This is a genomic window from Pseudomonadota bacterium, assembly GCA_026388255.1.
Classification (GTDB): Bacteria; Desulfobacterota; Syntrophorhabdia; order Syntrophorhabdales; family Syntrophorhabdaceae; genus JAPLKB01.
This window is the reverse complement of record JAPLKC010000035.1, coordinates 1-57,671: the sequence shown is the minus strand read 5'-3', so window position 1 is coordinate 57,671 and position 57,671 is coordinate 1. Positions and strand designations below refer to the sequence as shown.

Genomic DNA, 57,671 nt, shown 5'->3' with positions numbered 1-57,671 from the left:
TCTTTATAAGGTAGTAATATGCACTGCATATAAGAAGTAGGGCCGTAAACAACGGGGTCATTGTAACAATAGGGACGCGTAATGCCTGCACAGTTATTCCGGAAGCAAAGATAAGCCAGAGGGGCCAGAGGATATTATAGCCTGTGCGATGAGACGCTATGAGCGATGTTTTACGCAAATTCCAGGCAAGGGATACTGCACCGCCTGCGAGCAGAATTTCCCCGAAGGCCTGGTATGCGCCGAACTGAAAATATTCGGAAGTAACGGCATTGATAATGGTTGAGAGGCCGAAAATTGCCCAGACGCTGAAGGGCAAACAATATCTGACCGTATGGCTGTTATGCAGTTTTTTGCCAAGCCATTTAAGGAAAAGATAGCAGATAAGGGAAGCTATGAGCCCTGATAAAATAATCTTGAGGATAAAATCATTAAAGGAGTGCTTTTGCTCGTCGGAAGGCGTTAATCCGTAAAGAGCTACAAATTTCAACCATTTTGTCGCTACCAAATAGGCCAGCTCCCATGAGCCTGATGTAAAATAATGCTTTGGCGTGGATGTGAAAAAATATGTTTTCCATGAGTCGCTAAATTCTTTCTCAACATCCGATCTTTTTTGTTCCAGTCTCAAGAGGAAATCTTCGATCTGATGAGGAAAAACGGTAAGGAGTTTTTTTGCTGTGTTTATAACGGTTAAAAGCTTTATCAAATCTTCTACATATTCTCTGCTTATCCGGGCCGATTCTACCAGCAATTTGTCCTCGGCTAATTTGCTGTATTCTTCCTTTCTTTCAAACATAGACTTTTCAAATTCGCCGACATTTTTTATTTGTTCATTTATGGGGTTAATAAGACTATTGGCGCTTTTTTTAAGGGCATCCATTACTTTTAAAGTGTTGCGGAATTCAATAGGGTTATTTTCAGCTATGCTGTGGATAAGGAGCAAATGTCTCAGCTCGCGGTTAAATTCCCGGGCCTTTTCCTGAAGCTTTTGAGCTTTTTCCGGCTGTTCGGCAATGAACTTTTCTATTTCAAGCTGCACCTCCCTGACCTCTGTTTTCTCCCGGTTTATCATATCCCGCCATACCGAAGGTTTTTCCTGAGCTAATAAAGGCTGGGAACAGAAAGCAAATAAAGCGGGCAACAAGAAGAGCAGTGCAGGAACTATTTGTATCAAACGGAAATGTTTTAAATATTCACGATGCATATATAATTGATAACGTGCCACAACAATTCACTTTTATCAAGGTAAAACGTAATTTCCTAAGAAGCTGTTAATAAATCGATCTCATGACTGGAAGAATCTTTTACAGTTTGTGCATTAGCTTTTCACATCATCCAAATTTAAGCGAAGAGGTTTTGCCATGCCCGTGAAATCCCGAAAAACCTGCAATGGCCATCCTCCGGTTGACAACAGACATAACTAAGTCGTATATTATAGTGATATTTTTCACTAATAAGAAGGAGGAGTTCATGGCAACAACCATACACGGATATCAGGGGAGCGATAACTACATAGCGTCAAAGCCCTTAATGGAGATTGTAAACGTTTCAGTCGCCCTGGGAAAACCACTTGTTATCAAAGGCGAACCCGGCACAGGCAAGACACTTCTCGCTCATAGCATAGCAGGGGCGCTCAACAAGAAGCTTCTTATCTGGAACATTAAATCAACTACAAAGGCAAAAGACGGCCTCTATGTGTACGATACCGTTCAGAGGCTGAATGATGCAAGGTTTAAGGACAAGGACATTTCCGATATAAGACAGTATATAAAGCTCGGCAAACTGGGACAGGCATTTACCAGCGACGAGCAGTTGGTCCTTTTGATAGATGAGGTTGATAAGGCTGATGTAGAGTTCCCGAATGATTTGCTTAACGAACTCGACGAAATGTCTTTTCATATACCGGAACTCGACGAAGAAGTCAGGGCGAAGCACAGGCCTGTTGTAATCATTACAAGCAATTCGGAGAAGGAATTGCCTGACGCCTTTCTTAGAAGATGTATATTTCACTACATTGAGTTTCCCGACCAGGAGATGATGGAAAGGATTGTAAAAGTGCACTATCCTGATATTGAAAACAAACTTATGAGAGAGGCAATAAAAAAATTCTACTGGATACGCGAAGTAGAGGGTTTGCGAAAGAAACCGTCGACAAGCGAGCTTATTGATTGGATAAAAGTTCTCGCGCTGGGCGGCATCAGCATAGATAAGATATCCTCTGAAATACCTTTCCTTGGAGCACTCCTTAAAACCGAGCAGGATACAGGAAGGTTTGTAAAACTAAGTAATGCCCAGGGCGGAGGAGGATTCAGGAAAAGATTCTAAAACAAAGGCGGCTGCAGTTCTGAGGCCGGTCGTGAAGAGATTGTAATCCTGGAGTCATATAATGTTTACTGATTTTTTTTATCTTTTAAGAAAAAAAGGCGTTCCTGTTGCCGTCACAGAATGGATATCCTTTATAGAAGCGCTGTATAACGGTTATTTTCAATCAAGCCTGGATCACCTTTATTATATCGGCAGGGCTTTTCTTGTAAAAAGTGAAGCATTTTACGATATGTTTGACGAGGCCTTTCAGGAGTATTTCGGCGGAATCAAAACAGAGCCGGCCGAGCTCGACAAGGTGCTTGAATGGCTTGAGAACCCCACCCACAGGCTTCCAAAGATGAGTCCCGAAGAAATGGCGGAGTTTCAACAAAAGCTGGAAGAATTTAAGAAAGAACATGACATGGAAGAATTGATGAGACAGTTCAGGGAAAGGCTGAAAGAGCAGAAAGAACGTCACGACGGCGGAGGCAAATGGATAGGCACCGGCGGGACATCGCCTTTTGGAGCGTACGGATACCATCCCGGTGGTATAAGGGTTGGCGGGGAATCCTGGATGCAGTCCGCATCAAAAGTAGCAGAAGAAAGAAGATTCAAGAACTATAGGAACGACATTATTCTTGACGTAAGACAAACAAAGATGGCCCTGAAAAAACTGAGAGAATTGAAAAGAGAAGGGGCGGAAGAAGAGTTGGATATAGATCAGACAATAGATAAAACCGCAAAAGAAGGCGGGGAGATTGAGCTTGTTTTCAATAAGTCGAGGGAAAACTCGGTAAGACTTATTCTCCTTATGGACACCGGCGGTTCAATGTGGCCATATTCAGAACTATGCGAAAGGCTTTTTTCTGCTGCAACCCAGATGGAACATTTCAAAGAGTTTAAATATTATTTTTTCCACAATTGTATATACCAGGACATTTACGAGGACATAGCGAACTATAAAAGGGTGCCGACGGAAAAACTTTTTTCAAACTTCCATAGCGGATACAAGGTTGTCTTTGTCGGCGATGCGAGGATGGCATACTCGGAACTCTTTGACGTAAATGGCAACATTGACTACTACTATACAAACGACAAACCGGGGTTGGAATGGCTTATGAAGATCAAAGAGCACTTTCCGCATTCGGTCTGGCTGAACCCCACACATAGGAATTATTGGGGTCATTATACCGTAGATACGATAAGCAAGGTATTTCCTATGTTTGAGCTCACCCTTGACGGCTTAAAGGATGCGGTAAAGTCCCTTGTCTCAAGACCGAAACAAATGGGGCAAATACGGGGCCGATAATAAAGCCTTTTCTGAACTCTGTGTTTTGCAGTATCCTTGTATTTCCTGTAAAAACAATGTTAATTTATAAAAAATTGCATTATAATCTAATATGTTTGTAAAAAGGGCTCTATACTATTCTTATGAAAAACTTCTTGAAAAGGAAGTGCAGCAGGGGACAACACCGACCCATATAGGCATCATCCTTGACGGCAACAGAAGGTTTGCAAAAGAGATGGGCTTTGATGACGTAACGATGGGGCACAAGGAAGGGGCGAAGAAGCTTGATGATGTCCTCCAGTGGTGTAGCAATCTGGGCATTAAAATTGTAACTATATGGGTACTTTCAACGGAAAATACCCGAAGAGATAATCTGGAATTAAACGGCCTCTTGAAAGTAATAGAAGAAAAGATCTTCGAACTCTCAAGGAGTCTGGTCATAAAGAGAAATGGCTTCAGGATTAATATCCTTGGAAAATTCGATGTACTGCCGGACACATTAAAAGAAGCAATAAGAAATGCCGAAGAATATACAAAGGATAATGAGAGGCACATCCTGAATATAGCGATCGGTTACGGCGGTAGGGAAGAAATTGTTGAAGCAGTGAGAAAGGCAATAAGAGAAAGAAGTGTGGAGAATGCCGAGGAGCTTGCAAACAGCATAACCATTGAAGATATCACAAATCATTTATATACAAACGGAATCCCTGATCCGGACCTTATAATCCGCACAAGCGGCGAAATTCGCTTAAGTGGTTTTCTTTTATGGCAAAGTGTATACAGTGAATTTTATTTTTGTGATGCACTGTGGCCTGCCTTCAGAAAGATCGATTTTCTGCGGGCAATCAGAAGCTACCAGCACAGAGTGAGGAGATTCGGAAGATGAATGTTTGCTCGGATAAATTATCTTGTCTCAAAAACACAGAGCTTTTTAAATCCCTGGGTGATGAAGAGCTTCAGGAGCTTTCTGCCAGGCTGAAAGAAAGGGTTTATCCTCCCAATACTGCAATAGTCAGGGAAGGTGCATCCGGGGACTCCATGTTCATCATAAAAAATGGGAAGGTGGATATAAAGAAACGGGAGCCCAACCTTGGGATAGATCTGTCGATCGCCTCTCTTGACAGCGGCGCATGTTTCGGCGAGATGGCCCTTTTGACAGGTAATCCGAGGACAGCCACGGTAATGGCAATCCAGGCAACATCGGTATTTGTGCTTGAAAAAACTGATTTTGAGAGCCTGCTCGGGGAGCACCCCACAATCTCCATGTCTTTGAACAAGATAGTGGCTGAAAGGATAGAGACAATGAATGCCCAGAAGGGCATGGGCATAAAATCCCTTGCAACTATCAAAATTGACTCGGAAGTGCTCTCTTTAATCCCGAAGCAACTCATCATGCGTTACAAAGTACTCCCCATTGCCTACTCGAACAGTACTCTAACGCTTGCCATGGTCAATCCAACAGACCTTCTGGCAATAGATGAAGTAAGAAAGTTTATAAAAGGACTTGCCATTGAACAGGTTCTCGTTGTCGATCAAGACCTGAAAACATTCATGGAAAAAGACTATCCCGAAATCATGAAGAAAGAGGAAGAGAAACCTGAGATCAGCATAGACTCTATCCTTGAAAACATGGATTCTCTCCAATCCGATATTATGAAGGATATGGAGGTCGAAGAAGGCAAAGACGATGAAATGGGGATAGCGGATCTGGAAAGTGAGGCAAAAGGTGCACCTATTATAAGACTCACGAACAATATTATAGGCATGGCCTTGAAAAAGGGGGCAAGCGATATCCATATAGAACCCATGGAAAAAGGGTGCAGGGTGCGCTACAGGATAGACGGTGTCTTAAGGGAACAGATGATGCTGCCCAGAAAGGTGATACTCCCCCTCATCAGCAGGGTAAAGATTATATCAAAACTGGATATTACGGAGAGAAGAATGCCCCAGGACGGCAGGATCACCATGAAAATAGGAGATAAAACGGTAGACTTCAGGGTGTCATCCATACCAACAAAATTCGGTGAGAAGATCTGTACAAGAATTCTGGACAAGAGCAATACCTCTATGGGTTTGGATAAACTTATTTCGCATCAACCCACATTAGACCTTGTTCGGGATATGATAAAGAAGCCCTATGGGATTATTTTTGTCACAGGACCTACAGGCTCCGGGAAGAGTACCACTTTATACAGTGCATTAGCTGAAAAAAATGATATCGACGTAAATATATCTACCGTGGAAGACCCCATTGAATACGACCTTGCAGGCATAAACCAGGTCCAGGTAAACTCTGATATAGGACTTGATTTTGCACGGGTGTTAAGGGCCTTTTTGAGACAGGACCCTGATATCATACTTGTCGGAGAAACAAGAGATAAAGAAACGGCGAAGATAGCAGTTGAGGCAGCCCTTACCGGACACCTTGTTTTTACGACACTTCACGCAAACGATGCGCCGAGTACATTCATGAGACTTAACGATATGGGCATAGAGTCCTTTCTCATTTCCACATCAATCATCGGTATTGTTGCACAGAGACTTGTTCGAAGGATTTGCCCGAATTGCAAGGAAAAGTATGTTCCCGAAAAAGTAATAACAAAATACCTCGGACTGCCGGAAGATGTAGAGCTATGTAAAGGCAAAGGTTGCGATGCATGCGGCATGTCCGGTTACAAAGGCAGGGTAGGTGTATACGAGGTGCTCATGGTAACCGAGTCGGTGAGACATCTGATCGCGGAAGGGGCGGAAACGAATATAATACGACAGGAAGCTATAAATAGCGGAATGAGAACCCTGAAAGACTACTGTCTGATATTGCTCGAAGGAGGTTTAACCACTGTTGACGAAGTATTAAGGACAGTGGCCATTCCAACTTGATAAAAGAATCCATCGTCAAGTCCAAAAATATATCCATATTCCTGCGCGTAATTCTCTGGCTATGTGTATCTTTTCTTATTCTCCTTATGTTTTATGTCTATCACGAAGGTCAGTGGCGGGAAATAATCCGCTTCTACAGGTTCTTTTTTGATCCGAGAAAGCTCCGTTTTTTTATTGCCTCTTTCGGCCCCTTTGCTGCCATTGCATTCGTCTTCGTTCAGGCATTACAGGTTATAGTTGCCCCGGTCCCGGGAGAGCTTACCGGTGTTGTCGGCGGTTTTCTCTTCGGGAATACATCAGGGGTGATACTCTCCACAATAGGTCTTACAGTGGGTTCCCTCTTTGCCTTTGGTATAACAAGACTATTCGGCTTGGGTTTTGTGGAAAAGATAGTAAAAAAAGAATATATAGATAAATTCAATTATTTTATTACACACAAAGGCCTGAACATCACCTTTATCCTCTTTCTCCTGCCCGGATTCCCCAAGGATTCTCTCTGCTACCTCCTTGGCCTTACCCGTATGCGGCTTGTTGATTTCCTGTTTATGAATATATTCGGCAGGCTGCCGGGAACACTTATGCTTACTTTACAGGGCAATGCGTTAAAAAACGGCAAATATCAGGCTTTTTTCTGGCTGCTGTTTGCAAGCATAGTATTTACTGTTGTCCTATACTTTACAAGAAACTATATAATACAGGCCGTTAACGATATGATTCACAAGTTATTTGGAAAAAAGAAGAATGATGAGGGCAAGCCCGATCCTGTAGACGGCAAAGACATCAAGTGAATGTTTCTTTAAAAACCTGATAAGAAATTTAAGGCTTAACAATCCGAAAATAAAAGAAGAAGCTACTCCAAGTACTAACAACTCTATTTCTGCCCCTACATCATGAAAGTGTATATGTCTTGATTCATACAGGGACGCACCGAGTATTATCGGTATTGACAGCAGGAAAGAGAAGTCCACGGCCTGAGTTCTCTTCAGGCCCAGAAGCATGCCTACCACAATTGTAATACCGCTTCTTGATGTACCCGGTACAAGGGCTAAGGCCTGTGCTATACCTATCCCTATCGCAATGGGATAGGATATGCTTTTTTCGCTTACATAAATCCTCTCACATACTATCATCATGATCGATACTGCGATAAGGCCGAATACCGCTACATAAGGCGTTCTTAAATGAGATTCAATAAAACCCTTGAAAAGCAAACCGCATACAACTGCCGGCAAAGTGCCTGCAATAATCTTAAAAAGCAGTGAGTTCCCAAGCCTCTTTTCTTTCAAGTCATGTAGTCCTTCTATCAAAACAGTTAAAAATTTTCTTCCATATAGAGTCAGAATAGCAAGCAGGGTTCCGAAGTGGAGCATTACATCAAAGGTTATGCCACCTTCTTTAACTTTGAAAAACCACGGCAAAACAATTAGATGGGCAGAACTGCTGATGGGCAGAAACTCCGTTATGCCCTGGACGGCGCCGAGTATAATGCTCTCAAACTCGCTCATGACAGATCACCCGGCAAAAACCTGAAGCCTATCTCCATGGTTTCCATGTTGAGAGTGGTAGGTATAGGCGGCAGGGGGTCAACAGAACGTAAAACCCGAAGGATTGATTCATCATATATCCTGTTCCCGGATCGCTTTTCAATGTTTACATCCACTATTCTTCCGTCCTTTCGTATTCTGATTGTCACTATTGTTTCCAGGTCTTTTTTGTAGGAGGCTATGCCGGGTAAACCCCATGAATTTTTTATTTTCTCCCATATTTCAAGCATATATCTCTGCGATACCGGATCAAGGGTTCTTCCCCCTCCCTCGGAGGAGCCGGGTAGTCCATAACCGCTATTGCCTGTCCTTCCCGGTCCCGCTGTTCCCGATAATCCTTTAGTCCTGGTAACGTCAAGATACTCTGTCCGTTTTTTCATCTCCCTTATCCGGTCATTGAGATGACTTAATTCTTCTTTGGTAGTTGTTTCTTTCGAAGGTATAGCCTTGGGGGGTTCCTTTTTTTTTGAAAGAGACACAGCCTCTTTTTCCTTTCGAATTGGTACCGGCTTGCTCTTTGGTGTGGAAACGGGCTTACTCACCCTGGCAGGAGACGTCTCCTTTTCGGGAGCATGTTTGCTTTCCAAGAATTTTCCTGCCTTCGGGCCACCGGGACCACCGCCAATATCTCCGACAAGATTAACAGAATATGACGATAATGCATCAAATCTCTTTGGTGTTCTTTTTATTGGGATACTGAATGCACCAACCACAATGAAGTGGAGAACAGTAGAGATTGTGAGCATTTTGAACCAGGTTTCTTCTTTCATGATAATTCGGCAGTCAGTATTTTTTAGCCTTCCACGAGCAGTAAAATATGCGCCGCCCTCATGATTCCCATAAAAGTGCTGATAGCCGGGCGCTTGTTCGCCATTATTCCTCTGCAGGCTTTGTCACTATATTTACCTTCTCTACCCCAGCTTCTTTTACAATACCCATACAAGTCACAACAAAACCATAAGGGACGTTTTTGTCTGCCCTTAAGTAAATCTCTTTGCTGTTTTTATTTGTAAAAAGTAGCTGTATTGCCGCTTTGAGGTCTTTTACATCTAATTTTTTTTCATTCAATATAAGCTGCTTATTACTTGAAATACTGAGTATTTGTGGCTCGTCTTTGGTTGGCAGGGGTTTTGTTGTTACCTTGGGGATATCGATATTCATTCCGTGCTGCATCATGGGCGCCGTTATCATGAATATGATAAGCAGGACAAGCATCACATCAACAAGAGGGACGATGTTTATTTCAGAAAGTGGGGCTTTTGAATCCTTTGATAATTTCATTTCTCCAGGAGGTTCAGTATATACATAGATGCATTTTCCATTTTTGATAGAATACGTTTTAGCCTGCCATTAAAATAATTATATGCGAGGACTGCCGGTATAGCTGTTGCGAGGCCGATAGCAGTGGCTATAAGCGCCTCGCTTATGCCCGGTGCAACAACGGACAGACTTGTTGTTCCCTTAAGCCCTATCTCACGGAACGAATCCATGATACCCCATACCGTACCGAATAGACCAATAAACGGCGCAGTGTTTGCAGTTGTGGCAAGAAAAGAAAGTCTCCTTTCAAACCTGTCTGTTTCTTCAGACATAATGATTTTTAGAGCATTTTCAACGGACGGCATTATTTCAGGTCTTATCCCGGGATTTTCTTTTTGCCTTGAGGCAATCTCCTTGTAAGATGCAAACATCAAACGGTAAAAAGCATTGTTGGGGGTTTCCCGGTATGTCGTTACTAATTTCTTAAAAGAATCGGCATCCCTTGCGGTTCTCATAAACCTTTCCGCATCGCTCTCTGCTCTGCCGTATTGCTTGAGTTTATAGAGTATGATCGTCCATGATACAATCGAAAATATAAAAAGAATGGACAAAACCACCTTTGCAACCGGTCCGGAAGCATAGATCAGGCTTAAAACACCACCGGAATAATTATTTATACTCGATATATCCACGGCAAAAACATACAACAATTTGCCTGTCTTGTAAATAAAAAACCCCCTGGGCGTTCCCAGGGGGAAGGGGGGTTATTATGAGAAGCTAGTGAGGGTGAATGTCTACGTTAAAGAACTACTTGTGAATTAATGAACAACTCTTGCAAATATAACTTAATCGTAAAGCAGTTTTATATAAATAACCGCAATAAACCTGATAAAACAGTGTATTTGCTTGTTTATTATGTGAATTATTTAACATGAATCAATATAATACATGAAAATCTTATTGTCAAGAAAATAATTGCAATTATCAAATATTATTTAACAAAGCGTATCAATGCCGACTTGCGTCAAAGAAGAGGGCTTTTTGATGAGCACATTTATATCTCTTTTATTTGCAAAAACACTTACGTGTTGTGGGGAAATAATATCTATATCAATATAATTTATCACATCCATCGCATGTTTCAACGCCTTTTCTGACGGAATAATCTTTTAAAACACACAATTTAGTTTTGCTTTATCGTTCATAAAACAGCCCTACCGCCTTCCTCACTTCGTCCATTGTCTCTTTTGCAATAACGCTGCATTTATTTGCCCCTGTGTTTATCACATCCTTAATATAACCGGGATTCTCGTTCAGAGAAGCAGCCCTCTCCTGTATCGGGGTCAGTTCATCCATTATATTTTTAAAAAGCATTGTTTTACAGTCAATACAACCTATTGCAGCACTCCTGCAGCCTTTATCTACCTCTAAAAGAGTATCATTCGGTGAAAAAGCCCTGTGTATCGTGAATATATTGCAAACCTCAGGGTTACCCGGGTCTTTTCTTCTTACCCTGTTTACATCGGTTACTGCTGTCCTCAATTTTTCCCATATGGAGTTTTTGTCTTCCAATAATCCTATATAATTATTCATTGATTTAGACATCTTACTTGCCCCGTCCACCCCAAGAATCTTAGGCGCCACAGAAAGGATTGCCTGTGGCTCGGGAAAGAAATTCCCGTATCTGCTGTTGTATTTTCTCGCCACCTCTCTCGATAGTTCTACATGCTGCACCTGATCCTCGCCAACAGGCACAAAACCGGCTTTGTATATAAGAATATCCGCAGCCTGAAGAACGGGATATCCCATGAGGCCCATATTGATATTTGCCCTATGCTGTTTTGATTTATCCTTAAATTGAGTCATCCGCTCAAGCTCGCCTATAGGGGTTACACAATTAAATATCCAGGCAAGCTCGGTATGCTCCGGCACATGGGACTGGACAAGTATTTTGCATTTTTCGGGTGACAGGCCACAAGCAAGAAGTATTAAAGCCGTATCCACCGTCCTGCTTCTAAGCTTCTCTATTTCGTACTCCACAGTTATTGCATGGTAATCAACTACACAGAAAATACAATCATATTCATCCATCAAACTAACCCAATTTCTTATTGCACCTACATAATTTCCCAGATGGATTTCGCCTGTCGGCTGAATCCCGCTGAATATTCTTTTCATCTAATCCTCCATGTACGGCCAAAACCTTGAACGGTATGGCTGCGGCAGTTCTCGCTATTGCAAATGCTTCGATTCGTGTCATCCCGCTTGGCAGGACTCATCAAAACAGCATTTCAATTTACCTTAAAAAGTCTTTAAAATCAATGGGGAATCACGGAAATCTTCTTGATGGCAAACTGCGGAGAATTTATTCGCATTAATTAAATCACAATGTCCAATAGTTGGCTCTTCATACTGTTTTTGGCGCTAATCTCAACCCTCGCATTATATGTTTCGGACTGAAGCGCCTCGAGCAGCGCATTTATCCTGTCCTGACTTACAATAGTTGAGGCGTATTTTACTTTTTCTTTCACCGGAATATTGGACTTCTTCCTTGTGGATAATTCAACTTTATCAATAAAATTATAGCCTTTAAGTTCTTTTAGCAATACAGGGGGTATCCCGGTCTTCTCTTGAGGCCTGTCAATCGTACTTTTTTGTGTGGATAATTCCAATTTATCGATAGTTTCTTCACTTCTTAAAATAAAATCATCTGTTCCGGTTGAATCTTTTGCACGCACTGCCTTGGGCTTTAAGAGGCTATTAAGGATGGCTGATTTTCTATTTTCATCTATCTTCATTCTGTACTACTTAAAAGCAAAAAGTGTGCCAGATTCCAACATCATAAAAAGGTAATATATAAAGGTTGTTACAAATCTTTATTATATAATTTGACCTGTAAGTGTCAAATGAATGTCACAAATCATGCCGGGAGATTATTCAATTTAGGGGTTAGATCGGAGAACTGGTGCCTGTCATGGAAAACTTTAATGATCTTTTTGATGTATCCTCTAACAACAAAAAGATTGAACTGAATAAAGTTTTCGTACATAATTAAGAAAATGACAACAAAAAAATAACAGGATTGCAGACATACCCTTGCAAATTTATTATTAATAATTGTTTTGACGGAGGTCTAAATGAAATTTCCGGAATACAGGCCGAGGAGATTAAGGAAAAATGATAGGTTGAGGGGTATGATCCAGGAAACGGAACTATCAACAAGGCACCTCGTGTACCCCATGTTTGTCAAGGAGATGCAGGAAGAGAAGGTACCCATCCCTTCCATGCCGGATATATATCAGTTTTCTGTTGAGGGACTGCTCAAGGAGATAGAGGATGTTGTGAGTTTGGGCATACCGGCAATCCTGCTCTTCGGCATACCGGAGAAAAAGGATGAGACGGGGAGTGGCGCTTACGACAAAAACGGTGTTATACAAAATACAACAAGAAAGATAAAAAAGCTTTTTGGCGATGATATTATGGTGATCACCGATGTTTGTATGTGCGAGTATACGAGCCACGGCCACTGCGGGATTGTAAAGGACGGCCATGTGGATAACGACGAGACCTTGAAGCTCCTTGCGAAAAGCGCCCTCTCGCACACAATGGCAGGGGCGGACATGGTGGCCCCCTCTGATATGATGGATGGCAGGGTAAGGGCAATCAGGGAAATGCTTGACCTTCATGGCGACTATAATATACCTATTATGAGTTATGCAGCCAAGTATGCATCATGCCTTTACAGCCCTTTTAGAGATGCTGCCGAATCCGCACCCCAATTCGGTGACAGAAAAGCGTACCAGATGGACCCGCCGAACCAACAGGAGGCGCTCCGCGAAATGATGCTCGACATTGAAGAGGGGGCAGATATAATTATGGTAAAACCGGCCATGTTCTACCTCGACGTGCTGGCCGCAGCAAAAAGAGAGTTTAATATCCCGCTGGCTGCCTATTCGGTAAGCGGCGAGTATGCAATGATAAAACATGCCGCATCGAAGGGATATCTCGATTACAAAAGGGCTGTGCTTGAATTGATGATAGGGGTAAGGCGCGCAGGCGCAGATATTATCATTACATATTTTGCAAAAGATCTTGCGGAATGGTTAAGATAGAATCCTCTCTCAGGATGGTTGCATTGGAACTCACTCGGAACTGCAACCTTAACTGCATCCACTGCAGGGCCTCGGCAACACTCGGCCCACATACCGGAGAATTAAACTTTGCCGAATGCTGCAAAATTATTGATGAAATAGTGGGTTTTGCCTCACCCACCATCATCCTGACAGGCGGCGAACCCCTAATCCGGGATGATATATTTGACATTATCGAATACGGTACTATAAAGGGCTTGAGACTCGTCATCGCCATTAATGGAACTTTGCTTGATGAGGAAAAGGCAAAAAGGCTTAAAGCTGGCGGGATCAAGCGGGTGAGCCTGAGCATAGACGGAAAAGACAGCGTAGCGCATGATCTGTTCAGAGGCGTTAAGGGCTCCTTTGCATCGGTGATAAGGGCAGCAGGAATATTAACAAATGCAGATATGCCATTTCAAATAAATACAACAGTTACACAACTTAACGTGGAAGCGCTTGAGGAAATATACGAACTCGCTCAATCCATCGGCGCTGTGGCTTGGCACACCTTCCTTCTTGTGCCCGTCGGCAGGGGACAGGGACTGAAGGGAAAAGAGCTGAGTACAGTCATGTATGAACAAGTACTTGAGTGGCTATACAATATTGAAAAGAAAAACGAGCTTGAAATAAAAGTCACCTGCGCACCCCACTATTACCGGATCGTGAAGGAAAAGGGCAACACGCCGAATAGTGCTGGGTGCCTTGCCGGAAAACATTTCATGTTCATATCCCATAAGGGTATTGCACAACCCTGCGGTTATCTTGAAATCCCGTCAGGTGATGTAAGGAAGGATGGAGTAAAGAAGGTCTGGGAGGAATCGCCTGTATTCAATCAGTTGAGAGATTTATCGTCTTATCGTGGCAAATGCAGCGGGTGCAAATACCTTAAAATCTGCGGTGGATGCAGGGCACGCGCATATGAACTTTATGGAGACTTCTTGGGCGAAGAACCATACTGCTCGTATAAAGGCAATAATTGATACCGGTTTGGATTCATAGATAGCACCCAGAGGCTACCCTGACACAGGCGCGCGGAACCTGCAATAAGTGGGTCGCAGTAAGTCGAGGAGTGTGACGACGAGGTAACGAAGTTATATGATTGATGGCGAATTGGTATAACTATTTCTGAAAGTATACAAGATCAGTAGCTGAAAAGTTACTGCCCTTCTTAACTTTTGCCCAGCAGGCATCGACACCGAAAAGTTCTGACACTTCAAGCTCCCCTTTATATTTTCCTTTTATTGTCCCAAGCGGCATTTTTGTCTTTGAGTCTATGATTTGCTCTCCTGGAGAATATACGTCAAGGATGCTGCCTTTGTCTAAGCCTGATTGCCTTCCAGCATTAACATAAACCTTTCCGGTCTCAACGGATGCAACTCTTGCGTGCCAATCCAGCGTGAGTATAGCCTTTAAAAGGTCTTCGGCCAATAATTCTATTGCCAGGTCTATCGCCTTTATTTTTGCCTTTTCTATGCTCATTTCTCCCTTCTCTCTCGTGAGAGAGATGGGGTTTCTGCCGGATAGCTGCTTAAGAACAATACCGGTATCGGTGTTGTAAACTTCAAGGGTGATTTTAGATATCGCAAAAGAGGTATCTTTTTCATCTTTACCCTCAATTTTTGATGAACTGGTATATATATCCGAAAGTGTTCCTTTTAAAATCGCCTGTATCCCGTACAATTCATTTAAAGATTTCATGTTCTCGGGGTCTGTAAGCGCTCCTTTATTGTTTACTGTCTGAGGGTCTATACAGATGATTGCCCCGGCATTCTCAAGTCTCGTTACAAGCCGCCTTGTTGCCAGATCTCCCAGTCCCTCTCCTTTATAATTTGTCTGGTCTGCCATGGGCAGCACAATGATTCGTCTCTTCATCTTTGGTGACGGGTAATTAAATGAAATCAGAGAAATACCTGGCATAAAACCCATACCTGCCGGAAAGGAGCCCATCTGGTATGGATATACCATTTGCGGTGCAATTCCTTTCTTTTTAAGCTCTTCCTCGAGCTTGCCAATTCTTTTTTCCGTCTCCTCGCGTTCTTTCTTTCCGGTTGCCCCGCCGCCGCCAGACGTTAAAGCTTCCCCGAAACGCGGTGCATACTGATCTTTCCTAACCCACACATATTCCGGCTCATAGGGCGTAAGCATGAACCTTCTGTTGGATGCATATATGTACTCGACCCCATCAATAACCTTTATGTCCCCTGGTTTTTGGGTAGATTCCTCAATTGCTTCCATCTTCTCTGTTTTTTTGTCTGCTTTGGCCGGGGGGGTCTTTGCCGATGTATCTTCTTTCTTTTTTGAAAAGGTGCTGCAGGAAGCAATAAGCAATATTATTACAAGGAGGATCAGAGATTTTTTATACATTTAGGTGATTATAGTTATTTATGGCGTTAAAGTCAAACAATAAAATTTGATATCCAAATATACCCGCAAAATGCCGGGCGTTACCCTTCAAGGACATCAACAAACTCAAAACGCTCACCATCAAATAACCCCATGTCGCTCAACTTTAATTTTGGTATGACAAGGAGCGCCATGAAGGAAAGGGTCATAAAAGGCGCATCTAAGTGTGAGCCGAGTTGCTTGGAAATCCGGTCAATCCTTGAGTACTGCCTTGCCACACTGAAACCATCCTCATCAGACATGAGACCTGCTATGGGAAGTGGGAGTACTTCCCGAATATTATCGTATGAAACCGCCAGCCCTCCTTTACACTCAACAACAAGATTTATTGCGTTACATATGTCTTCATCTGTGACACCAACGGCAACTATGTTGTGTGAATCATGGGACACAGACGATGCAATGGCGCCTATCTTCAGACCGAAGTTCTTCACCAGACCGATTGCCGGCGGGAGATTCTTATAACGATTAACAACGGCTATTTTCAGGATGTCCCTTTCGATATCCGGGACAACATTTCCGTTTTTCTGTTTCAATATTGCCTGGACGCTGCCGGTTATTACCTGATGATTTATTGCCTCTATTATACGTATTTTATTTCCCCTTGCCTTCATTGCAAATTCGTCTGAACTGTGTATCCCTGTCTCAAAATTATTAATACGGTTCACTGCTACATGTGGCAGCAGCGGTTTTCCGTTTTCGGCAACAATGCGCCCCTTTATGTATGTTTTAAGCACATTAAAACTACTCAGACTATCTACCTCGATAAAATCGGCATCATCCCCAATCCTCAACAAGCCTACATCGAGACCATAATGAAGGACAGGGTTCACACAGGCACATTTCAGTATAATCATTCTATCAATTCCCATGATAACTGCCCTTTTCACAAGCTCGTTTATATGACCCGCCACAAGGTCATCGGGGTGCTTATCGTCGCTGCAAAGCATGCATTGTTCGGGATATTTTGTAATCAGATGATTTAAGGTATCAAAATTTTTCGCAGCAGATCCTTCCCTCAAAAGAAGTTTCATGCCCAGGGACAGTTTTTCTTCCCCCTCGTCATACTGGAAGGTCTCATGGTCGGTAGATATGCCTGCACCGATATAATGCTTAAGCGGTTCACCTCTAAGACCGGGGGCATGACCATCGATGGGTTTCCCGTATTTTTTTGCAGCCCCGATCTTTGCCATTATATCCGAATCTCCCCCTATAACACCCGGAAAGTTCATCATCTCGCTTAAATACTTAATTTCGTTGTTCTCAAGTAAAGTTTCTATCTCATATTGCCCGAGCGAGGCGCCGGCTGTTTCAAAAACCGTTGCAGGCACACAAGGTGATGCACCAAAGTAGAACTTAAAGGGAACGGACTTTCCGTTCTCAATCATGAACCTTACACCATTCATACCAAGCACGTTTGCAATCTCATGGGGATCAGATACGGTAGCCACCGTACCATGCATTACTGCCAACCTGGCAAATTCAGAGGGTACCAGCATGGAACTTTCTATGTGGACATGGGCATCTACAAAGCCTGGAAGGATAAAGGTATCATAGCTCCCATTGTTCCTCGTAATGGCCGCTATTCTCCCGTTTTGAATATCAATCATACCGGGATAGATTGTCGAGTTTAATACATCTACGATATTGGCAGAAACTTTCATAAACCAAACGGTAAGTGGATAAGAAGATAGGAAGCAGAAACCAATAGATTAATGCAAAACCACATATCTTATCAATTCTTCAAATATATAGCGGCAAGCATAGAGTGTTTTATTATTTTACACCTTTGATAATATTCGTCTCGCTATAGGCACGCATATATGCGTTGATATTCTTCTGTGCAATCACCCCAAAGCGCTCTCGCACCGGTTCCTCCAGCGCTTCTATGCTAACAACGTCCGATGCCTTCACCAAAGCTCCTATCATGGTGGTATTTGTGATTGGTATACCAAGTTCCTCTTTCGCTATCTTTGAGGCATCAACATGGGCTATGTTGCGTCCCGGGAACAGTTCCTTCAATTCATCGGCAGACTTATTGGAATTAATAATTATAAAACCATGTTCTTTTAAGCCGACTGTTGGATTTGCAGTGTTCAGCAATGTGGGATCCAGTATAATAACATTATCCGGGTAATATATCTTTGATCTGAGTCTGATAGGTGTATTTGAAACCCGTAAAAAAGCCTGAACAGGAGCGCCTCTCCTTTCCGGACCAAAACTTGGGAATGCCTGTGCATAGTAATTCAGTTTTATTGCAGCCTGGGCAACAATTTCTGCAGACGTCACTGCACCTTGACCGCCTCTTCCATGAAATCTTATCTCTATCATCTATCCTCCCCTTTTGATGTAAAAATATTTTTTATTCTCCATTCTGTGCCTTTTGGTGAATCTTGTAAAAAGATCCCCTGCCCGGAAAGCGTTTCGCGGATCTCATCCGCTCTCTTATAATTCTTATTTTTTCTCGCTTCCACCCTTTCTTTCATAAAACCTTCAAGAGAAGGCATATCTAATCCAACACGCGTCAGGTGGCGGACTTTCTCCTGTGAATCGAATACATCGAAATCACTCTTCAAAAATCCAAGAACATCGGCAAGCGAAGTAAAAACATTCCTGGTGTAGACAATGAACGGCGATGCGCTTTCATCGTTCTGGTCAATAAGCTTATTCAGCGTCTTTGACAACTCAAGCATACAGGACAGTGCAAGGGCTGTGTTGAAATCATCGTCCATTGCCTCATAAAACCTCTTTTCAATCTCTGCAGTCTCAACAAATTTTTTTGGTACGGCTCCTGTAGACCTTTCTATTTTTAATGCCCTTTCAAGGGTATAGTAGAGCCGGTAGAGGGTATTGTTGTTATCTTCTATTGATTTTTCGTTGTAATCTATCGGGCTTCTGTAGTGTGTCGAAAGAAAAAAAAGTCTTAGCGCCTCAGGGTGGTATTCTTTTATAAAATCCTTTATCAAAAGAAAGTTGCCCAGCGATTTAGACATCTTTTCTTTCTGAATGTTGACAAAACCGTTATGTATCCAATAGTTTACGAACTTACCACCCGTCGCAGCCTCTGTTTGAGCTCTTTCGTTTTCGTGATGGGGGAATATCAGGTCTTTCCCCCCGCCATGAATATCAAAGGGGTTGTCAAGATACTTTGTGCTCATAACTGAGCATTCCAAATGCCAACCCGGCCGGCCTTTCCCAAAAGGAGTATCCCATGAGGGTTCGCCTTCTTTTGACGCTTTCCATAGGGCAAAGTCAAGTGGATTTCTTTTTCTCTCATCCACTTCAACTCGCGCACCAGCCACCATTTCCTCAAGTGTCCTTTTTGAAAGGGCACCATAGCTCTTGAAACTCTCAACGGAAAAATAGATATCGCCGTTTGTGTTATAGGCATAGCCTTTTTTCAGAAGTGTTTCCACAAGAACAACCATTTCGTCGATATGGTCGGTTGCTTTTGGTTCATGGGTGGGTCGTAAAATGTTCAACGCATCCATATCCTCGTAAAAAGATGTTATGTATTTTGTACCGACCTCTTTCCAGGAAATTCCTTCGATGTTTGCCTTTTTAATGATTTTATCGTCTATATCGGTAAAGTTTTTTACAAAGGTAACTTCATAGCCTTTTGTCTTTAGATATCTATAAATCACATCAAAAACAATGGCGCTCCGTGCATGTCCAATATGACAATGGTCATAAACAGTGACGCCGCATACATACAGTTTGACCTTGCCAACATGCACAGGTATAAATTCCTCTTTTTTCCCTGTAAATGTATTGTAAACTCTTATCGTCATGGCGTATTTTTAACATAACCGTCGGCGCGTTGTCAAAAGTATCTTCGCTGGAGCGCTTTGATAATATCCCTTTCTACAATTTCTGCAGCTACCTTGCCTATGTGTTTAACTCATGGGTTACAAAAACCTGGATCGACATTTAATCCCCCTTCCCCCTTATCCTATTGCGGCACTTAAAACATCTGCAATCTGTTTGCAATATTTTTCGGTCAACTCATCGCTGGGTCCTTCGATCATCACACGGCAAACGTTCTGTGTACCTGAATAGCGTACCAGTACCCGGCCGCTTTCACCGAGTTCTTTCTCAACCTGCCTGATTACCTGAACTACCTGTGGTAAAGAAATAATTTCGGGCATGCTTGTTACCGGTACGTTGATGACCTTTTGTGGAAATACATCCATTAATTTGGCAAGCTCGGACAAAGATTTTCCTGTTTTTACCATGACGGCGATTAGTTGCATGGCTGTAAGAATGCCGTCGCCGGTCGTGTGATGATCGAGAAAGATCATGTGACCCGATTCTTCGCCGCCGATAATACTTCCTAAACGCAACATGTCTTCCAGGACATACCGGTCCCCGACCTTTGAAGCATGTTGCTTGAAGCCGTATTTCTTGCAGGCCATGGTAAGCCCGAGATTGCTCATAATAGTGCTGACAAGCAGGTCATTTTTCAACTTGCCCTCATCTTTTAATACTTTGGCGCAGATAATGAGGATTTGATCACCAGTGATTTCATTGCCCTTTTCGTCAACGGCAATGAGGCGGTCCCCATCGCCGTCAAAGGCAAGTCCTATGGCTGCACCTGTTTCTATAACGCGTTTTTTAAGATCACTTGTGTATTGAGATCCGCAATTGTCGTTGATATTAAGGCCGTTTGGTTTGTTATGGATTACCTCAATATCGGCACCCAGTTCAAAAAATGCATCAGGGGCAACCTTGTAAGCGGCACCGTTGGCGGCATCTATTATAATCTTCATATCTTCCATAGATAATTCACGGGGAAAGGTATTTTTCAGAAAAACAATATATCTCCCGTGTACATCATCCAAGCGGTATGCACGCCCCATTTCTGCTGCCGGAGGTACCATGTCGGGAAGTTTACCTTCGAGCATCAGTGCTTCTATAGTGTCTTCCTGCTCGTCGGACAATTTAAAGCCATTACCTGAAAAAATTTTGATTCCGTTATCCTGATATGGATTGTGGGAGGCAGAGATAACAACCCCTGCGTCGGCGCGCATGCTCTGAGTGATGAAGGCAATGCCCGGCGTAGGCAAAACCCCGACAAGGAAAGGTATCCCTCCCATGGAGGTAATGCCTGCCTCAAGGGAACTTTCCAGCATATAGCCGGAAATCCTCGTGTCTTTTCCTATAATCAACCTGGGTTTGTGATGAGATTTTCTCAACAGATGTGTGATTGCTTGTCCCACTGAAAATGCAATGGCGGAATTCATCGGATGACGGTTGGCCTCGCCCCTTATTCCGTCTGTACCGAATAATTGACCCATTTGTTGCCTCCTTTTTAAAAAGCTATTTATTAAACAGGTTTAGTGACGGCATGGAGCTGCTTGCCTCGCTGCAAAGACTGTCAATGATTGCCTCAAGCCATTTTACGCCCGCCCTTGATGCGTCGACAGGCAAACTTTTTATAAAATCAATATAATTTTTGTCATCGTTTTGTTTTTGTAAATTCGTTGCGGCAAGAAAACTGTCACGCAGTTCCCCATGCAGGTTGCTTGCAAGGTTGCCGGTAAAAATTTCCCGGATATTGTCAACAGCGGCGTGAAATTCTTTTTTACCGGTTTCGGATTGTTTTTTATCGGGGTATTTTTCAATAGAGACTTTTGCTTTGTCTGCCATATCCGCAAGGCGTTTAATGCGTTCCTTTTTTGCCGACGGCAGTTTGTCCATTGCTCCCGCATAGATAAGCTCGCCGAATTCCTGTTCTTTAAAAAAGGGCTGGCGAATATGCATATACCATTGTTCAAGTGCAACCAGATTTGCCAGGTAGAGGATGTTGTTTCCCACCACACGGGAAATTGAGGGATAATTTTTTGGATTGTTGTCAATCATTGCACCGGACATGTTTTTGCCGAAAATCAATTTGTTTTCCTTGGTAATATCTTTTCGTAATACCGTGCCTGCGGCAATAATATTGCCGTAACCTATACGGAGCGGTCCCACCATGCCGCCCTGCCCTCCCAGAAAAATTGGGGGCTGGTTTAGCATTACACCTCTTGGAACATCACCGATAAGAGACGCCGTTGTTTTGTCTCCATCAGGGGTGAAATTAAAATGGATGTACGAACTGCCGACTTCGCTGTGGTCTTTCCGGCTTGTGCCGCCTGCCATCAGACAGTCACAAAAATTTATCAGGCTCCCAAGGGTGACAAAAGGGAAGAGGATGGTCTGCTTCAATCCCACACAGTGGGCACCGCCTGCCTCTTCTTCTAAAATACATCCTTCACGCACATGAGCGCCAAGACCCATGTTGGCCTTTTCGAGAAAAACAGCTTTATTGAAGTACCCGCCCTTGAGCTCAACATTTGGACCGATCTGGCAGTCATCAATTGTTACCGGACCTTCGTAGCCTATCTTTGCACCTGCCGAGATGACCGTCTTCTCGCCATAAATCCGACATCCGGGGTAGATCGTCACCCCGTTGCCTGAAATACGTTCAGGGTTGACCTCTTTGCCGATGTCGAGCGTTGCAGGATTGGGGATATCCACGCCTTTATTTACTAACTGGACGATCTTGTTATATGATCTGGCCTTGAGTTCCAAAGCTTCCTCCTGATAAAAACATTTAGTAAAAAATTGTATAAAGCGCTTGAGCGTTAATGGCTTGCCATAAGCATGAGCTTTCGAAAATTAACATTTTACGTAATCCAGGTCAACAATGTAAATAATACCGGACTTGCTGGACTTTTTAGCCTCATTATCAGGCAACCACTTGTAATCACATGAAAAACTAAATTCAATAAGTTTATCGGCTTCTTTTTGAAATAGATTCCTGGCTTTTCTCCATATTTTCAACATTTTAATGAAAGAAATAGAGACAATATGACCGAAAATGCAAGGACTGCAGCCAATATAAAGAAGCGGGTGTCAAGATTCTCAGAAATTATTTATTTATATTATTTTGATGTGTTTAAACGATACTTCCAGATAACCAAAGATAAACAACCTGTTGCGGGTTAATTTTAAACAAGAAAAAATATTTTTTTGTCAAATATAGTTATCGAGCAGCAGCGAGAGGGTCTTTTCAGTGCTACCCGGTTCTTTTGCTTCCATCTCGCGAATCTGCTTTTTTATTTTGAAGTATGTGAGTTCATCGTTTAAGTCGTTTAAGCATCTGTAAATACCGGCCCTTCTTCCGAACCTGAAAATAAGCTTTTGCTCCTCGGTAAGAGAAAGAAATTCATCAACAACAGATAGTATCTTTTCTTTGTCTTCCGGCAACTTGCCGTCGACTTCTTCGAGTAAGTTAAGAATATGGTCGCTTTTTAAATGGCTTGTAATTCCATTCAGGTTCTCTATCAACAGCCTCTCTTCTAAAACAATGTCCTCTTCGGTTGAGAGTGCAAAATCGCCTGTTTCAAGCTTTTCGTAAAGCAGCATATCCTTTAAGACTTTTAATGTCCTTAACCGTATAAAATCGGGGTCTATCCGGTTAAGGACTTCAGCAGTTTCAATTGCATGCTCTTTCCACCATTTCTTGCCGCCCATACCAAGAACAACATATTCGGAGAGCTCTATGCCTGATTCTTTTACCTTTTTCCCGCATTCAACATGGTCTTCCTTTATTGCCCCTTTCCTCATATACTTAAGGAGGGCGTTACTGCCTGATTCCAGACCTACGTGAAGCCTCGTAAGTCCGGCCTGTTTCATCTTTTTTAAATTGTCAACAGTCAGTCTTTTAGCGATAGTCCTCGAACGGGCATAGGATGTTACCCTGTCAACAGTTGGGAATTTTTCTTTCAAATATTTCAATGCATTAACAAAATCTTCGGGTTTCATGGCAAGGGAATTTGCATCCTGTATGAATACGTTTTTCCCTCCAAAATACAGCCAGACAGTGATGCTCCTGTAGCATTCATTGTAGGTGCTGCCGGAGAATATATATTCTGCCAGCGATTCGGTGATCCTACCCCCAAAACCCTTTTTTAATGATAGATTTACGATATCGTCATGTATGGCCTTAACAGTATCAATGTCTTTTTTTATCTCTTCCGGATCCCTTTTTTCGAACCTCCTCCTCTTGTATACGTGGCAAAAGGCACATTGGTTCCAGGGGCAATTCCGGGTAAACCTCAACAAAAGGCTGTACGCCTCATTCGGGGGCCTAATCGGACCTATTTCATAACGGAAGGCATTACTCATTCTTTTCTATATGGATAGGGAAGGCGGGTGTAGACATCTTCGACATAACTTTTTTCCTCTTCTTCCCTGATGCTGTTCTTTTCCTCTTTCTTCTCAATTCCACCTTTTTTGTATTAGATCCCATATGCTACCTCCTTTTAAATGCGATAAACATACCACATAACCCCTGTATTTTCAACGGAAAATGTGGTATATCAACTTCCAGTAAGGTATTCCGGCAAAGAGATCCGTGTAAACAAGTAATACAGAATTGTTATATGAACACTGCCGATAGATTTACATGTGCAAATCTGAAGTAATTTGCCTTGCGCTGTGAATAACCCTTTCCTAAACCCTGAGTGCAGTCTTTTTTTGCAGCCTCCGCTTGACTAAGACTAAACAGCCAAGGCCCAAGCTGAGCAGGAGTATGATTGACGGCTCAGGCAGTGCATGTGCCCCGCCACTGATAAATTCCTGGTTTACGGTATTGGTCGCCGTATAGACACGCACCGAGCTGAAATCAAATTGAGCCGGGTTTATGGAACTTGCAGCGCTAAGCCAATTTGCTGCACCGGGCGGGCTTGGCGTTGATGAATTGAAGACGCTCCATAATGCATACTGAATCGGTCCCACCTGAGAGGGGTTAAGTTCCATCTGACTAATAAGCCACCCTGCCTGCTGATATCTGGACAGGGCATTAGGTGTACCTCCAAATTTTGTTTGGGAAAGGTCGGACAAGGTACTTACTGCAACGGCAAAAGAACTTGGCACATATGTTGTTGTCGAGAAATCGTTGCAATAAAAGCTCATCGTGTGTCCGCCATTGATGTTTCCGCCTACTCCGCCGACATAGTATCCATTATAGGTGCTGGACGGGAGAGTCTGGAGATTTATAGTGTCGGCAAGTCCGGTACCGACGCCGAGTGCCCATATAAAACCTACTATCACCAAGATTAAAAATGTCTTTTTCATGTTCTGTCCTCCAAATTTTGAAAACAATACTTATAATGGAAATTGTTTTTTCCATTACACTAAACTTTAAAGCAATTTACGTGCCATGCTATTTACCTTAAAACACAAGCGGTTTTTTAACTGCTTCTACAATTTTCGTTAGAGTACCCACAAAGATTGTAGACATATTATTATATTATAGCACATTTTACCCATTTATGTATTATCGTCTGATAAAAAAATATCTTAACCGCTAACAACGTGCTGCTTTGCAAACGGTTTGTCCAATTTAACTTTTGTGATCCTTCTACCCTCTAAGCCTACTACGGTGAATCTGTGCACCCCATAATAAATTATCTCTCCACTCCTCGGGATATCCTGTAGCTGAATAAGGATAAATCCACCGAGGGTCTCATAATCAGAGGATTCCGGTAGATTAATATTTAACCTGTTATTCAGGTCTCTGATAGAATAGGAGGCATCGATAATGACAGTACCGTCCCTTAGTCTTTCTATTCTGTCGTCTACATCTGTTTCATCCATAATTTCACCGAATATCTCTTCCATAATATCTTCAAGCGTTACAATACCAACAGTGGTTCCGTATTCGTCTATCACAACAGCAAGGTGCTGACGTCTTTTCTGCATCTCCTTCAATAAAACGCTGACCTTCATCGTGTCAGGCACAAAATAAGGTTTTCTTACCAGTTTTTCCAGATTGAAAGGGGTCTGTTGACTCCACATCTGCTTAAAGATATCTTTTAAATAAGCAATGCCTACAATGTTATCAAGATTATTCCTGTAAACAGGGTAACGTGAAAACTCGTTTTCAACAATATATCCCATGACTGTATCCTTGCTTTTTTCAATATCGATACTGTAAATATTCGGTTTTGGAACCATAACATCTTTTACCGATTTATCGGCAAACTTAAAGACACCGTGAATCAGTTCCTCTTCTGTCCTGTCAAAGATGCCCTTTCTTCTGCCCTCCTCCAGCAATATTTTTATTTCACCCTCTCCGGCATGCTCTTCACGTTTTTTTAAATTAAGACTTTGCACCACAAGCATCGTGGAAAGCGACATAAAGTTCACAAAAACAAAGAGTACTCTGGAGGTGAGGCCAAATACGGGTGTAACCCACAGAGCGACACGTTTTTTATAATTGATACCGATATATTTCGGCACAAGCTCGCCGATAATAAGAAAAAGATATGTCAGCACTACCACAACGATTACAAGTGAAACTGTATCGCTTATCGCACGGATAAAAGGTATCCTCTCAAATAACGGCTTGAGATATTTTACCGAAAAGACACCTCCTATTGCCGAGGCAAGGGTGCCGAATAAAGTAATGCCGATCTGCACTGCAGAGAGGAAACTTTCAGGATTTTCCTTCATCTCGAGCAAGGCCTCTGCCCTCTTTTCATTTTTATCTTTAGCCATATCCTTTATCTCGCTCTTCCTCATAGAAACAATTGCCATTTCCCCTGCTGAAAAGATGCCATTGAGAATTAAAAGAATTATTACTGAGGTAATTTCTAAAAAGGGCATATTTATAATACTCCTTTAAAATAGTTTTAAATTCTAATCGATTATACCACAGTTAAAGAATAACAGACTCTTAAAAACGAAGCTTCTCGTCCTGCGGACAAGACTTCCTGGAATGTCTTAATCCCGCCGGATAAGGGACAAGGGATAACTTCGTTGACTTTTTTCCATTTTGCGTACAAAATAACAACATGATCGGTATATCCAAGTTGTACTGCGGAGCCGTTGAGGCCTCAGACCCTCTCAGGTACGGCAGGGATTCAGCAAAACTGCCTTCACATCTCTTGCAGTTCTCGCAAGATAAAAAACCAGTTGTTGTATGGAATATGACAAAACGGTGCAATCTGAGATGTGTGCACTGTTATGCCTTTGCTGAAGGCGAGGAATATAAGGGAAAGGAACTTTCGACGCAAGAGGGTATGGAAATGATTGATGACCTTGCCTCTTTTGGTGTGCCCGTGATCCTTTTTTCGGGCGGCGAACCCCTGCTGAGGGATGATCTACCCCGCCTTATCGATTACGCGGTAAAGAAAGGGATGCGGGCAGTTATTTCAACAAATGGCACCCTTATCACACAGGAAAAAGCACGGGTTTTTTCAGAGTTTTCGCTCTCCTATGTAGGAGTAAGTATCGATGGCATTGCAGAAAAAAACGATGCCTTCAGGGGTGTTGAGGGGGCGTTTGGGCGGGCAATAACCGGGATCAGGAACGCAAAAAAGGCAGGGATAAAGGTGGGCTTGCGGTTTACGATAAACAAAAGAAATTACGAAGAGATTCCAAGGGTCTTCGACCTTATCGAGGAAGAGGGCATAGAGAGGGTCTGCTTCTATCACCTTGTATATGCGGGAAGGGGTTCTATGTTAATCTCGGAAGACCTTCCGCACGTTGAGTCAAGAAAAGTTGTTGATTATATTATGGACCGTACTCAAGCCTTTTTTAACCAGGGTAAGCCAATTGAAGTGCTTACTGTTGATAACCATGCTGACGGTCCCTACACATATTTACGGCTTTTAAAAGAAGACAGAAAAAGGGCGGAAGAGGTGTATAAACTCCTTATGATGAATGAAGGGAATGCATCAGGTAAGGGCATTGCCTGTGTGGATGAGGAAGGGTATGTCCATGCAGACCAGTTCTGGAGGCATTACGCCTTTGGCAACGTGAGAAAAAAGCCCTTCAGCGAAATCTGGATGGATTCCTCAAACGAGCTTATGGCAAAGTTGAAGAATAAGAAGCAATTTGTAAAAGGCAGATGCACAAGATGCAGATGGCTCAATATATGTGCGGGAAATTTCAGGGTCAGGGCAGAGGCGGTTGCAGGTGATGTGTGGGCAGAAGACCCGCAGTGCTATCTGACGGAAGAAGAGATTTCCTTGTAAGATGATTTTTAACGTTGTAATAGTTATCAAAAAACTCAAGGGACGTTAGGGATATCCACCCTTACACTCCAAAAGATGTTCTAGAATTCTCACTCAATAAAGCACTGGGGGTCTTCGTCAAGAAAATCGTTCCTCCCCTGGGAAAGAGCATAGGCATAGGCTATTGCCCTGCATCCCCGGCAGTTTGACCAACGCTTACAGGTCTTACATTTTCCCTTATAGGCATTTTTGTCTCTAAGAACATTCAGGACGCTCGAAGTTGCCCACACTTCCCTCAGCGAATCCTTTAATATGTTTCCGATAGAAATATCCAACCGCCTGCAAGGGGAAATCGTTCCATCGGGTAGCAAGGTTACTCCTGATACCCCTGCGGCACAGCCACCAACAGGAACGGCTTCAAAATCATCATCGATTGCTTCTACACCCAACTGTGATGCAACAGGGTCACCTGTTACAATTTGAAGCTCTTCGCATTTGAGGACCGTGGGCTTCCCGGATAGGTATGGATTCAAATCACTGTGCGCCTCTGGACCCCGGTTAAAAAGGGGGGCTTGCGGGATATGCTCTTGTTCAGAACTTGGGGCCTTGGTTGAAAATATCTGCTCATAGACTTCTCTGACCCTCTCTTTTGTGAGCATCCTTGTTAGCATTGAGAAGCCTCTTCCATAAGGCACGAGTCGAGAAAAGCCGAGGCGCTGGACTCCAAGATCGGTTGCTAAAGACACCATATCTGTAATAAAATCCGCATTTAGCTCAGAGAGCGTGACATTCAGGGTTACAGGAATCCCGGCATCAAGAAGGAATTCAACACCCCTAATAGCAGAGGAGAAGCTATGTTTCCCCCGGATCTTTTCATGGATTATTTCCGGCCCCTCAAGGCTCACCTGAACACCCCTGACAGAAAAATCTGCAAGCATTCGGGCTGTTTCCTTTTCCATCAATGTCCCGTTGGTGAGAACAGATATGTTGAAATGATATCTGGCAAGTTCCTGAAGAATTTTCGGAAGGTCTTTCCGCAGAAGGGGCTCACCACCTGTTATGTTGGAACTTGCAGAGAAAGGGATCTCATAGGTATCCGACCACTGTTGGATCGTATCCGAAATATGCCGCACTGTCGTTTTTATCTCCGTCAGCGACATATCTCTGATCGCTTTTCCTTCCTGATAACAATGGGTGCACTTGAGATTGCATTTTTCCGTGAGATGCCACTGCACAAAAAAATCGAATAATGGTTCGTTTTTAGTAGTTTGATTAAGTTTCATAAATAAAATAAAAAGACAGGCAGATAAGGCAATTCAACACCTTAGCTGCCTGTCAGGGATTAAGTTGCAGACCTGCAACTTTACGTCTTTCAGCCCTTTCATTTGTGGCATCTCTTAGTAATGCTCTTCCCTAAGCTTTTTTTGATGCCATTCCAGAATAATGCTTCTTTTTCAAGTACCTTTTTGTCATTACCCTTCTTCAATTCTTCTCACCTCCTTCCTCAGCTATACTGTTTTCCGGAATGCTGCAATATATGATATTAGCAGAATACAAAAAGCCTGTCAATGTTCGTCTACAACCTTGAGCGTCAAAACTTACCAATAGACAATGGTGTAAAATATTACAATTTTTAATTGCGGACAGCGGTAATTAGATAAGTCACGGCGGGTATAATTCTGGTCGGGGCGACTGGATTTGAACCAGCGACCTCTTGCTCCCAAGGCAAGCGCGCTAAACCATGCTGCGCCACGCCCCGAACGGTATAACATAACACATATACTGTTACTTTTCAACAGTAACTCAATGATATTAACTGCTTTTACTACAGCCTGACGCGCCTACGCTTTGTAAAGCAATCTATTTTCCCCATGCACGATATTTCTCGTATCAACTATGGGGATGTTGAAGGAAAAAAAGTCTATGTTTTTGTACATATCGTGAGGGGTAGCAATGAGCATCAAATCATAATTACCGGTAATTTCAACAGAGTGCCTGCCGGCGAACTCCGGATACTTGCGTATGGGTTTAATAACCGGTATGTAGGGGTCGTTATAACTTACAGCGGCACCCATTTCTTCAAGCTTTTCCATCAGGTGGTAAGAAGGAGATTCTCTGTCATCATCAACATTGGCTTTATATGCAAGCCCTAAAAGTAAAATTTTCGTTCCTTTAACGGGTTTTCCGGCATCGTTAAGCGCTTTTATCACTTTAGTAACAACAAAATCAGGCATGGCTGTATTAATTTCACCGGCAAGTTCCACAAAACGGGTGGAAAACCCATATTCTCTTGCTTTCCACGTAAGATAAAAAGGGTCTATAGGTATACAGTGACCTCCAAGCCCGGGTCCCGGGTAGAAGGCATGAAAACCGAATGGTTTTGTCTTAGCCGCTTCAATCGTCTCCCAAATGTCTATATCCATTCTGTCAAAAAGCATTTTAAGTTCGTTGACAAGGGCAATATTGACAGCCCTGTATGTATTTTCAATCAGTTTTGTTGCTTCGGCAGCCCTTGTAGATGAGACGGGTACGGTTTTTACGACTATAGAATTGTAGAGTGTCAAAGCAATTTCAAGACATTTAGGTGTGTATCCTCCAACAACTTTTGGTGTTGTTTTAAGGTTGAAATCTTTGTTGTTTGGATCCTCGCGTTCCGGTGAAAATGCAAGGTAAAAATCTTCACCTGCCTTCAATCCGGTCTTCTCGAGTATCCTTCTCATATCTTCATCGGTAGTCCCGGGATACGTTGTTGATTCAAGTACCACTAATTGTTCTGTATGGAGATTTTTTGCAATAGTCTCAGTAGTATTAAAGATATATGTCATGTCAGGTTCCCTGTTTTCATTAAGCGGGGTTGGAACACAGATGATAATGCAGTCAGCCTTTGCAAGGAGTGAAAAATCTGATGTAGGGGTAAATCTGGCTGACAGTTCCTGCCTGACAGATGACATATGAATATGTTTGATATAGCTCTTACCCTGCTTAAGTAGCTCTACCTTTTCAAGGTCCTTGTCAAAACCGGTAACCTTAAAGCCAGCCAAGCAGAATTCAATTACAAGGGGCAACCCCACATAACCAAGGCCAATTACACCTATCTGGGCAGATTTTCCATTTATTTTATCAATTAAATCCATACACATCTCCTTCGAAGAGTTTTTTCGGAAAGATTGTTCTTCAAAATTCAATAAGGCTTCGTTTTTGTAATCGTATATTCTGCAACCCCTTCAATCCTTCTATTCTGTTTTCTCCCTTCCGCAGTCTTGTTGGAAGCAATTGGTCTTGATAGCCCATAGCCCTTAGCGGTTAATCGTGATGGTTCAATGCCAAATTTTTGTATTAAATATTTTCGAACGCTATCAGCCCTTCTTTGAGAGAGTCTGAGGTTATATTTTGCTCCTCCAATAATACATGTGTGACCTTCTATCTGAACTTTCATGTCAGGGTATTTTTTCATGACTTCGGCAAATCTTTTAATTTCTTCATGGTATTTGAGTTTAATATTCCACTTGTCAAAATCAAAATGAATATCAAGGGTGATCCGTCCTTTTTCTAAGATGGTAACTTCCATTGGTTTCTTGGGTGGCGGCTCTTCAATAGGAGGGGGCGGCTTTGGAGCCGACATTGCCAGACGGAAGCCTACATTAGTGCTTCTTAAATACGGAAAACCGCTGTTGCGGTAACTTGTCCGTATAACCCATGGATCCTCAAACCAGGAACCGCCACGCATGACACGATATACCCCTGTTTTTGGACCTTCAGGATTGTTCTTTTTTATAGTTTTATAATAATCCGCATCGTACCAGTCATTAACCCACTCCCAGACATTGCCTGTCATGTCGTATAACCCCAACCCATTGGGTTTCATCTGCCCCACAGGTTGAGTTCTGTATCCTGAAGTATCTCGATACCACGCATATTTATCAAGTTCCAGTTCAAAGTGTGTCCCTGCCCATTTTTCCTTATTCCCACCACTCCTTGCAGCGTATTCCCACTCTGCTTCTGTTGGCAAACGATAGTCTTTTCCAGTTCTATTATTAATTTTTTCTAAGAATTCCTGTATATCATCCCAGCTTACATTTTCAACGGGAAACTTACTGAGATCAATAAAACCACAAACATTCTCAGGACAACCTACACAGAACCTAAGGCCACAGAAAATTTGGTGCACATCTTTTTGAAAATAGGATGGGTTCTTCCCGATGATTGTTGCCCACTGTATTTGAGTAACTTCATACTTACCCAAATAAAAATCATCAATGCATACTTCTTTATTAGGCCTTTCATCATCTCTGCCTTTATCAAAAGTATCTCCAATAATATAACATCCACCTTTTACACGGATTAACTCCATGCCAGTAAGCTGATCTATGTATGTCTCCCCTTGAACAGCAGGAACAACCGTCAATAGAAGAATGGTGAATAAACATATAGAAACAATCTGATAAGAAGTTAAATAAGGTTTAGATACTCCCATTACTCATACGCTCCTTTCCACATTTATTTTGCCTAAACCGGAACATACTACAATTGAAAAAAGAATTCAATCTTCAAGTTTTTTTGTCAGAACATGTTCTGGACATGCTTCTGTATATCTCTTTATTTCCCACAATACTTTATTATTTCATTTACTTGTCTGACATTCTGAAAATCCAGAGAATTGGAAGGAACAAAACCAATACTGGGATATAAAAGAATAAACCCATAGATGTGCTCGACAATTCCAGCGATAGAATCCTATCATCCATATACACCCCAAGCAACGCCAGCACAAGGATATTGACACAATTACTCAACAGAACAACGGGGAGGATGGAAAAGGTTAGAACAAGTTTTTTCCAACCTGTTGCCAGAAAAATATGGCTTACCAAAAAGGCCAGGATAAACAGCGCGAAAATCAACGGGATTCGGCTGGCACAATACGCGATATCCAAATTGAGGTTATCCTGGAGGTAGAAAACCGATCCATTGTTGATAAACGGTAAGTTAATGGCCTTAAAAACCAGACTCGTGATATTGCTGAGGATTGACTGTATTATCGTTGCCACTTTGTTTTGCACCAGAGTTGGAATTGGAATCAAAAAAACAAGAAAAAGAAGGGGTATTAACGCTGCCCGAAAAGCTTTTAATCCATAAAGAATAATACATGAACCTGACCAGAAAACAGCATCCGATAACATTATAATTGACGTGTAATCGTTTATGTTGAGGTGTCTACCATATTTGTTCCCTATTAGTAAAATACCTATTCCTGCAGTAGCTATAGGAACACCTATCTTCACATCGTAGGAAAATTGGCGAAAAATTGCTTCCTTTTTCTCGTAAAACAAATACCCACATACTATGGGAACAAAAATTATATGTATATAAGAGTCTATCGTCATATAGGTTCCCAACAATGTTCTGTAGGGTGTGTAGATAATGGTAATTGAAATTAGAAGCAACGTAAGAAACAGGATGTGCCTGTTGTCTATACTTGCTATGAAATGCATTGATTTTTGACTTATGCCAGATGCCTGCCAATTTCTGGTTCCTGTCCTCTCTTTAATAATGCCTTGCTGAAAAATCCTCCGGACATGTAAAAAGAAATAGATTATCGCTCCAAAAGATGCCCCTACAACATTCCCAAAAACATCATTCATTGTTGAATCCCTGACAGGAATAAATGCCTGGAAAAACTCAATCAGAAGACTGACGCTTAGACCAACTAAAAATGAGACTAAAAGATGAATTTTAAAGGCCATTTTTTTAGAATAAAGATAAATAGAAATCAAAAGACCGATTGGCATAAAACTCAAAATATTGATAACTATATCCAATAAATTGTATCTCAAATTGACCCTGTCGGTCGGGAAAATATTAAAGAAAGGTCTTTTATATGGAATATAATAGCGAGGTACAGTCAGGTTAGCCGGGGGGCCCTTTCCCTCGTCCAAAATCTTCGAGTTCTTGATTTCTCGAAAAGAATAATGGATTAACGGAAGTTTCTCAGGCTGCTTTACCGGAGGTTCCAGAACCTCTGCAGCGGAAAGTGCTCGATCATATATGCTTAATGAATAAATATTGCCCCCCCAACAAAATTTTCCGTCGGCATCTGATCCAAGGACAAGGGGGTATGAATGGTTCCATTTAAAAACCTTCATAGGATCTAAACTAATCGCTTTTTTTCTTTCTCCATCCCGATATACATTAAATTCATTATTCTTAAAGACAACGGCAAGCCGATTTTCAGTGCCTTTCTTAAAAAACTCCAAGACCTCAAAATGAATAGTGTTTTCGTTGCTATCCGTCTTAATTCTGCAAATTAAGCGATCTTTCCACTGAGCCAGCATAAAGTTCATGGATGAATAATTAATAGAATAACTCAAAATTCTTGCGTAGCCGCTCTCACCGGAAAAATTCGAAGACAGGCGTAAAAGAAAGGTAAATTCCCGCAGTTGAGATAGTTTTTCCGGTGGCGCTTCGGTGTAAAGAGTGGCTGGGGGCGTAAGGTGAAGCCCCTTAAGGCTGTCAACGGTCACCCTGTTTTCCGGAAAAAAGGTGAACGGCCACAAGCCTGTGAAAATCAACAAAAGTATATAACTATAAAGACAAATTAACGTCATTATGTTTCGAGATGACCTTTTAGTTGTTACGGGACTTCAGTCCGTTTTTTACGTGTACTGTTTTTTTGGGGCGGTATTATTTTTCTGAAACCCGATTCTTTCATGTGAACTCCGTCGAAAAAATCATTGTTCTGCAAGTTATTTTTTTCAGGATCATATGAACCTAAAATTCTGAAATTATTTTTGCTGCAAAGATTTTTCAAATACACTTCCGCGCCCTGCATAATGTTATATTTCGGATTATTGATTAAAAGATTGTACGCAACCGGGTGAAAGGGTATTAGAAGTATTATCACTTCACTGTCATTGTCCGCTATATAGTTCAAAAAATCTTCGAAAAGTTTTATATTCGATAATTTATCAAAGTTTTCCATCAGATGAACCGGCCCCCTTGCATAAGCCTTTGCTTTCATAATCCCTTCATCATCGCTCTGAAGTCTTATGCTAACAGGATATACCAGGGATCCGTCAGGTCTTCTGATGTCGTCATTAATATTTTCATTTTCTGTAATATAAAACATGCTTTTTCTTTTCAGAGAAATTATATTTTTTACGGTATATTGCCAATTTATCAACAATTTGTATTTGTTTTTAGCGGATGACAGGTCGATATCATCTTTGATTTTTTTTCCGTACATGCCCCGCAATACATACTCATGAAAAGGTTTTAAGGACTTCCATGCATCTATCTCGTTGTTAACGTTAAATAGCCATGGATCCGCTGCCAGGACAACTGTTTTTGGGATATACTTCTTTTTGCTCATATATAAACCAATAATCGCTATGAAATCATCCAGTGTTCCTCTTGGCACAGAATGATTTAAGAAAACATAATCATGATTTTTTCCTGCCATTATATTCTTTTCGAGTTGTAAGCTCCGCGATGAACCAAGCACAATTTCACTAACTCTATTTTTATTGGTATCAACAATAAGCTCCTGAAATTTTCGATCATCAATATCGCCAAGTCCCGCAATCATATTCCCGGCCAACAAGCTTTTAGCTGCTTTTCTCAGACCTTTTTCAGGATTGAATATACCCATTGTGTCAAGGAAATAGTTTAGTATTACCGTTATCATGACAATGATTAATGATAATAATAAAAATCTTCTAAGCCAACCTGCAAATGTAAACTCTCTATTTAACTTCATTCTAAAACCTGAAATAAAGAAACTCCGAATAGTTGCTTAAATGTAACATTGATACACAAAATAAAATAACCGCAAAGACAAGCGACAACAAGTTACTTTTAAAGTCTCGTGCCAATTCGTTAGAATTTCTGAAAAAAACTGAGGCCGCGAAAAAGGCTATAATAGCGAACAATGCCTTCCGGTCGCCCTCGATATTTATCAAAAGAGGTTGGAATTCTACGCCATAAATGCGCAAAAATAACAGCTTGTCCCCAAGCCATGCCGGTACCGCCACTCCGTTCATGCCAAGCATTCCATCTATCACTTTGAGAGCATCATGAAAATTTCTTGCTCTGAAAAAAACCCATGCAATATTTATAAAATTAAAAGTAATGCACCAGGCTATTATTTTCGGCAGATTGATGTTAAGTTTCCTCCACATTCTGAATACAACAATTCCTGCGCCATGAAAAAAACCCCAGAAGAGAAACATCCAGCCGGCACCATGCCAGAGGCCGCACAACAGAAAAGTAATCATAATGTTAATTATTATTCTCACATCCGACACACGGCTACCGCCCAGCGGCACATAAATATATTCTCTCAAAAACCTGCTGAGCGTAATATGCCAGCGCCTCCAAAAATCCTGAATATTAAGAGATTTGTAGGGACTGTTAAAATTTATCGGAAGCTCGATATTAAACATGAGGGCGCTTCCCAATGCCATATCGGTATATCCCGAAAAATCGAAATATAACTGAAGTGTATAAGATAAGCTTGTTATCCAGGCTTCTATTAACTTTAATTTGTCGGCTATATCAAATCCGGTGTTTGCCCATTCGGAAAGTGTATCACCGATCACAGCTTTTTTAAACAGGCCAATGGAAAATAAAAAAATTCCTATAGAAAGGTTTTTATAATTAAGATTCTTTTTTTCAGATACTTCGAACTGAGGTAAAACCTCTTGCTGATAAACTATGGGACCCGAAACCAAATAAGGAAAGAATGTCACAAAAAGAGAATAGTCCAATAAACCGAATTTCGAAACCCTGCCTCTGTATGAATCAATAAGGTATATAATCTGAGTAAAAGTAAAAAAACTTATTCCGATCGGCAGCGCTATATTGATCAGCTTTAGTATGCTATCATTACCTGCGAACTGATTTATTAACAGATTCGTATATTTATAAAATGCCAGTAAGACAAGGTTTAACAATATTGCCAGGGCTAAGATTACTTTCTTGTTGAAGCAAACATAGTTCTTGCGCATTAATAATTTCATACTGAAAAGATAATTTATCAACACGCTTCCTACTAACAATATGACATAATAAAAATTGAACCAACCATAAAAAAAGAGAGAAGCACAGACCAGCCAAAACTTAGCGGCAACCAGCATATTCCTTTTGTTGAGATAAAGAAATATGATTAAACACAGTGGAAGAAAAAGAAAAATATATTGGTATGAATTGAAAAGCATTTATTTGAGTCTCATGTTTATGAGTTTAGTGGACGTTATTTTTCAGTTTTTTGTTCACGCTTCACAAGATAACCGAGAACAAACAAAAAAAGTAAAAGGGCGGGAAGATAGAAAAAAATACCGCCTGCCTCGTGCAGAAATCCTGAAACAACAAACTTCCGGTCCACATATATTCCTAACAGGCTGAGAACAAAAATTCTAATACCATTTTTGACAACTGTTATTGGAAATACAGCAGCAAGGAGCACGGTCTTGTTCCACTTCTTCCTCAAATATATATGATTTACTATTACGCTTATTATCAACAACGCTATCGAGGAACGGATTCCGCTGCACTCAACCGCTATTCGTATATATAAATTATTGGGCAAAACAAAAATAAATCCATCTTTGGTGAACGGAATCTGGGCAATTTTAAAAAGAATACAGGTTACCCAACTTGAAGTAGTTTGCAAAACATAAAGAATCTTATCCATAATTACGCTCGGGATCGGTACCATAAAGAGGAGAAAGAAAAACGGAAAAAATGCCTTCCTGAAAGAATGTGTACCATAAAAAAATATGAAAGCGCCAATCCAGAGAACAATACCGGAAAAAGTTACCAGTGCTGCATAATCATTCTGGTTAAGATAAACAAAAACCGTTTGCCCCAAAATATAGATAGAAATACTGAAAGCTATTACAATACTCCCAACAAAAAAAGAATACCGAGGTGCACCAAATAATTCATTTCTGCTCTTGTAAAGAAAAAATCCGCTTATAAGGGGAATGATGATAATATGGGAATAATATTCGCTGTCCCAGTAGAAACGTAAAAGCTCTCTCAACGGTTCATAAAACATCCACAATGTCGCAAGGGTAAAGATAATGAGTCCTATATACCTGTGATATTCCAGTTTTTTGGCCATATGTTTTACGCCCCTGGCCAGGACTGTTTTTTCATCTTCCTTGAATGTCAAATGAAGGATGCAAAAAGCAAAGGAACCGGACAATACCCCGATAGTGTTGCATATAAGATCATTCAAGCTGGAAGAACGTCCCGGCAGGTATGTTTGTAATATCTCGATTGTAAAACTAACAATAAAACCTCCCAGAGTCGGCAGCAATATTGATAGAATCAACGGTAATTTTTTTCGTACAATATATGATGCCAATAAAAATCCCAGAGGAATAAACCCGATGATATTAACCAATATGTCGAGCAAATGATATTTATAGCTGCGCCATGTCGTGCCATAGGGCTTATAGAATTTCTCCAGGGTGCTTCTTTTGTATGGCGTGAAATGTTCCGGAACTGACAAATTAGAAGGTTTCCCTATTCCCTGGTCGGCAATCAAACGATTTTGGTTTCCGGTAAAAGAATAATAAATTAAAGGACGTACTTCCAAGGGGTGCAAATATAAATCCATTACTTCTTCAGGCATAAATGAGCGTGCATAAATGGCAATCCGGTTAATACTTCCACCCCAGCAAAATTTCCCATTGCTTTCGCTTCCAACAGAAAGTGGATAGGTTTTATCCCAATTTGCAAAATCTATTTGTCCGGTTTCAATCGTTTTTCTTAATTCACCATCTTTATAAAAAGCTATTTTATTGCCCTTGCAACTTATTAGAATCCACTTTCTTGCATTATTGTTGAAGATGTTAAGAACTTCAAAATGGAGTCCCCTGGGAGCATCAGCAGTTTTCAATTCAAAAATTAAACGATCTTCCCATTGAGCCACCCTAAAATTCATATTTTCAGGATCCAGCGAGTAACTGATAATTCTTGCATACCCGCTTTCCTGGGTAAAATCTGTTTTCAACTCTACTAAAACTGAAAGTTCATTTATATTGACCAACTTTTCAGGTGGAGCCAGTGTATAAACCGTACTCGGCGGGGCAAGCATAAGTCCGTCAATCTGATTCAACAACGCATTGTTGGATTGTCGGAAATTAAACGGAAATAAACCGATGACTAACAAAATAAAACAATAGAAGATTGTATAACCTAATCCCATATGCCTATATCCTTTCAGCTCGATTAATACCTGGGGTATATCCTTTGTCTTTTTTATGGATAATCCCCATGGCGTATTGCTTAATATCCGTATTCTCTTTGATCTACCTGGTCTATGCTCAACATGCGGGGGAGGGCAAACCGACTCAGTTTATCAAATATCGGACTATGCTTTTCATGTTAAACATATTTGCTTTTAGTGATCTTCCGAAAAAAACTTTGGCTGATTCCTTGTCGGTCAAGGAAAGATAATCCGCACCTATTAAATAGAGCATCCTTGATCTCAATTTGCGGGGGATATCAGGATACGTTTCCAAAATAAGCTTATATCCTCTAATTCTTTTCGTGGTTACATTGCTTCTATTGAGCCGCGTGCTTCTACTGTGTACCCTATATTTTGCAAGAACGTCATCGATGTAATAAATAGTATTTTTTCTTGCCACCCTTACCCAGTACACCCAATCTTCAACAGACCCCAGGTCCTCCTCAAAACGCACTGCGTCTTCTAAACATTTTTGACGCATTACAACAGTTGCAATATTAATAAAATTTGTAACACAAAGTTCTTCAAACAAATCACCTGACAATTTTACCCCTTTTTGGTAAATAGAACTGAATCGCTCACCTGTTGGCTCGCTTTTTTCATTAATAATGATTGAATCGGAGTGGATTAGCCCGATTTGCTGATTTTTCTCAAGAAACGCAAGCTGAATATCCAATTTATTTTTTTTCCATATATCATCGGAGTCGCAGAAAGCTATATACTCACCACCTGAAACAGCCATCGCGTCGTTTCTTGAGGCGCCAACACCTTTATTCATTTCGTGATGGATGACTACAATTCTTTTATCCATGTTTTCATATTTTTTTATGATGTCCAAGGAGTCATCATTAGAGCAATCATCAACAATAATAAGCTCAAAATCATTATATGTTTGTTGCAGTACACCTTCAATGGACTCCGAAATGTATTGAGCTTGATCATAACAAGGCATAATAACAGATATTTTTGGCATTACAATTTATTAATTCGTGCTTTAATTAAAGCGCTCAGCCAAGATATATACTCTGTAATTAAGGAAATAAAAAACATAACTTTGTAATAGATTGTTCCGTGGTAATAAGCATTAAGTATTCGATAGTGAATAAAATAAAATAAAATAAATAAGACAAGAAACAGTGATCCGTAGTGAACAAGTGCCCATGTAAATCTGCTTTTCCTGAGAACAACTGAGCCGACAAAAAATGATACTTTTGCTATAATTAGAATGAGGATAAAATAAAATACGAAGGTAATTATCCACGCCCTCAGTATTAATTTATCAAAAATATTTGTTGAGTAATACACATGAGGCGATGCCGGATATAACTGATGCGGTATTAAAGAAATAGATTTAAGATAAGAGTCATATTTCATCAGCCGTATACCGCTTAAATCTTCTATCCTTTCCGCTGCTTCACGAATAGTAAGAGAATTGATATCCTGTTGAGATGAAAGCCAACTCAGGATATTGTCTAAATCATCATAAGTGAAAATGCCGCTTGTTCCCATCCCCTTAAAATCATAACTATGGAATAAAACAACAATAACAGACTGAGGGTCTTTTATTTTTCGTGCTGACTCTATTGCTTCCTTCAAGTTTGATAAACCGCAAACGGCTGGTATGGATTTCAGTCGACTTGACAATAAGCTATCCGCCCTTATGATATAGGCAGAGATTTGCTTAAAACCATTATCTTGAAGAGCTGTTAAAGTGTTTGCATCGAAAGTATTCCATGGAGGGATGAAAGTACTGATTTTAGTGGCAAGACGTTTCTCGAGAAAGGTTTTTGCTTGAACAATTTTGCTTTCCTGAATTTTGAAAGGAACTCCTGAAAATTCAGAATATATTCTATCGGATGGTATCTTGTATGTCTGGTGGGTATACCCGTGAAGCCCCACCTCCACAAAACCTTTATTTATGCCTTCCCTGACAATTTCAGCTTTCTTGTCACTCAACGGCAAGGTAGGTTGAGATATTGGATTATGCTGGTTGCCTTCAACCACAAAGGGAATGACTCCAAATGTACAATGAATGTTATATTTTTGGAAAACATTTAAGATTTTAATATCAAACTCGTCCGAACTAATACTGGAAAAATCATCATAACGAAAAACAATATTTAATGACTTCGCCTCTGATGAATATAACGGAAGAATAATGATAAAACTAAATAATACTGTGCTTATTAATAAATAATATATTCTTTTCATTTTTTTATTTTATCCAATAAATCAAGTTTTGCAAAAAAACGTTTTTTTAAACTTATAATCCTTTTAAGTTTAGCGCGCCAACCGGTATAATGTTTGGCTTCAAACGGTCCGTATAATAAAGTGTTGAGAAATTCCTTTGAAATCCGTTTGCTGTCTTCAATATCCTTGATTTTATTCTCTCGCGTTGAATAGGTAATGTTATGGAATTTTTGAAAATAATCATCATTTTTAGTAAGGCTGTATGGTGAAAATGGATCGTCCATATGCTCCTGCAATATCAACGGATAGTACCATCCATTAATATAGCCTCGTTGCGCTATCTTCAAAAAATAATCGGTCATCCCTATACGCGGCGACCCAGCCTCTAAGTCTCCTGCTTCCAAAAAAATGCTCTTTTTAAGAAGAAAACCGGTACCACACACCCAGGGATGTCTGAATATGAAGTGTTTTCCGAATTTTTGAATTTTTTTTGATGCAACACTTTCATCAAAATCATCTTTTCTGTAATGCCAGCAAGCTATAGCTCCAAGCTGCGGGATATCTTCATGAGCCTTTGAAATAATTTTTATCCATCCTGGTTCTACAAGACAATCGTTGTCAACCTTGCCTACCAACTCAGTGTCACATTTGTGCCAGAAATAATTTAGCGCATAGGTTGGCCCAACATTTTCTTTGTGAAACACAACTTCTTTAACTCTGGAATCTTTTGAAATGTCTTTTAAATATTCTTGTGTGCCATCTGTAGAAGCGTTATCCCATAAATATAATAAAAAATCATCGTCCTTGTTAAGGAGCGATACAATACTTTTTTTTGTGTATTCAAGCCTATTATAGGTAACAAATACGATGCTGGTATCCATTATGCCTCATTAGCCTTTCGCAGGATAAAGAATCTATGCCATGGCATTTCAAAAACACGGTATGTATTTTCAATATAAAGAAATGTTTTTTTCATTACATTGATAATTCTTTTTAAAGGATAACCTTGAATACCGATTTCCCACCTGTGCTCATCCTCATTATTAATGCGAGGCTTTCTGATCCGTTTAATCGTAATAAGCCTTTTAATTTCTTTAATTTTTGGAATCTGAATATTAAATCTGTATGCTCTTTCGGTGTCAGGTATCGATATAACTATATGTTTTTTAGACACACGAGCAAGTTCGCCAAAGGCCTTAGGTACTATACTAAATTCTAAATGTTCAAGTACCTCAAAACAAGTAACAACATCAAAAACAGATTTTTTGAAAGGCAAATCCAAAATATTACCAACTACTTTCGGATTTAATTTCTTGTCAATATCAATGGAAATTATGTCAAACCCTCTATCTTTGAGATAATTAAAAAAAAACTTATTGCCGGTTCCTATTTCAAGAATATTTTTTGGGTTAAGAGAAATTACTTCATTTATTTGATGCCAATAACTTACGAAGCGCCCTTTTGAATCATAGCTCTTATTGAAATATTGCTCATTGCCCGGTTTCAATCCCATATCTAAGACACTTTTTTTATTAATATGCTTATGCTTCCTCTCATTAACGAATATATTCCATAATTTATAAGCCTGTCGAAAGGATAAAACAGTATAAAATATGTGAAAACTCCGCTACATGCAATTAAAATAAACCACAATAACTGATAAGAAGGCAAAGCATTCCTGAGCACTGATATTAAACATATAGTAATAAATAGGTTTATAAGAAGCGGGTATAAAATCCTGATAAATTTCCAGACACCACAATAAGTTCTCTTAATCGCAAAAAACGTAAAACCTATGCTGCTTGCCAACTCGCTTATGAACACAGCGATAGAAGCACCAATTAAACCTCCTTTACTGGTCAACGGGTAAATAAGTATTGCAAGGATAAAAAAACGGAGAGTTTGCATTTTTGTATCTATTATCGGCTGACCCGTAGCATACAATATAGGACCGGCTGTTGCCGAAACAGAACGTGCCATTCCTGCAAAAACCAATATTTTCAGTGGCATAACCATTGGCAACCATTTGTCGCCTAATATAATTTTTGTAAATTCATCTGCCAAAGAGAACATAAGCCCGCCGGCGCAGAAGGAAAAAAACAACGTGAACTGCAATACCTTTAAATACGCATCTCTGAGCTGAATTAAATCATTTTTTAATTTTGAGTATGTTGGAAAAGCAATTTTGGAAACCATATGGGTAATTTCGGTTGTTGGTAGATTTCCAAATCTGTATGACATTTGGTATAATCCAAGCATGCTTACCCCCAACATTTTACCCACTACCATATTATCTCCATTACTTGTCAGGAATATTAAAATGCTTGAGCCAAAGACCCAAACTCCAAAATTTAAAAGATCTTTTATCTTTTTAAAATCGAAATAAAAATGGGGTTTGTACGGATGTAGAAGGTAACTTGCGATGAGAGTCGTACAATTACCAGCAAGCAATCCAAATACTAGACCCCATACGTTTTTCAACAATAAAGAAACAGAAACAGCAACAATGAATTCAACAAATGTGCCGGATATTTGATACATGAATTCTTTCTTAAATTCCAAATCTTTTTGGAAGTATATAACACCAATATTATTAAATCCCTGGATAAGTAATATGAGAGCAACAGTGCGAATAATCGGCGTTGCTTCTGATACGTTAAAAAATATACTCACACGAGGGGCAATGAAATAGATTACCGAGAATAAAACCGCCCCCCTTGCAATCGCGGTAATCCATGCGCTATCAAGGTATTCTCTAACACTCTTTTCTTTTTGTATTAATGCTGCCTGAAAACCGGTCTGAGAAAAAGCTTCCAGGGTCGATATAGTAAGCATTGCTACTGCTGCCAACCCAAAATCATGAGGTGTAAGAATTCTTGCCAGAATAACCATCTTAATCAGGCTAAGAATCTGATTGGCAACTCTTAATACAAATATCCAAAACCCACTCTCAATTACACGTTTATGGAGCGAGCCATGAGGTGCATTCTGCATTGTAGACATTATGGATTTTTGGCAATTTTTTCCGTCGCCACTGGGAAGCAATAGTTTATAAATATACTGCTATGATCGAATTTTACAGAAAATAACATTGTTTTACTTTGCAGTTATTTTTCCGCACTATATTCAAATGCTCCTCTATCCCAAACTCCATCGGCGCCGCGAATTTTACCGTCGATATCAGTATTATATAAAGCGCCTAAATCGTTTTTACCTGGACTAGTGGATTTTGAGAGACGGAAATTATTGTTAGCTTCATTGATAAAAGGGTTTTCGGTGCCTTTTTGGATATTTGGTTCTGATTGAGTGCCAGACTTGAAGAACCAGTTGTAATCATGATCAACATTAGCAAATTCAACATGATTACAACTATACCATAGATTGTTGAATGCTACATTTTTTTGGCCTGAACTAAAATATATACCATTATTATGACCTCTCATATTTGCAAACGTGTTGTTATATATTTTTGTATTGTTGCAAATACGACCGGTAAAAGTCGCAATAGTACCGTTACCGACACCCCAGCGTTTTCTGACTTTTGGATTATTGCTTTCCGTATGATAAAACACATTCCCATAAATCTCCCAGTTATCGCCAACAAATGCTATTACAGCAGTTCCTTCAATGTCCTCCCATATATTAAATCTGACGATCCACGAGTCATTTTGGTCGTGCGCCATAATTCCTTCCGAATGCTCTTTTGGGTGACTCTCGTTTCTGGCTATATAACAGTATTCTATGAGAACATTGTTATTATGAATTATTTGAATTGGCGTTCCACCTGCATCATGAAGATAACAATACTGGATTTTCCAACCGGTTGTACCGGGAATCCCTCCTGCACAAATCAAATTATTTCCACCTTTATCGTTGTCGTCCCCGCCACCAATTACTTCTAAATATTTAATTGTTATATGGGAGGCACTGTATGTATTACCAACATATATCCCGGGGCCACCTTTTTCGGATGTGTCTATTGCAAATCCATAGCCGGACTTCCAGTCGTCATTTCTTCTTTGGCCATCCAGGATCCAATAGCCGGTTGTGATCTTGAAACCTTGAAAAATAGATTGTCCTGTTCCTAAGGCATTATCCCAGTCAGCATTAGCCCCATGGTCAGTTAAAATGGCTTTTTTAATTGTAATGAGTTGCGATCCGGATTCGGACTCTCTCAAAATGTGCCAATCGTATCGTCCATCCCCCACATAATAAGTGCTTCCGCGTTTCATTTTGGAAGGCAACCCCTTAAAAGCTCCGCGTCCATTGGGTGATGTTGCGCAAGACCAGCTTGATCCATCGCCGTCATTTGCGCAAGCATTTACACCAACAGCCGGACGGATGCAATAACTCGATAGTTCGGCTTCTTTAGATGCAGTTTTTTTATCTAACAGGTTAGCAACTTTCAGATCAAGGGGCTTTTTATCACTTATCTTATCTTTAATCTTGCCCATCATTTCTCTCACATCCAAGGCCAAAACTCTTTGCATCATGCTATTTCCGTCCATTGCAACAAACATGATCCCAACTAAAGACAATAAAAAAAGAAAAAAAGCGATAAACGCCTTAAAAGACATAAAGCGCCTCCTATTGGTTAATTGTAATGCCAGCTTTAAGCAACTTTTCAAATTCTGCGATCAAATCTCGCGCCATAATGCTAAGGAGCTACATCCCGTAAAATCTACAATACCAGAAGAGAAATACAAAAAAAACCTCAATTACTTGTCTATTAAAGCTCTCCAGCATAATAACCATTCATGACAAAAACGTGTTAAACCAAGCATTAAGGAAAAGAAGACTAAAGAGTATCTTGAAGTGATTGTGTCGACCGCTTCGATGCTCTTTGATCAGTTGCTGGACTCTTTCATACTGAAAATAGTTATACATTATAGCATTATTATCAAGCAGGCTGCTCTCTGCACCACCGTACACCCCCTGACGAAACCACTCATCAACAGGCGTAACAAAACCGAGCTTTCTTCTTTTAATAATCTCATCAGGCAGGAATCTCTTGCATACCTGCTTGTGTATCCATTTCCCTGATCCGTTACGTACTTTATAAGATGCCGGAAGTTTTTCCGCGTATTCCACAACCTCCTGATCCAAAAAAGGAACTCTTATCTCAAGACCATGCGCCATAGAAAGTTTATCTGCATAAAGCAACAATTCATCAGGAAGAGCAGACCGAACCTCCAGGAATTGGAAACCTCCGAGTTCATCAGTATATTCTATCATGGGTTCTAGACCTTGCCAGCATTCGAGAATCCTGTCTCCAGCCCCATCAGGTAAAATGCCGTCCTGAAAAAGGCTGTCGACAAATCCACCGGACATAAGTGAAAACACATGTTGATACCTGACCATCCTTTCCTGTACATCTAAGGAGTATATTGCTCGTTTGGCAGCTTCATTCCGCGGTAAGTACCCCACAACAGAACCCATGAGTTTTCTAAACGGTTTCGGCAATGCTCTCCAATATCGACCGTATTGGACACCGATATGCCTTTTGTATCCGCCGAACAACTCATCGGGGCCTTGCCCCATGAGCGCGACCTTCACCTTGCTCCGAACATGTTCGCACAGACTGTACATTGGTATGGCTGATGAGGCTGCAATAGGCTCCTCTAACGCCCATACGACTTTCGAAAATATATCATCGAAGTCTTTCTTTTCCATCTTGATTCCACTATTGCGCGCCCCGAGAATACGAGCAGTATTGGCTGCCGCATCAAGCTCATCGTCACGGAATTCGTCGCCAAAACCAACAGTGAATGTCTGCCAATCACTGCCATGTGCCTCCATAAGAGCAAGAAGTAGTCCCGAATCTACACCTCCGCTCAATAGAAGACCAAGCGGGACATCGCTTATGAGTTGCCTTTTAACTGCCCGCTTGTAAAGATGAAGAAGATCGTCTTCGGCCTGTCTGAAATCGGGCAAAGGGTCAAAGGGAATCGGTTGGTACTTCCACCAGCGTTCAACCAGATACCTTCCCTTCTCAACAGTCAATTTTGTTCCCGGGGCAAGCTTTTTAATACCATTGATTATGGTAAGCGGGGACGGAGTGTATCTGTATCTCAGGAAAAGGTTGATAGCCACCGGATCAACATCGGGTTTCCCTCTTTCACTGGTTGTTATAGACCTCATTTCTGAAGCAAACCAGAGAGACCCATCCTGAATCTTGTAATATACAGGCTTAACACCTAAACGGTCACGTGCCAGAATAAGTTTTTGTTTTCTTTCATCCCATATAGCGAGCCCGAATATCCCGTTCAAATGTTGAAGAACATCGTCATCCCAATGTTTGTAACCATGGATTATGACTTCTGTATCTGATTTCGTTCTAAAAATATATCCTTGACTTTCAAGCTCGACTCTTAATTCAGGAAAATTATAAATTTCACCATTAAACACTACCCATATCGTCTCTTCACTGTCAGACATAGGTTGGTGGCCGCCTTCAAGGTCTATTATCGACAATCTTCTAAAACCTAATCCAATAGAACCGGAAAAATGATATCCTTCATCATCCGGCCCCCGGTGAGACAAAGCGCGGGCCATAGCTCTCACGACTGAAACATCCACCGGAGAGTTCTCCACATAATTAAACTGGCCGCAAATTCCGCACATATTCTGCCTTTTTTTTTGAGAGAGAAAGTCTATCCTGATCCTGTTTTTTGACGACTCCCTGTAGCAAGAAACGACCATAACCGTCTCATCTGTTCCTTTCTCAGATATCGCACAACATCATCAGGGATTGGCCTTTTGTATCGACGGACCAGAGCCCAAAGATAGCCTGACAATATAAAAAAGCTTCCCAGTATATATGGTTTATCCTTAATGCGTGACATATACCGTGCTACCTGAAATAACGGGTGATACCCGAGCAGGTAGTGTGAAATTCCCTTTCGAAATCCTTCGGCTAATATATTCCCTTTTCCAGAAGCAACGCGTCGGTGATGGAGCACTGTAAGTTCCGGGAATGTTCTCACCTCCCACCCCTTCGACCTCGCCATTATTTCGGCCGCAGTATCTATCCCCCCGGTCATGATAGGGATATATCCTCCGATATTTTCATAGCACTCCCGACGAAACAATTGAGTTGCCCCTGCGACACTGTTGAGGCTGATGTTTTGTAATACATAAACATTATTTACCAGCTCGGCAATAATTCCGCCTGCTATTCCCAGTTTTAAATTTTCGCTGAACTTTTCCAATATATTTTTATAATAATCAGATTCAAAAGAAACATCAGCATCCAAATTACCTATAAAGTGGTAATCTTTAGACTCTAATCTCCTGTAACCTGCCTGGAAGGCATACGCTTTCGAGTTAAAATTCCGTCCCTGATGTTCAGAGACAGATATAAGTCTTATAAAACTATGATCTCTCTGATATGAAGCAACTACTTCCTCAGTGCGGTCTGTTGACCCATCATTAACGATCACCCATTCCTTCGGGAGAACAGATTGAGCAGCTACTGCCTCAATCGTTTTTCCAATAAAGGATTCTTCATTCCTTGCGGGGGTTATTAGGACGTACATTTTTCCGTAAGTAGATCAATTTATGGGGTTCGCGAAATCATCCAGTGAAGGCATGCGGCACTTGACTTAATTTTATTTAACATCACATCTCTTTTAGATGGCTTTACCAAATAGACGGCTAATCCGATAACGGTTCTTACCAGTTCATGAAGTATGATAATCAGATAAAATCCTGCCTGCTGCAGTGTATTGTAATGTTTTCTCCAATATTGCAGATTTGCACGCCATTCCTCAATAGCAAACTCTGCTGGAGCAATGGAAGAACTTGCTCCGCCAAAATGAATAGCCGTCGATCCCGGATAAAACACAACCTGCCAACCAGCACCCCAAAACCTCTTACACCAGTCTTTGTCCTCAGCGTACATAAAAAAGGAATCGTCGAGCAAACCCGCCTGATCTATTGCCTCACGCCGTACCATCATAAAACAACCGCTGAGAGAATCTACTCGCCTGATTTGATTATGTGCCCAAAAAGTCATCAATTGGCCGCTAAACAACGACGTTCCTGGAAATAAAGTATCAAAAGCCAGAGCTCGACACGTACAATTCCATAATGTTGGAAATTGTTTACATGAAGGTTGGAGCGTGCTGTCCGGATTTAATATTTTTGGAGCTACTATAGCAATTTGCGGATATTGCTCAACGTAATTATATAAGTTAACTATACAGAAACGTTCTACTATTATGTCGGAGTTTATTAAACAAATGTATTTACCTCGACTTCGTTGAATTCCAATATTGTTTGCCTTTGCAAAACCAAGGTTGGATGTGTTTTTTATAAGAGTAACTTCAGGGAAAATTTGTTCCACCATGGCAGCGGAACCATCAGTTGATGCATTATCAACTACTATAATTTCTGATCTGAACACACTTATTTCTGAAATAACAGATCGTAAACATTGCAGCAACAAATCTTTCGTATTCCAGCTTACAATGATAATTGATAGATTAATCTCTTCTGTCAAGGCACTATTTTATGTGATAATTCATTATAATTTATTTTGCCGATAAATAAACGAACTGCCCTTTAGAATCCAGTGATTCCTCCTCTTTTGCTACATTTTGTGGCAAACTGATAATAAGTGAAATCATTGCAATAGCGGTTAAAAATATGGAAACGTTTTGATCAAAATAAGCAACTCCAAAAGATGAAACAACATGAGTAAATAAAGAAGCTCCAATCCCCCATAAGAAAAATTGCTTTCCCGGTTCACCCTCGCTGGCTCTTAATAATTTTCCAAGCCCGTTAAAGCATAGGACAAAAATGTATATAAAAAGGATAAGAGTGAACAGTCCTCCATTCACTCCAATCCGTACAAACCAATTTGTTACATCCGCCAGCTTACCATATTCGTCCCAATATGCCGTACTTGCAGAGCCAAACAGCCACCAATCTCCAAATTGCTCAAAAAAAGCATCCAGGAGCTTGTACCTGTGATAGGCTGTTGATGCCGTATATATCTTGAACTTTGCTAAAAGACGCCATACGTTCCATGATAGGCCAATTTGCAAAAACACCATAGTTACCAGAGTTACACGCCATATAAAACGGGCATTGTTTTTAAAACGCCACATAAATATTCCAAATAAACCTGCCACATAAGACATAACCGGGCCACTCGATCCGGAAGTCATAACAATGATTGTCGAAGCAAAAAAACAGATAATAGCGATCTTCTTTCCCCCACGCTCTTCCTTCCAAAGCGAAATTGCCATCGGCACAAGCACTGCCCCGAAGGTCCCGGCCAAGATCGAATGACCGAATGGGCCTTGCGCCCGTACTTTTGTCTCACGAACTTCAACGACCTGCTGCAATCCACCGAAAAAAGTAAACTTTTGTCCTGTCAGAGATTCGAAAATCATTATAGCAGCAACACCTACGGCGAAATACGTAAAGATTTTAATTACTCGGACAACATCTTCCATATCTGTTATCAAACATCTGAAGAGAAAATACATACCGATCATATCATAGGCGAATCCAAGACGGTTCACGACACTTGCCCAGCTCCCAAATAAAAGGACACGTGAAAAGAATGCCGCAATAACAAAGTAAATAAAGACTTTGTCGATACGGTTTAGCGTGATAAATTGAAGGTCATGGCGTCTCATCACGCCTACCCACGCAAAAAATGTTGCTATTCTGTACAAGATAAAATTGAAATCACCTATTACTATTCTCTGGCCGCCGGAAACAAATAAGGTTATAAAAAGAAAAGGGATAATGGCATATTGTCTTTGCAAAGTTATTGACATTACACCCATAATCAATGTGAGCATCAAGCCCATTAATGTAACATATGTGATACCGGTTAATGGATCGGCTAACATAATCCCTCTTTTTCTCTTTGTGCGTATACCTTTGCAGCTAAAACATCGATGATTCTTTCGGCGGCTCTGCCGTCCCAGTAGTCCGGACTTTTAGTGGCGGCAATTTTTCTTAATTGATCATGAAAACATTTTATTATTTTGTTTTTATCCGTCCCTGCAAGAATATTTGTTCCTTCTTCTATTGTTACAGGTCTTTCAGTATTATTTCTTACCGTAACACAGGGTATGCCTAAACAGGTAGTTTCCTCCTGAATACCTCCGGAATCAGTCAAAACTATTTTCGCATTAGACATTAGACATAAAAAATCGATATAGCTTAACGGATCAATAAGGTTTATTCTTTTTTCTGAGATTTGTGCCCCATTTCCACAAGTCTGAAGTCCCGTTAAAAAGTTAAAATAATTATTGATACCGAATTCATTAATTTTATTCACAGTACGGGGATGGGCAGGAAAAATAACAGGGAGGTATATTGAGATTTCAGCCAAAGCTTCTATTATGTTCAAAAAAAGTGGCTTGTTGTCAACATTTGAAGGACGGTGAAGCGTCAATAAAGCATAAGGAGTGATCAAGCAGTCCTTGAATGTTTCCTCTGTACCGGTTGTTTTGCTGACTTGAGAAGCAATACCTAAATTCGACAGAATTGTTGATCTGTTTGCAATATCCTTAAAAATCAGCAAGGTATCTATCATGGTGTTGCCGACGAAATATACTTTTTCGTCTGGAATACCTTCTTTTTTTAAATTAAGTATTCCACTTCTTTCGGTAACAAAAAGATAATCAGAGAGATGGTCGGTAAGTACCCTGTTCGTTTCTTCAGGCATAGTCTGATCAAAGGAACGGAGACCTGCTTCAACATGGGCAATAGATGGTTTAACATTTTTCGAATCATGGAATATTTTTGAAGCTGCGAGCGCACATGCAAGTGTAGAATTTACATCACCTACAACAATCACAACATCAGGTATAACTTGAAGCAAAACTTTTGCAAACTTTTTCATGATCTCAGCCAATTGTTCAATATGCGTCCCGGAACCAACTCCCAGGTTAATATCCGGTTTGGGAAGATTCAGGTCATTAAAAAAAGAATCTGACATCAGTTGATCGTAATGTTGGCCCGTATGAACCAGAATATGTTCTATGGTCTGCGGAGAACCGGCATAGTGCCTGTTGTGCTTTTCTATTGCTGCACAGACAGGGGCAACCTTCATAAAATTCGGCCTGGTGCCAACTACACTGAGAATTTTCACTTTTTCTCCATAAGGGTCAATTATACTTATTTTTTATGTTTAGTTATTTTTATGCAGATTGCAGTCCTAAAATACATTTTCAAGAACTTTGGTAACATTGCTTATGATACTTGTCAATGCCAGATTATTCCTTAAAATTGTATCTTCTGATCGATTTCTCTTCGGAATCTTCAGAACATTTTTCAGGCCTTCTTCATTTTCCAGTAAAGTTAAACGGCCGCAATCAACAAGGTATTTATCTACAGCACCCAATTTTCCGCGAAAGATACTGTAGACGGGCACACCTAAGGCCGCAGCCTCCCTATTCATAGTTCCGCCACCACTAATCACCACATCGGCATACCACATCAAATTAAGTCCGTCAACAACCTGCTCAGGTATGATTATCTTTTTTCTTTTATATAAATCAGGCCATGTATTCTTGACAAGTAATTTTTGACGGTCATTTCTTGGAACCAGAATCATGCAAACATTCTCAATATTACCAAGAAAATCAATCGTTTTCAAAAAAAGTGATTCGCTTTCAGCAGTATGATAATGTGCCTCAACAGCCGGGGGCCGTATGACAATCAACAGGCTCTCCGTGTGAACGCCCAATTCTTGAAGAATTTTAGGATTCGGTTGAAAATACGGAACATACACATCCTCTTTAATCCCTGGGTAGGTAAGAATACCCTTTTTAAAATGCTTGATTTTCTCTTTATGCATAATATCGGGCACAAGAGCCCATGTTGGACTGACAACTTCTGCAGTGTGTTCATAATCGGAAATTGCAATCGATGTTATTCCAAGAATTGATGATACAAGTATCTGCGATCTGGAACCGTGGGACAATGCAAGATCAGGTTTTTCCCTTAAAGCAAGCGGCAGCAACTGTATTCCTCTATGCAAAAAGCCATAAAGTTTCATAAATTTGTTCTTACCATAATGGCGTCCGACTTTTTTATATTCAATCTTCATAAAATCGGCGAGATTATATACCTGATAACTGTCCCTGGCAGTAATAAATAAAATATATCCGGCTTCCTGCAATTTGCCTATGATCGGCTTAAAAAATGGCACGTGCGGTGAATTGTCTAAATCGATCCATATTTTCTTTTGCATTAGTGGATCCATAAGCTGTTGTTTTTATTTCTAATAAATTGTCTGTTAATTTTATCTTACCTCAATTTTTGAAATTATTGAACCAAAATCTTGCAATATCCCTAGGCAGTACATGCCAGAACTGTCTTTCGTATTTTTTTTTAATATATTCAAGAAGATCTGTGTAATATTTGATAGGATATTCTTCCATATTCGGCTTGGATGTTCCGAAATTCATATAGTCAGGATGGGTATTTACCAATACCATGCCGCCACGGTCCACAACCCAGTCTAATTTTTTCTTCCATATAGAAATATCCTGCTCTTCGAGAAGCTTAAATAGCGTAAAATCTTGTGGAAGTGTACACGGGAGCTCGATATATCCTTTTTCTTTGCTCTTGTCTGCAACCCAAAAAGGGAATATTGTCTCCACGCCGTCAGGTTGAGGTTCAAATGGATCAGTATCAAAGGTTGAGGCGTCATACTCGATATTTAAATCATGAATCCAATCGAGGTTATGCTGCATAAATGGTGATCGGAAACCAACACTTCCCCATGCTTCAAGATATTTATTGATTTTGAAAGCTCGCTCAAGAAATATTTCTCTGGAACGGTAGAGCTTTCCATCGTGGTATAACCCGTGTATCCCCACTTCAAAACCCTTCGTATTCAAATACTTTCGCAGATCCGGTGAGACAGAATATCGTTCAGGCACAAAGTTGAAAGATGAACAGAAATTCATGGATTGCTCGAGATCGGCCAGTTCGCGGCTTTTGTCGTGACCACCTGCGGTTTCAACATCATGAGTTAAGATCAGGGCAAATTTCTTGCCCTCCGGCCATACGTTCCAGCCAATAGGGGGATTACCTGCCTTCTCATCGATCGGCCAGACATCTCTGCAACTGTTCAGTTTGTATTTAGCCATAAGCCTTCTGAGTAAGATTTGTAATGACCTTGGTACAATGGGTTTTATATTATAATAAAAAGCTGTGAGGAAACTAGGCAGCATTCATCACCCTATATGTTTATACAGCAGGGAACCTATCGATTTGAGTACCGGGATGGGCATTTTGCTGAATAAAAAATGGTTAAATTTTCCTACTTTCTGGGCAGTTTTCGTGGGAGTATTCTTCATTAAATTATATCTATAGTATCCTATCTCCTTTTCCGTAGCGCCCCAACCTGTCTTGAACTTTCTGAGGCCTTCGTTCTCAGGCTCCGTTCTTCCCAAAGATAGGGTCTTATAACCACGTTGACAATACCATCTTATCGCCTCCCACAAAATAAGGTTATTCGCCCTTAAACATTGAAATTCCATATATGATGCCGCATACTTGTACATCGCTTCCTCTCCGAAATTGACAAACATGGCGCCGGCAATATAGTTGTTCCGGAAGGAAGCAAGTGCAACAAAACCCATATTTTTCGATATAACGTGTTCATGGAGTTTTTTAAAAAAAAAGTAAGGCTGTGGGGGTATCCCATGGCGCTTCCTCGTAATACAGTTAAGTTTATAAAAATCTCTCACAGATTCCATACTGTTTAAGATTTTTACCTCTACTCCTTCTCTTGCAGCTTTGTGGATAGCACTTTTCGTCCCCTTTCTGAAGTCGGTAAATATTGATTCTTCTTTTCGGGATAAGGTCAGAAAATGATGGAGATATCTTTCAGAGTATTCTGAATAGTTCAAACCGTCCTGGGCACCTCTTAATTCCAAATATCGCCATTTGAATCTCTTACCATGATCAATCATGGCATTAAACAGAACATTAAGTTGCTCAGGATTGTCAAATATGGGTTCACAATAATCAGTAAAAGGCAGGGAAACGGCCCGTTTACCGGTTATCTTACTATCTACCTCCATAAGCGGGATCAATGCCAAAATATGTCCACTATCAAATAATACAAAATAAACGGGATTATAATGATAGGCTTCGCTCAGTACTCTTGCCCAGGCAGATGAGTGAAAGAAAGAATAGCCGGATTTTTCAAGAACCAGGCTGTCCCATCCTACAAAATTGATTGGGTTAATAATTTGAAGGTCCATGAGATAGCAAAAAAGAATGCAAAAATACGGCGTTCATGCCCGTTAATCCTTGGGAATCAGAAACAATGTAAATGTATCTCGCTTTAGAGAAGATCCCTTATTCCATTAGCTACATACTCAATCTGATCCTTGGTTAATTCCGGGAACATCGGCAGCGAAACAAATTCTTCGGCACACTTCTCTGCAACTGGCAAACTTCCTTTGCAATAACCCAGAAAATCGTAAGCAGTCTGCAAATGAACCGGGATAGGATAGTGGATTCCGCAATTAATTTCCTTCTCGGCAAGACCGGCTATGAGATTGTCACGATCTTTAGCGCGTATCGCATAAATATGATATACGTGTTTTGCGAAATCAGCCTCTTTAGGCAGAATAAGACCATCTACACCTTCGAGGGCTAAATTGTATAAAAGCGCGTTTTTGCGACGCGCTTCATTCCATGCATTAAGATATTTTATTTTAACACTTAAAATAGCGCCCTGAAAACCATCCATACGTGCGTTCCAACCTATAAAATTATGGTAGTACTTTTTTGCCTGACCATGATCCCGCAATATGCGAATTCTGTCTGCCATATCACCGTTGTTGGTTACCACAGCACCTGCTTCACCATAGGCTCCGAGGTTCTTGCCCGGATAGAAACTAAAACAGCCCGCGTCACCCATTGTACCGGCTGAGTTTCCCTTGTATAAAGCCCCGTGTGCCTGACATGCATCTTCAATGACATGTAAACCATGCTCTCTGGCGATATCCATTATTGAATCCATATCGGCCGTCTGACCAAAAAGATGGACCGGTATTATCGCCTTTGTCTTTGATGTAATTGCGGCCTCAATTAAAGATGTGTCCATGTTGTAAGTTTTTTCATCAACATCAACAAAAACAGGCTTTGCACCGCAAAAACTTATGGCCTCTGCAGTCGCAATAAACGTATCAGGCACCGTTATAACTTCATCTCCTTCACCAACACCAAGAGCAATCAGGCTCAGCCACAGGGCATCTGTTCCGGAACCCACTCCGATAGCATGCTCAGATCCACAGAATGCGGCAAATTCCTTTTCAAACTGCGCGACTAAGGGTCCGCCGGCAAAGGCTGTATTGTCCATAACATTTTGTAATGCTTGATTAATTTCTGTTCTAAGAGACTGATACTGCATTTTAAGATCGAGAAAAGGTACTTTCACGGTTTAACCTCCTGGATTTTTCTCAGTATACGGGCCGGATTGCCCGCCACTATCATATCTGGCGGTACATCTTTCGTTACAACACTACCGGCTCCTATAACTGCATTTTCTCCTATTGTTACATTACAGAGGATAGTTGATCCGGAGCCAATTGAAGCTCCTCTTTTAACCAAAGTTGGTTCCACTTTCCAATCCTCCTCTGTCTGCAATGCACCTTCAGGGTTTGTTGCTCTCGGGTAAAGGTCGTTTATGAAAGCTACACCGTGTCCGACAAAAACATTGTCTTCTATGGTCACGCCTTCACAGATAAAGGTGTGGCTTGATATTTTGCAGTTCTTGCCGATTACGGCATTTTTCTGTACCTCTACAAATGCACCTATCTTGGTATTATCGCCGATGGAGCATCCGTACAGGTTTATAAACTTTGACAGTTTTATGTTTTTCCCAAGCTTGACATCATCTGATACGGACAAATATTGACTCATAGTTCTACTATTTCACCCTTTTTCATTAACGATTTATTTGCAGCTTCAAGAACTTCGACAACTCTTAATCCTGATATACCATCATTGATGGGCGTTTTATTGTTTAACACACAGTCTACAAAATGTTCTGTTTCAAGCTTCAACGCTTCCGTTTTATTCACTTTCGGCACCCACATATCTCCTGAACGGTAACTGACAAGGAGATCATAAATGCCTTCCCTGCTTTCTACATCAACTCCTTTGTCGTATATTTCTATTTTTTGATCTTCTTGAAGATCATTCCAGACAAGCATCTTTTTGTCACCACCGATGAGCGTTGTTCTTATCTTAACCGGCGACATCCAATTCACATTGCTATACGTAACAAAATGATACTTGATTCTTAGACCATCAGAGGGTCATTATCTCTTTGTTTTTTCTGTAAGAAAAAAAGGAGAGAAACATGACCTACATCAATGCATCATCGGGCAACACGCAATACGTAACGAGAGA

The 57,671-nt window shown here is 40.8% G+C and carries 49 protein-coding genes and 1 tRNA gene (1 of these 50 running past the window's edge); 8 read left to right on the top strand and 42 right to left on the bottom strand.

The features are described from left to right. Nucleotides 1-1,069, bottom strand: the beginning of a protein-coding gene (locus NT178_03825; GenBank protein ID MCX5811656.1) for a mechanosensitive ion channel. The gene continues 1,190 nt to the left of window position 1, outside the view; the window shows 1,069 of its 2,259 coding nt (coding positions 1-1,069); its start codon is at nucleotides 1,067-1,069; its stop codon lies off the left edge, out of view. A 398-nt stretch (nucleotides 1,070-1,467) separates the two neighbouring features. Between NT178_03825 and NT178_03820 the strand changes: the two genes are divergently transcribed. From NT178_03820 to NT178_03800, 5 genes are all read left to right on the top strand, one after another. Beyond that, nucleotides 1,468-2,322: a MoxR family ATPase gene (locus tag NT178_03820; GenBank protein ID MCX5811655.1), complete on the top strand. Its 855-nt coding sequence runs from the start codon at nucleotides 1,468-1,470 to the stop codon at nucleotides 2,320-2,322. A 61-nt stretch (nucleotides 2,323-2,383) separates the two neighbouring features. Then, complete coding sequence (locus NT178_03815) at nucleotides 2,384-3,610, top strand: VWA domain-containing protein (GenBank protein MCX5811654.1); 1,227 nt, start codon at nucleotides 2,384-2,386, stop codon at nucleotides 3,608-3,610. Nucleotides 3,611-3,701: 91 nt separating this feature from the next. Then, nucleotides 3,702-4,475: a polyprenyl diphosphate synthase gene (gene uppS, locus NT178_03810; protein ID MCX5811653.1), complete on the top strand. Its 774-nt coding sequence runs from the start codon at nucleotides 3,702-3,704 to the stop codon at nucleotides 4,473-4,475. Next, nucleotides 4,472-6,469, top strand: a complete 1,998-nt coding sequence (locus NT178_03805; GenBank protein ID MCX5811652.1) for an ATPase, T2SS/T4P/T4SS family — start codon at nucleotides 4,472-4,474, stop codon at nucleotides 6,467-6,469. The genes uppS and NT178_03805 overlap by 4 nt, the downstream gene beginning before the upstream one ends. Further along, nucleotides 6,466-7,257, top strand: a complete 792-nt coding sequence (locus NT178_03800) for a TVP38/TMEM64 family protein (protein MCX5811651.1) — start codon at nucleotides 6,466-6,468, stop codon at nucleotides 7,255-7,257. The genes NT178_03805 and NT178_03800 overlap by 4 nt, the downstream gene beginning before the upstream one ends. On the opposite strand, the gene NT178_03795 is transcribed toward NT178_03800, so the two are convergent. From NT178_03795 to NT178_03770, 6 genes are all read right to left on the bottom strand, one after another. Then, the gene (locus tag NT178_03795; protein ID MCX5811650.1) at nucleotides 7,192-7,974 is read right to left on the bottom strand and encodes an undecaprenyl-diphosphate phosphatase; all 783 of its coding nucleotides are present in this window, start codon (nucleotides 7,972-7,974) and stop codon (nucleotides 7,192-7,194) included. The genes NT178_03800 and NT178_03795 overlap by 66 nt on opposite strands. Further along, nucleotides 7,971-8,783, bottom strand: coding sequence for a TonB family protein (locus NT178_03790; GenBank protein MCX5811649.1), 813 nt, complete (start codon nucleotides 8,781-8,783; stop codon nucleotides 7,971-7,973). Before NT178_03790 ends, NT178_03795 begins: the two co-directional genes overlap by 4 nt. Nucleotides 8,784-8,886: 103 nt before the next feature. Further along, complete coding sequence (locus NT178_03785; protein ID MCX5811648.1) at nucleotides 8,887-9,294, bottom strand: biopolymer transporter ExbD; 408 nt, start codon at nucleotides 9,292-9,294, stop codon at nucleotides 8,887-8,889. Then, the gene (locus NT178_03780; protein ID MCX5811647.1) at nucleotides 9,291-9,965 is read right to left on the bottom strand and encodes a MotA/TolQ/ExbB proton channel family protein; all 675 of its coding nucleotides are present in this window, start codon (nucleotides 9,963-9,965) and stop codon (nucleotides 9,291-9,293) included. Before NT178_03780 ends, NT178_03785 begins: the two co-directional genes overlap by 4 nt. A 502-nt stretch (nucleotides 9,966-10,467) precedes the next feature. Beyond that, nucleotides 10,468-11,451: a tryptophan--tRNA ligase gene (gene trpS, locus NT178_03775; protein MCX5811646.1), complete on the bottom strand. Its 984-nt coding sequence runs from the start codon at nucleotides 11,449-11,451 to the stop codon at nucleotides 10,468-10,470. A 200-nt stretch (nucleotides 11,452-11,651) separates the two neighbouring features. Then, nucleotides 11,652-12,071 carry a hypothetical protein gene (locus NT178_03770; GenBank protein ID MCX5811645.1) on the bottom strand — a complete coding sequence of 140 codons (420 nt, stop codon included), beginning with the start codon at nucleotides 12,069-12,071 and terminating at the stop codon, nucleotides 11,652-11,654. Between the two features lie 339 nt (nucleotides 12,072-12,410). On the opposite strand from NT178_03770, the gene hemB reads away from it, so the two are divergent. Both hemB and NT178_03760 read left to right on the top strand, forming a co-directional pair. After that, on the top strand, nucleotides 12,411-13,385 hold the full coding sequence (gene hemB / locus NT178_03765; GenBank protein MCX5811644.1) for a porphobilinogen synthase: 975 nt from the start codon (nucleotides 12,411-12,413) through the stop codon (nucleotides 13,383-13,385). Further along, a complete protein-coding gene (locus NT178_03760; protein ID MCX5811643.1) occupies nucleotides 13,373-14,386 on the top strand; it encodes a radical SAM protein in 1,014 nt (337 codons plus the stop codon). The genes hemB and NT178_03760 overlap by 13 nt, the downstream gene beginning before the upstream one ends. A 139-nt stretch (nucleotides 14,387-14,525) precedes the next feature. Here the strand turns inward: NT178_03760 and NT178_03755 are convergent, their stop codons facing one another. From NT178_03755 to NT178_03710, 10 genes are all read right to left on the bottom strand, one after another. Beyond that, nucleotides 14,526-15,770, bottom strand: a complete 1,245-nt coding sequence (locus tag NT178_03755; GenBank protein MCX5811642.1) for a hypothetical protein — start codon at nucleotides 15,768-15,770, stop codon at nucleotides 14,526-14,528. Between the two features lie 80 nt (nucleotides 15,771-15,850). Next, nucleotides 15,851-17,473 carry an adenine deaminase gene (gene ade, locus NT178_03750; GenBank protein MCX5811641.1) on the bottom strand — a complete coding sequence of 541 codons (1,623 nt, stop codon included), beginning with the start codon at nucleotides 17,471-17,473 and terminating at the stop codon, nucleotides 15,851-15,853. A gap of 112 nt (nucleotides 17,474-17,585) precedes the next feature. Further along, nucleotides 17,586-18,140, bottom strand: coding sequence for a 2-oxoacid:acceptor oxidoreductase family protein (locus tag NT178_03745; GenBank protein MCX5811640.1), 555 nt, complete (start codon nucleotides 18,138-18,140; stop codon nucleotides 17,586-17,588). Next, nucleotides 18,137-19,600 carry a cysteine--tRNA ligase gene (cysS, locus tag NT178_03740; protein MCX5811639.1) on the bottom strand — a complete coding sequence of 488 codons (1,464 nt, stop codon included), beginning with the start codon at nucleotides 19,598-19,600 and terminating at the stop codon, nucleotides 18,137-18,139. The genes NT178_03745 and cysS overlap by 4 nt, the downstream gene beginning before the upstream one ends. 156 nt (nucleotides 19,601-19,756) lie before the next feature. Beyond that, nucleotides 19,757-21,106: a phosphoglucosamine mutase gene (gene glmM / locus NT178_03735; GenBank protein MCX5811638.1), complete on the bottom strand. Its 1,350-nt coding sequence runs from the start codon at nucleotides 21,104-21,106 to the stop codon at nucleotides 19,757-19,759. A 22-nt stretch (nucleotides 21,107-21,128) separates the two neighbouring features. Beyond that, nucleotides 21,129-22,382, bottom strand: coding sequence for a UDP-N-acetylglucosamine pyrophosphorylase (locus NT178_03730; protein ID MCX5811637.1), 1,254 nt, complete (start codon nucleotides 22,380-22,382; stop codon nucleotides 21,129-21,131). A gap of 444 nt (nucleotides 22,383-22,826) precedes the next feature. Next, complete coding sequence (locus NT178_03725) at nucleotides 22,827-23,981, bottom strand: radical SAM protein (GenBank protein MCX5811636.1); 1,155 nt, start codon at nucleotides 23,979-23,981, stop codon at nucleotides 22,827-22,829. Next, complete coding sequence (locus NT178_03720; GenBank protein ID MCX5811635.1) at nucleotides 23,974-24,105, bottom strand: hypothetical protein; 132 nt, start codon at nucleotides 24,103-24,105, stop codon at nucleotides 23,974-23,976. The genes NT178_03725 and NT178_03720 overlap by 8 nt, the downstream gene beginning before the upstream one ends. A gap of 203 nt (nucleotides 24,106-24,308) precedes the next feature. Then, nucleotides 24,309-24,932, bottom strand: a complete 624-nt coding sequence (locus tag NT178_03715) for a PEP-CTERM sorting domain-containing protein (protein ID MCX5811634.1) — start codon at nucleotides 24,930-24,932, stop codon at nucleotides 24,309-24,311. Nucleotides 24,933-25,157: 225 nt separating this feature from the next. Beyond that, nucleotides 25,158-26,465: a hemolysin family protein gene (locus NT178_03710; protein MCX5811633.1), complete on the bottom strand. Its 1,308-nt coding sequence runs from the start codon at nucleotides 26,463-26,465 to the stop codon at nucleotides 25,158-25,160. A gap of 188 nt (nucleotides 26,466-26,653) precedes the next feature. Between NT178_03710 and ahbC the strand changes: the two genes are divergently transcribed. Next, complete coding sequence (ahbC, locus tag NT178_03705) at nucleotides 26,654-27,838, top strand: 12,18-didecarboxysiroheme deacetylase (protein MCX5811632.1); 1,185 nt, start codon at nucleotides 26,654-26,656, stop codon at nucleotides 27,836-27,838. Nucleotides 27,839-27,927: 89 nt separating this feature from the next. Here the strand turns inward: ahbC and NT178_03700 are convergent, their stop codons facing one another. The 25 genes from NT178_03700 to NT178_03580 form a co-directional block, all read right to left on the bottom strand. After that, on the bottom strand, nucleotides 27,928-29,100 hold the full coding sequence (locus NT178_03700; GenBank protein ID MCX5811631.1) for a radical SAM protein: 1,173 nt from the start codon (nucleotides 29,098-29,100) through the stop codon (nucleotides 27,928-27,930). Nucleotides 29,101-29,497: 397 nt separating this feature from the next. Beyond that, a tRNA-Pro gene (locus NT178_03695) sits at nucleotides 29,498-29,576 on the bottom strand. Between the two features lie 82 nt (nucleotides 29,577-29,658). Further along, entirely contained in the window at nucleotides 29,659-30,957 is a 1,299-nt protein-coding gene (locus NT178_03690; protein MCX5811630.1) for a nucleotide sugar dehydrogenase, read from the bottom strand. Between the two features lie 41 nt (nucleotides 30,958-30,998). Then, complete coding sequence (locus NT178_03685; protein MCX5811629.1) at nucleotides 30,999-32,291, bottom strand: SUMF1/EgtB/PvdO family nonheme iron enzyme; 1,293 nt, start codon at nucleotides 32,289-32,291, stop codon at nucleotides 30,999-31,001. Between the two features lie 151 nt (nucleotides 32,292-32,442). Further along, a complete protein-coding gene (locus NT178_03680) occupies nucleotides 32,443-34,386 on the bottom strand; it encodes a VanZ family protein (GenBank protein MCX5811628.1) in 1,944 nt (647 codons plus the stop codon). 59 nt (nucleotides 34,387-34,445) lie between these two features. After that, nucleotides 34,446-35,498: a DUF1574 family protein gene (locus NT178_03675; GenBank protein ID MCX5811627.1), complete on the bottom strand. Its 1,053-nt coding sequence runs from the start codon at nucleotides 35,496-35,498 to the stop codon at nucleotides 34,446-34,448. A gap of 73 nt (nucleotides 35,499-35,571) precedes the next feature. Further along, nucleotides 35,572-37,029 (bottom strand): MBOAT family protein, encoded by a 1,458-nt coding sequence (locus NT178_03670; protein ID MCX5811626.1) that lies wholly within the window; start codon nucleotides 37,027-37,029, stop codon nucleotides 35,572-35,574. 35 nt (nucleotides 37,030-37,064) lie between these two features. Beyond that, complete coding sequence (gene xrt / locus NT178_03665; GenBank protein ID MCX5811625.1) at nucleotides 37,065-39,029, bottom strand: exosortase; 1,965 nt, start codon at nucleotides 39,027-39,029, stop codon at nucleotides 37,065-37,067. A 145-nt stretch (nucleotides 39,030-39,174) separates the two neighbouring features. Next, entirely contained in the window at nucleotides 39,175-40,044 is an 870-nt protein-coding gene (locus NT178_03660) for a glycosyltransferase (GenBank protein MCX5811624.1), read from the bottom strand. Next, nucleotides 40,044-41,282: a DUF2334 domain-containing protein gene (locus NT178_03655; GenBank protein MCX5811623.1), complete on the bottom strand. Its 1,239-nt coding sequence runs from the start codon at nucleotides 41,280-41,282 to the stop codon at nucleotides 40,044-40,046. The genes NT178_03660 and NT178_03655 overlap by 1 nt, the downstream gene beginning before the upstream one ends. Next, nucleotides 41,279-42,142: a glycosyltransferase gene (locus NT178_03650; protein ID MCX5811622.1), complete on the bottom strand. Its 864-nt coding sequence runs from the start codon at nucleotides 42,140-42,142 to the stop codon at nucleotides 41,279-41,281. Before NT178_03650 ends, NT178_03655 begins: the two co-directional genes overlap by 4 nt. Further along, nucleotides 42,142-42,774: a class I SAM-dependent methyltransferase gene (locus NT178_03645; GenBank protein MCX5811621.1), complete on the bottom strand. Its 633-nt coding sequence runs from the start codon at nucleotides 42,772-42,774 to the stop codon at nucleotides 42,142-42,144. The genes NT178_03650 and NT178_03645 overlap by 1 nt, the downstream gene beginning before the upstream one ends. A gap of 2 nt (nucleotides 42,775-42,776) precedes the next feature. Next, nucleotides 42,777-44,255 carry a lipopolysaccharide biosynthesis protein gene (locus tag NT178_03640; protein ID MCX5811620.1) on the bottom strand — a complete coding sequence of 493 codons (1,479 nt, stop codon included), beginning with the start codon at nucleotides 44,253-44,255 and terminating at the stop codon, nucleotides 42,777-42,779. Between the two features lie 113 nt (nucleotides 44,256-44,368). Next, on the bottom strand, nucleotides 44,369-45,838 hold the full coding sequence (locus NT178_03635; GenBank protein MCX5811619.1) for a right-handed parallel beta-helix repeat-containing protein: 1,470 nt from the start codon (nucleotides 45,836-45,838) through the stop codon (nucleotides 44,369-44,371). Between the two features lie 178 nt (nucleotides 45,839-46,016). Next, complete coding sequence (gene asnB, locus NT178_03630) at nucleotides 46,017-47,963, bottom strand: asparagine synthase (glutamine-hydrolyzing) (protein ID MCX5811618.1); 1,947 nt, start codon at nucleotides 47,961-47,963, stop codon at nucleotides 46,017-46,019. After that, a complete protein-coding gene (locus NT178_03625) occupies nucleotides 47,915-48,799 on the bottom strand; it encodes a glycosyltransferase family A protein (GenBank protein ID MCX5811617.1) in 885 nt (294 codons plus the stop codon). Before NT178_03625 ends, asnB begins: the two co-directional genes overlap by 49 nt. A 20-nt stretch (nucleotides 48,800-48,819) precedes the next feature. Beyond that, nucleotides 48,820-49,764 carry a glycosyltransferase family 2 protein gene (locus tag NT178_03620; protein MCX5811616.1) on the bottom strand — a complete coding sequence of 315 codons (945 nt, stop codon included), beginning with the start codon at nucleotides 49,762-49,764 and terminating at the stop codon, nucleotides 48,820-48,822. A 31-nt stretch (nucleotides 49,765-49,795) separates the two neighbouring features. Further along, nucleotides 49,796-51,130, bottom strand: coding sequence for a hypothetical protein (locus NT178_03615; protein MCX5811615.1), 1,335 nt, complete (start codon nucleotides 51,128-51,130; stop codon nucleotides 49,796-49,798). Further along, the gene (gene wecB / locus NT178_03610; GenBank protein ID MCX5811614.1) at nucleotides 51,124-52,380 is read right to left on the bottom strand and encodes a UDP-N-acetylglucosamine 2-epimerase (non-hydrolyzing); all 1,257 of its coding nucleotides are present in this window, start codon (nucleotides 52,378-52,380) and stop codon (nucleotides 51,124-51,126) included. Before wecB ends, NT178_03615 begins: the two co-directional genes overlap by 7 nt. Before the next feature lie 66 nt (nucleotides 52,381-52,446). Then, the gene (locus NT178_03605; protein ID MCX5811613.1) at nucleotides 52,447-53,484 is read right to left on the bottom strand and encodes a DUF354 domain-containing protein; all 1,038 of its coding nucleotides are present in this window, start codon (nucleotides 53,482-53,484) and stop codon (nucleotides 52,447-52,449) included. A 61-nt stretch (nucleotides 53,485-53,545) separates the two neighbouring features. Next, nucleotides 53,546-54,388 carry a hypothetical protein gene (locus NT178_03600; GenBank protein ID MCX5811612.1) on the bottom strand — a complete coding sequence of 281 codons (843 nt, stop codon included), beginning with the start codon at nucleotides 54,386-54,388 and terminating at the stop codon, nucleotides 53,546-53,548. An 87-nt stretch (nucleotides 54,389-54,475) separates the two neighbouring features. Then, nucleotides 54,476-55,510 carry a peptidoglycan bridge formation glycyltransferase FemA/FemB family protein gene (locus NT178_03595; protein ID MCX5811611.1) on the bottom strand — a complete coding sequence of 345 codons (1,035 nt, stop codon included), beginning with the start codon at nucleotides 55,508-55,510 and terminating at the stop codon, nucleotides 54,476-54,478. An 83-nt stretch (nucleotides 55,511-55,593) separates the two neighbouring features. Then, complete coding sequence (locus NT178_03590; GenBank protein MCX5811610.1) at nucleotides 55,594-56,694, bottom strand: DegT/DnrJ/EryC1/StrS family aminotransferase; 1,101 nt, start codon at nucleotides 56,692-56,694, stop codon at nucleotides 55,594-55,596. Continuing rightward, nucleotides 56,691-57,179 (bottom strand): acyltransferase, encoded by a 489-nt coding sequence (locus NT178_03585; GenBank protein ID MCX5811609.1) that lies wholly within the window; start codon nucleotides 57,177-57,179, stop codon nucleotides 56,691-56,693. Before NT178_03585 ends, NT178_03590 begins: the two co-directional genes overlap by 4 nt. Further along, a complete protein-coding gene (locus NT178_03580; protein ID MCX5811608.1) occupies nucleotides 57,176-57,520 on the bottom strand; it encodes a hypothetical protein in 345 nt (114 codons plus the stop codon). Before NT178_03580 ends, NT178_03585 begins: the two co-directional genes overlap by 4 nt. Nucleotides 57,521-57,671 lie beyond the last annotated feature (151 nt).

Coding starts and splice junctions, on each gene's coding strand:
- NT178_03600 (MCX5811612.1), bottom strand. CDS start 54,388: ATGGCTAAATACAAACTGAACAGTTGCAGAGATGTCTGGCCGATCGAT.
- NT178_03715 (MCX5811634.1), bottom strand. CDS start 24,932: ATGAAAAAGACATTTTTAATCTTGGTGATAGTAGGTTTTATATGGGCA.
- NT178_03720 (MCX5811635.1), bottom strand. CDS start 24,105: ATGGGATCTAATACAAAAAAGGTGGAATTGAGAAGAAAGAGGAAAAGA.
- NT178_03725 (MCX5811636.1), bottom strand. CDS start 23,981: ATGAGTAATGCCTTCCGTTATGAAATAGGTCCGATTAGGCCCCCGAAT.
- NT178_03580 (MCX5811608.1), bottom strand. CDS start 57,520: ATGTCGCCGGTTAAGATAAGAACAACGCTCATCGGTGGTGACAAAAAG.
- NT178_03585 (MCX5811609.1), bottom strand. CDS start 57,179: ATGAGTCAATATTTGTCCGTATCAGATGATGTCAAGCTTGGGAAAAAC.
- trpS (MCX5811646.1), bottom strand. CDS start 11,451: ATGAAAAGAATATTCAGCGGGATTCAGCCGACAGGCGAAATCCATCTG.
- glmM (MCX5811638.1), bottom strand. CDS start 21,106: ATGGGTCAATTATTCGGTACAGACGGAATAAGGGGCGAGGCCAACCGT.
- uppS (MCX5811653.1), top strand. CDS start 3,702: ATGTTTGTAAAAAGGGCTCTATACTATTCTTATGAAAAACTTCTTGAA.
- NT178_03760 (MCX5811643.1), top strand. CDS start 13,373: ATGGTTAAGATAGAATCCTCTCTCAGGATGGTTGCATTGGAACTCACT.
- NT178_03700 (MCX5811631.1), bottom strand. CDS start 29,100: ATGAAACTTAATCAAACTACTAAAAACGAACCATTATTCGATTTTTTT.
- xrt (MCX5811625.1), bottom strand. CDS start 39,029: ATGGGATTAGGTTATACAATCTTCTATTGTTTTATTTTGTTAGTCATC.
- NT178_03605 (MCX5811613.1), bottom strand. CDS start 53,484: ATGCAAAAGAAAATATGGATCGATTTAGACAATTCACCGCACGTGCCA.
- NT178_03595 (MCX5811611.1), bottom strand. CDS start 55,510: ATGGACCTTCAAATTATTAACCCAATCAATTTTGTAGGATGGGACAGC.
- NT178_03660 (MCX5811624.1), bottom strand. CDS start 40,044: ATGCCAAAAATATCTGTTATTATGCCTTGTTATGATCAAGCTCAATAC.
- NT178_03645 (MCX5811621.1), bottom strand. CDS start 42,774: ATGGGATTGAAACCGGGCAATGAGCAATATTTCAATAAGAGCTATGAT.
- NT178_03820 (MCX5811655.1), top strand. CDS start 1,468: ATGGCAACAACCATACACGGATATCAGGGGAGCGATAACTACATAGCG.
- NT178_03745 (MCX5811640.1), bottom strand. CDS start 18,140: ATGATAGAGATAAGATTTCATGGAAGAGGCGGTCAAGGTGCAGTGACG.
- hemB (MCX5811644.1), top strand. CDS start 12,411: ATGAAATTTCCGGAATACAGGCCGAGGAGATTAAGGAAAAATGATAGG.
- asnB (MCX5811618.1), bottom strand. CDS start 47,963: ATGGTCGTTTCTTGCTACAGGGAGTCGTCAAAAAACAGGATCAGGATA.
- ade (MCX5811641.1), bottom strand. CDS start 17,473: ATGAAAGTTTCTGCCAATATCGTAGATGTATTAAACTCGACAATCTAT.
- NT178_03785 (MCX5811648.1), bottom strand. CDS start 9,294: ATGAAATTATCAAAGGATTCAAAAGCCCCACTTTCTGAAATAAACATC.
- ahbC (MCX5811632.1), top strand. CDS start 26,654: ATGATCGGTATATCCAAGTTGTACTGCGGAGCCGTTGAGGCCTCAGAC.
- NT178_03755 (MCX5811642.1), bottom strand. CDS start 15,770: ATGTATAAAAAATCTCTGATCCTCCTTGTAATAATATTGCTTATTGCT.
- NT178_03685 (MCX5811629.1), bottom strand. CDS start 32,291: ATGGGAGTATCTAAACCTTATTTAACTTCTTATCAGATTGTTTCTATA.
- NT178_03710 (MCX5811633.1), bottom strand. CDS start 26,465: ATGCCCTTTTTAGAAATTACCTCAGTAATAATTCTTTTAATTCTCAAT.
- NT178_03655 (MCX5811623.1), bottom strand. CDS start 41,282: ATGAAAAGAATATATTATTTATTAATAAGCACAGTATTATTTAGTTTT.
- cysS (MCX5811639.1), bottom strand. CDS start 19,600: ATGACGATAAGAGTTTACAATACATTTACAGGGAAAAAAGAGGAATTT.
- NT178_03650 (MCX5811622.1), bottom strand. CDS start 42,142: ATGGATACCAGCATCGTATTTGTTACCTATAATAGGCTTGAATACACA.
- NT178_03815 (MCX5811654.1), top strand. CDS start 2,384: ATGTTTACTGATTTTTTTTATCTTTTAAGAAAAAAAGGCGTTCCTGTT.
- NT178_03795 (MCX5811650.1), bottom strand. CDS start 7,974: ATGAGCGAGTTTGAGAGCATTATACTCGGCGCCGTCCAGGGCATAACG.
- NT178_03675 (MCX5811627.1), bottom strand. CDS start 35,498: ATGATAACGGTAATACTAAACTATTTCCTTGACACAATGGGTATATTC.
- NT178_03635 (MCX5811619.1), bottom strand. CDS start 45,838: ATGTCTTTTAAGGCGTTTATCGCTTTTTTTCTTTTTTTATTGTCTTTA.
- NT178_03670 (MCX5811626.1), bottom strand. CDS start 37,029: ATGCTTTTCAATTCATACCAATATATTTTTCTTTTTCTTCCACTGTGT.
- NT178_03690 (MCX5811630.1), bottom strand. CDS start 30,957: ATGTGTATGGATTTAATTGATAAAATAAATGGAAAATCTGCCCAGATA.
- NT178_03615 (MCX5811615.1), bottom strand. CDS start 51,130: ATGTTAGCCGATCCATTAACCGGTATCACATATGTTACATTAATGGGC.
- NT178_03640 (MCX5811620.1), bottom strand. CDS start 44,255: ATGCAGAATGCACCTCATGGCTCGCTCCATAAACGTGTAATTGAGAGT.
- NT178_03805 (MCX5811652.1), top strand. CDS start 4,472: ATGAATGTTTGCTCGGATAAATTATCTTGTCTCAAAAACACAGAGCTT.
- NT178_03770 (MCX5811645.1), bottom strand. CDS start 12,071: ATGAAGATAGATGAAAATAGAAAATCAGCCATCCTTAATAGCCTCTTA.
- NT178_03790 (MCX5811649.1), bottom strand. CDS start 8,783: ATGAAAGAAGAAACCTGGTTCAAAATGCTCACAATCTCTACTGTTCTC.
- NT178_03625 (MCX5811617.1), bottom strand. CDS start 48,799: ATGTACGTCCTAATAACCCCCGCAAGGAATGAAGAATCCTTTATTGGA.